Below are 56,638 nucleotides of genomic sequence, written 5' to 3'. Positions count from 1 at the left end.
AGCCGAGCCCGGCCTGGAGGAACCGGTTGCCGATGCGCGGGTCGTAGCCGATCGAGCGGGCGAGCTGGGTGACGTCGCCGCCGGCCGCCTCGCAGACCTCGGCCATCGCGTTGATGAAGGAGATCTTGGTGGCGAGGAACGCGTTCGCGGCGACCTTGACCAGCTCGGCGGTCGCAAAGTCGGTGACCACCAGCGGCACCTCGCGGTCCTCGGTGGCGGCCAGGTCGAAGACGCCCTTGTGGGCGGCGAACAGCATGCCGTTTGCCCACTCGCTCTTGACCCCGACCACGATCCGGTTCGGACGCAGCACGTCGTCGACGGCGAAGCCCTCCTGGAGGAACTCGGGGCTCCACGCCACCTCGACGCCGAGGTCGGCCGGGGTGTGCTTGCCGACGAGCTGCTCCACCCATTCGGCGGTGCCCACCGGCACGGTGGACTTGCCGACGATCAGCGCCTTGCGGGTCAGGTGCTGGGCGAGGCTGGTCACCGACGCCTCGACGTACGACAGGTCGGCGCCCATCCCGTCGGCCCGTTGCGGGGTGCCGACGCAGATGAAGTGGACGTCGCCGAAGTCGGCGGTCTCCTGGATGTCGGTGCTGAACCGCAGCCGGCCGGCGGCGAGGTTGCGCCGCAGCAGCTCGTCGAGGCCCGGCTCGTGGATCGGCACCTCGCCGGCGTTCAGTTTGGCGATCTTGTCGGCGTCCACGTCGAAGCCGAGCACCTCGTAGCCCAGCTCCGCATAGCAGATGGCGTAGGTCGCACCGAGGTAGCCGGTGCCGAGGAACGTCACCCGCGGGCGGGCGGCGCCGGACGGCGGGGTCACCGCGGCGATGGCGGGCATCGGCTGGGTGTTCGGGTACGGAATCGTCACGCCTGTCTTCTCCGCTCGCACTGGCGGCGCTTCCACGCGTCGCATTCTGCTGGGGCGCCGAGGCCGGGCACCGAGGGAACTGGATGTCTGCTGTGAGGGTAATGGGGTCGGGCGGGCGAGGCTCGGGCGCGAGCCTACCCGCCGGTAAGGTTCGGCCGGGGCCGGTGGCTATCCTTCAGTTTGCGGCAGTCGTCGGCCCCCGGGCGGCACAGACTGCGCATGATAGCGGTGAAAGGGGAGGGCCGACATGGCCGCAGAGCAGTCGTTCGACGTCTACCGGTTGCCGGAGGAGCACGAGGCGATCCGGGAGGCGGTCCGTGAGGTCTGTGCGGCCAAGGTGGCTCCGCACGCCGCCGAGGCGGATGAGACAGGTGAGTTCCCCAAGGCGTCGTACGAGGCCCTGCGCGCCGCCGACTTCCACGCCCCGCACATCCCGGTCGAGTACGGCGGCGCCGGTGCGGATGCGCTGGCCACGGCCATCGTGATCGAGGAGGTGGCCCGGGCCTGCGCGTCGTCCTCGCTGATTCCGGCGGTGAACAAGCTGGGCACCATGCCGCTGCTGCTGGCCGGCTCCGAGGAGCTGAAGCGCAAGTACCTCACCCCGGTCGCGGCCGGGGAGGGCATGTTCTCCTACTGCCTCTCCGAGCCCGAGGCGGGCAGCGACGCCGCCTCGATGACGACGAAGGCGGTGCGTGACGGAGACCACTGGGTGCTCAACGGCGTGAAGCGGTGGATCACCAACGCGGGCGTGTCCGAGTACTACACCGTGTTCGCCGTGACCGATGCCACAGCCCGGTCCCGGGGCATCTCCGCGTTCGTGGTGGAGAAGTCCGACCCGGGCGTCAGCTTCGGTGCCCCGGAGAAGAAGCTCGGCATCAAGGGCTCGCCCACCCGCGAGGTCTACTTCGACAACGTCCGGATCCCGGCCGACCGCATGATCGGCGCCGAGGGCACCGGCTTCGCCACCGCGATGAAGACGCTGGACCACACCCGGGTCACCATCGCCGCGCAGGCGGTCGGCATCGCCCAGGGCGCGCTGGACTACGCCAAGGGCTACGTCCAGGAGCGCAAGCAGTTCGGCAAGCCGGTGGCCGACTTCCAGGGCATCCAGTTCATGCTCGCCGACATGGGCATGAAGCTGGAGGCGGCGCGGCAGCTCACGTACGCCGCCGCCGGCAAGTCCGAGCGCGGCGACGCGGACCTGACCTACTTCGGCGCGGCCGCCAAGTGCTTCGCGTCCGACGCCGCCATGCAGATCACCACCGACGCGGTCCAGCTGCTCGGCGGCTACGGCTACACCCGCGACTACCCGGTCGAGCGGATGATGCGGGACGCCAAGATCACCCAGATCTACGAGGGCACCAACCAGGTGCAGCGCATCGTCATGGCGCGTCAGCTGCTCAAGGGCTGACGAGCGACGTTCGGGCGGGCGGACCGGTCACGTACCGGCCCGCCCGCACTCGTTCAACGGCTCTCGGTGCCCTCCGGCCGGCCCGCTCCGCGCGGGGGCGCGGACCACGGCGACTCGCCGCCGGTGCGGCGGGGCAGCGGTTCGGTGGGGGACTCGGGGTACGCCAGCGTCAGCGGCGGCGTGTCCGGGTCCTTTGCCGGCGCCGGCGGCCAGTCGGTGAGCGTCGGCTTGTGCTCCACCGGTGCGACGGCCGGGGTCAGCTCCGCCTCGGCCGTCGCGGGTGTGGCGGGACGCCGCCAGCGGCTCGTGCTGAACACGGCCATCAGCAGCAGCGCGCCGATGAGGAACAGCGTGCCGTTGTCGAGCGGGTCGCGCAGCGGCAGCGGGTCACCGAGCAGCCTCAGGTCGTCCGGCACCCGGTCCCGCACACTGAACGGCGCGACGAACAGCCCGAGGTACGGAACCGCGAGCAGCAGGCCCGCCGCCAGCGGGCCGAACGGCGAGAAGCGCAACGTGCCGAGCAGGCCGAGCAGGATGCCGGCGACGCCCAGATAGACGGCCGGCTCGATCAGGTTCGGCGTGCTGTACGTCCCGATCTCCACCCAGCGGTCGACGGTCCGCTCAGATCCGTCCTGACCGAGCGTGACGAGCACCCAGGTGACGGGCGCCACCGCCAACCCGGCGAGGAAGCTCCAGAGATGTCGCATCCGCGCACCGTACCGTTTTCGGCATGACAGATCATCCCGCGGTCCCGCCGGGTAAGCCGACCTCGTACTCCCGCGTCACGCTCAGTCGCATCATGACCGCGGTCGATGTCAATCTGTACGGGACCGTGCACGGTGGGGTACTGATGAAATTCGTGGACGACGTTGCCGGTGCGGCGGCGGCGAGGCACAGCGGCGGCACCGCGGTGACCGCCTCCATCGACGAGATCGTCTTCTCCGAGCCGGTCCGGGTGGGCGATCTCGTGCACGCCCACGCGCAGATCAACTGGACCGGCCAGACCTCGATGGAGGTCGGGGTGAAGGTGGTCGCCGAGCGCTGGGACTCGGCCGAGGACGAGCCGCTGCCGGTCGCCACCGCGTACCTGGTGTTCGTGGGCGTCGACGTGGGCGGGGCGCCCCGCCCGGTCCGCCCGGTGCTGCCCGAGACGCCGGAGGACGAGCGCCGTTTCCGGGAGGCCGAGATCCGGCGCGCGCACCGGCTGGCCCGGCGCCGCGCGATCCAGGCCCACCGCGCCGGCTGACCGGTGCCCGCCCACACCGGTCCGGGGTGTGGGGTGTGGGCGGCGCACGCCCCGTACGGCCCACCCGGCGCGGACAATGGCGGCACGAGGTAGGGCAAGATGGCGCCACGGCTCCGGCACACCGTCGTGGCGGGCCCAGGGGAGGGTGGATCAGTGGCTGACGTGCTGTGGACGCCGCCGGCGGACGTGCGGGAGCGGTCCCGGATCGGTGACTACCTGCGCTGGCTGGCCGAGCACCGCGGGCTGGAGTTCGCCGACTACGACGCGCTGTGGCAGTGGTCGGTGACCGACCTGGACGCGTTCTGGCGCTCGATCTGGGACTGGTTCGACGTGGTCGCGCACACCCCGCCGACCGCCACCCTCACCGACCGGGCCATGCCGGGCACCCGCTGGTTCCCCGGCGCGACGCTCAACTACGCCGAGAACGTGCTGCGCATGCCGGGGCTGGGCGACGACGACCCGGCGGTGATCGCGCACGGTCAGACCCGCGCGCCGGAGACGCTCACCGCCGCCGAGCTGCGCGAGCGGGTCCGCCGGGTGGCGGCCGGGCTGCGCCGCCTCGGCGTGGGACCGGGCGACCGGGTGGCCGCGTACGCGCCGAACATCCCCGAGACGTACGTCCTGCTGCTCGCCACCGCCAGCCTCGGCGCGATCTTCTCCTCCTGCGCGCCCGAGTTCGGCACCCGCAGCGTCACCGACCGCTGGCAGCAGATCGAACCGACGGTCCTGGTCGCCGTGGACGGCTACCGGTACGGCGACAAGCCTGTCGACAGGCGCGCCGAGGTGGCCGCGATCCGGGCCGCGCTGCCGTCGCTGCGGCACACGGTCGCCGTCGCGTACCTCGATCCGGACGGCCCGGCCCCCGACGGCGCGCTGCCGTGGGCGGAGCTGGCGGCGCCGACGGACGAGCCGTTGACGTTCACGCCGGTGGCGTTCGACCACCCGCTCTACGTGCTCTACTCCTCCGGCACCACCGGCCTGCCCAAGCCGATCGTGCACGGCCACGGTGGCATCCTGCTGGAACACCTCAAGATGCTGGCGCTGCACCACGACCTGGGCCCGTCCGACCGGTTCCTGTGGTTCACCACGACCGGCTGGATGATGTGGAACTTCCTGGTCTCCGGTCCGGCGGTGGGCGCCGCGATCGTGCTGTTCGACGGCAACCCGGGCCACCCCGACCTGGGCGCGCTGTGGCGGCTGGCCGCCGACACCGGCACCACGTACTTCGGCACGTCCGCGCCGTTCCTGCTGGCCTGCCGCAAGGCCGGGCTGGTGCCGCGCGAGGTCGCCGACCTGTCCGCGGTGCGCGGCCTCGGCTCGACCGGCGCGCCGCTGCCGGCCGAGGGCTTCACCTGGGTGTACGAGAACGTGAGCGACCGCCTCCAGCTCCAGTCGCTGTCCGGCGGCACTGACGTGTGCACCGGGTTCGTCGGCGGCGTGCCGCTGCTGCCGGTGTACGCGGGGGAGATCGCCTGCCGGGCGCTCGGCGCGAAGGTGGAGGCCCGCTCCGCCGACGGCAGCGCGGTGATCGGGCAGCTCGGCGAACTGGTGATCACCGAGCCGATGCCGAGCATGCCGGTCGGGTTCTGGAACGACCCGGACGGCGCCCGCTACCGGGAGGCGTACTTCGAGGTCTATCCCGGCGTGTGGCGGCACGGTGACTGGATCACGGTGAACGAGCGCGGCGGGTGCGTGATCACCGGCCGGTCCGACGCCACGCTCAACCGGGGCGGCGTACGCCTGGGCACCGCCGAGTTCTACTCGGTGGTCGAAGGGCTGGACGAGGTGGTCGACTCGGTGGTCGTGCACCTGGAGGACGACGAGGGCGGCGCCGGTGAGCTGCTGCTGTTCGTGGTGCTCGCCGAGGGCATGGAACTCGACGACGACATGCGGAAGAAGATCTGCCGGGAGCTGCGTACCGCGCTGTCGCCGCGGCACGTGCCGGACGAGATCCATCAGGTCCGGGCCGTGCCCCGCACGCTGAGCGCGAAGAAGCTGGAGGTGCCGGTGAAGAAGATCCTGACCGGTACCCCGGTGGACAGCGCGGCGGCCAAGGGCGCACTGGCGAATCCCGAGTCCCTGACGGCGTTCGCCGCCCTGGCCCAGCGCCGGGCCACCACCGACAGCCCCGCCGCACCGCGCTGATCTTGCACTTTCCGCCCCGGCGAAAGGGGTGAATGCCCCGCGCCGAGGGCCGAAACCGCAAGATCAACGGGGAAGGGGAGGGCGCCGGGCTCAGGGCAGGGTGTGGGTGGTCTTCTCGGTTTCGGCACGGGAAGGCAGGCGGGTCGGGTCGGGGTGGGCGCATGCGACCACGCTCGCGCCCGCGATCAGCGGGGTGAGCAGCCACTCGACCGGGTCGGGGTGGGTGCTCACGTCGACCAGGAGGCGGTCGCCCTGGGCCAGGCCCAGCTCGGTGGCGCGGGCCGTCGCGCGGGCCAGCAGTGCCGCGTCCCCGTCACCGGCGGCCGGGTGCGGCGTGAAGTGGTCGCCGTGTCCGCGTACGGCGGAGACGAAGTCGGTGCAGCCCGCCGGCACCTGCCGCATCGGCAGCGCGAACGGGTCGAGCGCCAGCGCGTACCGCTCGCCGGCCGGCCACCCGGCCGCCTCGTCGACCCGGTCGACTGCGACGAACAGCGCCTCCACCGGAACCGGCGTGCCCGCCACCGTCAGCTTCGCCGACCAGCAGCCGAGCAGCACTGCGGCGGTCTGCCAGTGCGGCGGCAGCAGCACCCCGGCCGTGTCGCCGGGCGCGGCGCCCACCTCGTCGGTGAGCAGGTTCGCTGTCTTCGCCACCCAGTTCGCGAGCGTCGCCCCGGAGAGTTCGGTGCGCTCACCGGTGGCGTCGTCGTACCAGGTCAGCAGCGGTCGGGTGGGGTCGGTCGCGATCGCGTCGGCGAACACCCGGGCAATGTTGTCGGCCATCGGCGCGAACGATACGCGCCCCGCGTGCGTACTCGATGACAACGACAAGTCGGCGTACCGTCGGGTCGCGGTCAGCGCCTTCCGCCGGGCCCGGCGTAGGCTTGCCGAGAGTGTTCTTCCCCACAACTGCGCCACCTGAGGAGTCGCCCCGTGACCGCCGGTCGCCCGCCCCGCGTTCTCATCGACGCCACGAGTGTCCCCGCCGACCGTGGCGGCGTCGGTAGATACGTCGACGGACTGCTCGGCGCGCTGGGCCGGGTCTGCGGCACCAGCGTCGACCTGGCCGTGGTCAGCCTCCGCACCGACCTGGAGCGCTACACCCGGATGCTGCCCGGCGCGGAGGTGATCCCCGCCCCGGCGGCGGTCGCGCACCGGCCGGCGCGGCTGGCCTGGGAGCAGACCGGCCTGCCGCTGCTGGCCCAGCAGGTCGGCGCCGAGGTGCTGCACTCGCCGTTCTACACCTGCCCGCTGCGCGCCGGCTGCCCGGTGACTGTCACCGTGCACGACGCGACCTTCTTCACCGAGCCGGAGCACTACGACAAGTCGCGCCGGACGTTCTTCCGCAGCGCGATCAAGACGTCGCTGCGCCGGGCCGGCCGGGTGATCGTGCCGAGCAAGGCGACCCGCGACGAGCTGATCCGGCTGTTGGACGCCGACCCGACCCGGATCGACGTCGCCTACCACGGCGTCGACCAGGACGCGTTCCACGCGCCCGGTGACGAGGAGAAGGCACGTGTCCGGGCCCGCCTGGGCCTCGGCGACAGCAGCTACATCGCGTTCCTCGGGGCCAAGGAGCCGCGCAAGAACGTACCCAACCTGATCCGCGGCTGGGCCCGGGCGGTGGCCGACCGGCCGAACCCGCCCGCGCTGGTGGTGGCCGGTGGCCAGGGCCACGACGACGACATCGACCGCGCGGTGGCCGAGGTCCCGTCGCATCTGCGGCTGCTGCGCCCGGGTTACCTGCGCTACGCCGACCTGCCCGGCTTCCTCGGCGGCGCGCTGGTGGCGGCCTACCCCTCGTACGGCGAGGGTTTCGGCCTGCCGATCCTGGAGGCGATGGCGTGCGCCGCCCCGGTGCTCACCACGCCGCGCCTGTCCCTGCCCGAGGTGGGCGGCGACGCGGTGGCCTACACCAGCGAGGACCCGGACCAGATCGCCACCGACCTGGCCGCCCTGCTGGACGACGAGCAGCGGCGGCTGTCCCTGGCCAAGGCCGGTTTCGACAGGGCCAAGGAGTTCACCTGGGAGTCCAGCGCCGAGGTCCACATCGCGGCGTGGCGACGGGCCCGGTCCTGAGCGCCGGCTGCCGGTCCCGGGCGACCGACCGTGACGGCTCGCCCGCTTCGGGCATGATGTGCTGATGTTCTACGCCGTCATCCCGGCGGGTGGCAGCGGCACGAGGTTGTGGCCGTTGTCCCGTGCCGGCCATCCCAAATTCCTCCACCCGCTGACCGGCACCGCCGCCTCGCTGTTGCAGGCCACTGTCGACCGGTTGTCGCCGCTGACCACTCCGGAGCGCACGCTCGTGGTCACCGGTGCCGCGCACGCCGCGGCGGTGGCTCGGCAACTGGCTGGCCTGCCGGAAGAGAACATCCTGGTCGAGCCGTCGCCGCGCGACTCCTGCGCCGCGATCGCGCTCGCCGCGGCGGTGATCGCCACCCGGACCCCGGACGCGGTGATGGGCTCGTTCGCCGCCGACCACCTGATCGGCGACCCGGCCCGGCTGGCCGAGGTGGTACGGCAGGCCATCCGGGGCGCGGAGCAGGGGCTGCTGATGACTGTGGGCATCACCCCGACGCGTCCGGAGACCGGCTACGGCTACCTGGAGACCGGTGAGCCGGTGGGTGACGGCACGCTGCGCCCGGTACGCGAGTTCAAGGAGAAGCCGGCCGCCGAGGTGGCCGAGGTGTACGTCCGTTCCGGGCGGCACCTCTGGAACGCCAGCATGTTCGTCTGGCGGGTGGACGTCTTCCTGTCCGAGCTGGCCCGCCAGCAGCCGGAGCTGCACGCCGGGATCACCGCCATCGCGGCGGCCTGGGGCACCCCGGAGCAGGACGACGTGCTCGGCCGGATCTGGCCGACGCTGCCGAAGATCTCGGTCGACTACGCGGTGATGGAGGGCGCGGCGACTGCGGGCCGGGTGGGTACGGTGCCCGGCGACTTCGGCTGGAACGACGTGGGCGACTTCCACACGCTCGGCGAGGTGCTGCCCGCCGACGGCGCCGGCAACGTGGTGCTGGGCGGGGACGCCAAGCCGGGCGTGCTGCTGCACGACACCACGGGCACCGTGGTGGTGCCGCACTCGGGCCGGCTGGTGGCGACCGTCGGGGTGCACGACCTGATCGTCGTGGACACCCCGGACGCGCTGCTGGTGTGCCCGCGCGACCGTGCGCAGGACGTGAAGAAGATCGTGGACGAGCTGAAGGAACGCGGCGAGGAGGGCCTGGTCTGATCCGCCGGGCCGCCGGAGGGGGCACGCGTCCGGCGGCGCGGCGCGGTACCGCCGCTCAGCCGCCGGCGTGGCGGGCCAGCACCGCGAGCGCCGGCGGCACGAGCTGGGCGGTGGCGTGGGCGAGCGGCTCGGGCAGCCGGTCCGGCGAGAACCAGCCGAGAGCCTCGGACTCCGCGCTGACCCGCTCGACCGCGCCCGCGGGGGCCAGGGCGACGTACCGGACGTCGTAGTGGAACGACCCGCCCTGGCAGGTGACCTCGTGGATGTCCACGTCGATCGGCTCCGGCTCGACGGTCAGGCCGGTGATGCCGGACTCCTCGGTGGCCTCGCGCAGCGCTGCGGCCACGAGCGTCCGGTCGCCGGGCTCGCAGTGCCCGCCGAGCTGCATCCACCTGCGGATCTTGCCGTGCAGGCAGAGCAGCACCCGGCCGTCCGGGTCGAGCACCAGCGCGCTCGCCGTGACGTGCCCGGCGCGGTGCGTCCGGCTCATCGCGACCGGCCCGTCGGCCAGCAGCGCCAGCGTCCGGTCCCGGGCGGCGCCGGCGGCGTGGCTGGTCGCCGTCCAGTGGCTCAGCGTCGCGACGGCGTCGGCGTGCAGTTCGGTGTACGAGGTGAGGTCGGGCATCCGGACACTCTACGAGCGCCGCCTCCGTACCCTGGCGCGGTGACCCTGCGACTCGTCGAGTTCCTGGTGGCCGGCAACGAGGCCAGCGACCTCCTGCCGGTGCGGTCGGCCGCGCTGCTGCGGGCGCACGGCGCGCGCCGCGGCTTCTGGACCGTGCTGGACGAGGGGCCGGTCGAGCAGTGCCTGGCGCTGCTGCTGGAACGCGACGACGGCCACTGGGAGGCGCACCACGTGGCCGCCGACGCGGGCCCGGAGAACAGCCGCACCGAGGACGGCGAGGCGCTGGCCCATCACGACGGCTGGGTGTACGTCTTCGGCTCGCACTTCGGGTCCAAGCGCGGCCCGCTGCGGCCCCGGCGCGCGTTCGTGGCCCGGTTCCGGGAGGACGACGCGGTCGCCGGGTCGCTGCCGGTGCACGTGGTGCGCAACCGCTTCCTGCTGCACCGGGCGGTGAACGACGCGCTCGCCGCCGCCCCGCTGACGCTGCTGCCGGCAGGTGACCGGGTCCGGGAGCGGTTCATCGTGGAGACGCTGGCCCGGGGCACCGCCCGCGCCAAGAGCTGGGTGACCCGGCTCGCCGCCGACGACCTGCCGATCAACGTGGAGGCGGCGGCGTTCACCCCGGACGGTACGGCGCTGCTCGGGCTGCGTTTCCCGGTGACCGCCGAGGGGGAGCCGGTCTACGTCGAGCTGGCCGGCGTACCGGAGATGTTCGACGACCCGGAGCGGCCGGGTGACCTGCGTGCGCTCGGGGCGTACGCGCTGACCGGGGTGACGCCGCCCGGTGCGCTCACCGGTTTCCGCGCGATCACCCCGACCGGCGACGGCGGCTACGCGGCGGTGACCGGGTCGATCGACGCGCTGGGCAAGGGTTCGGTGCTGCTGGACGACCACCCGCACGGCGGCGAGGTGACCTCCCGGCACGTGCGGTTCCGGCACGACGCGGGCGGGGACGCCCTGGTGACCGGGGAGGTGGTCGCGGAGCTGGCGCCGTTCCACCACGTGGAGGGGCTGGCCGAGCTGGCGGGACGCTGCTATTACGTCACCGACGAGGACCATCGGGTGGCGCTCTGGATCGGATGAGCGAGGGCCGGGCGGCACCCCTGCGACTGATGTCGCAGACCCTCGTGGTGCCACCCGGCCACGCCCGTCAGCCGGCGTCCGGGTCATCGTTGCGCCCCGGCGTCGGCAGGCAACAGAGAGTTTGCCGAACCCGCCCGCCCACCGTCGAGGTTTTTCACCTGACGCTTAAAGATGGAGATTAGTACCGGCGGGTACAGTGCGAAGTGTGGCGGGCACCCCCGCCGTCCGCACGGGAGCAATCCATGTTGAAGATCATTTTCTCGGGCGAGGACGTCCTGCGGACCCGGGTCGCACCGGCCGCGGACCCGCTCTGGGAGCTGGTCCTCAGCCTGCACCTGCTCCAGGGGCGCAGCCGGGACCCGATGATGACCACGTGGCGGCGCACCGTGGCGCACGGACTGCGGACCGATACCGACGCCGAGCAGTACCGTCTCCTGCTCGCGCTCAACCCGCCGCGCGGCTACTTCCCCGACTTCCTCACCCCGTCCGCCAGCCGGGAGGGCATCGAGGCCGGACTGGACGCGGTCCGGGGCACCCCTGTGGACATGCTGCGCCGCGACCTGACGCGGCTGGCCGGGGAGACAGCGCTCCCGTCGTCGGCCAGCGCGCTCGCCCGCGGCGAACCGGAGACGCTGCACCACCTCACCGACGCCATGGCCCGCTACCAGTCGCTGGCGGTCACGCCCTACTGGGCCCGGGTGCAGGCGGCGGTCGAGGCGGACCGGGCCCGGCGTGCGCGCGCCATGCTCGACGGCGGCGCCGAAGGGCTGCTGGCCAGCCTGCGGCCGAACATGCGCTGGGTCTCGGGCGTGCTGGAGGTCCTCGACTATCCGGACACCCGGGAACTGCACCTGGACGGCCGGGGGCTGCTGCTCGTGCCGTCGTTCTTCTGCTCGCGTACGCCGGTGGCGCTGGTCGACCCGACGCTGCCGCCGGTGCTGGTCTACCCGGTGGACCGGCTCGCCGGCCTGACGCCCGCGTCCGGCGCCGCCGCGTCACCGCAGGGCGAGGCGCTCGCCGCCCTGCTCGGCCGTACCCGATCCCGGGTGCTCCAGGCCGCCGACGAGGGCTGCACCACCGGCGAGATGGCCCGCCGGCTGCGCATCTCCGCCGCCGCGGCCAGCCAGCACACCACAGTGCTGCGCAACGCGGGCCTGCTGGTCAGCCAGCGTGACCGCAACACCGTCCTGCACACGCTCACCCCGCTGGGCCGGGCCGTCCTCGACGCCTGAGCGCGCCCGCCGGAGTCAGAGCGCCAGCGTGGCGCTCGCGGCGCTGCCGGACGGGGGCGGGAGCAACGTCGAGTCGATCCCCTCCGCGGCCAGCGCGGCGCGCAGGCGTTGCAGGTCCGCGCCGAACCGGACCAGGTCCGCCCGGTCCACCGGGGTGGGCGCCGCGCCGAGCAGCAGGCCGGTGGCCGAGGCGGGCCAGCCGGGCACTGTCGCGGCCAGTCCGTCGCGTACCTCGTCGTCGGTGACGTGGGTGAAGACGGTGCCCGGGGCGACCACGCCGGCCATCGCCTCGATCGCCCGCCGCACCGCGTCCGCGTCGGCGGGCTCGGGGCCGACCCGGTCCGCGAGCGTCGCCGCCGCCCGCAGACCGGCGGCGCGCGCCTCGGCCGTGCCGAGCGAGAACAGGTCCATCGAGGCGTCGCGCACCAGCGTGCGGGCGCCCTCGTCGTCGTCCCGGGTCGCGGCGAGGTAACCCCGCACCACGGCGACCGGCACCTGGTCGCACTTGCCCTTGATCAGCTCACCGGCCGCTGCCAGCTCGTCGACCACCGCCATCTGGGTGACGAACAGCTCGTTGCCGTACGGGTCGACCTCGCCCCGGTGGTCGCGGATCGCCGGCATGCCGGCCACCCCGAGCGCCACGTCGGTGAGCCCGTTGCGCCACGGCCGGCCCATCGTGTCGCTGACGATGACCGCCACGTCGAGGCCGTACCTGTCGCGTAGCGCGTCGCGCAGCGCCCGGGCGGACGCGTCCGGGTCGACGGGCAGCAGCACCAGCCGGGTCTTGTCCACGTTCGAGGCGTCGATGCCGGCGGAGGCCATCACGAACCCGTGGTGGGTCTGCACGATCCGGGTCGCGCCGCGCGTCGCCACCACCCGGGCGGTCTCCCCGGCCAGGATGCGGTCCCGCTCGGCGAGCCGTTCCGGGCCGTCGGCCGGCACGTCGACCAGCCGCCCCTCCGCCTTCGACACGATCTTGCTGGTGACCACGAGCACGTCGTGGTCGCGCAGCCAGGGCGCCGCACCGGTGATCAGCGCCGCCAAGTCGTCGCCCTCGGTCACGTCGCCGATGCCCTGCACCGGCAGGATCTCCAGCCTCACATCAACTCCAGCGCGGCGCGCACCATCGCGGCGGTCGCCGCCTCGTCGGTCATCCGCAGCGGCGCCGCGCGGACGGTCACGTCCGGCACCACGGTGCCCTCGTCCTCCGGCGCGACCAGCCAGCCGTCGAGCAGGCCGCCCGCCGATCGGGCGCCGTAGAGGCCGCCCACGCCGGCCGCGCTGCACTCCACGCCGAGCACCTCGAGACAGCGGTCGGCCATCCCGCGTACCGGCGCGCCGCCGATGATCGGCGACACCCCGATCACCGGCGCCGGTCCGCCGGTCACCGCGTCGCGCAGACCGGGCACCGCCAGCACCGGGGCGATGCTCACCACCGGGTTGCTCGGCGCGATCAGCACCACGTCCGCGGCGGCGATCGCCTCGACCACGCCCGGCGCGGGCTTCGCCGCGTCGGCGCCGACGAAGACGAACCGGTCGGTGGGTACGGCGGCGCGATGACGAACCCACCACTCCTGGAAGTGGATCGCCCGCCGCCCCTGCTCGTCGGTGACGACGGCGTGGGTCTCCAGGCGGTCGTCGGTGGCGGGCAGCAGCCGCACGCCCGGTTGCCAGCGGGCCGCCAGCGCCTCGGTCACCTGGGACAGCGGGTAGCCGGCGTTGATCATCTGGGTGCGCACCAGGTGGGTGGCGACGTCCTTGTCGCCGAGGCCGAACCAGCTCGGCTCCGCGCCGTACGCGGCCAGCTCGTTCTTCACCGTCCAGGTCTCGCCCGACCGCCCCCAGCCGCGCTCCGGGTCGGCGCCGCCGCCGAGCGTGTAGAGCACGCTGTCCAGGTCGGGGCAGACCTTCAGCCCGTGCAGCAGCAGATCGTCGCCGACGTTCACCACGGCGGTCACCTCGGCGCCCACCTCGCGGGCGTACGCCCGCGCGCCGAGCAGGAAACGGGCGCCCCCGATGCCGCCGGTCAGTACCACGATGCGCATGGCGTCCATCCTTCCGCACGCGCCGCCATCGATCGTCCGGTGGCCGGAGAGACTACGCTCACTTCGGCAACTGTCCGCTTTCGTCCCCTGGGGGAGTCCGTGACCAGCCCCGCCGAGCCCGCGTCCGGCGACGCCGCGCAGGCCAGCCAGTTGATCAAGCCGTTGCGCGAGCTCGCAGCGCTCGTCCTTCTCGGCGCCAACGCCGTGCTTCTCTTCGTCGGCCTGGTGCGCCTGCTGCCGATCGACGACTACAGCACGGCCAGTGGCCGGGCCGGGAGCACGTATTTCACCTTCGTCGGCCTGGAGTCGACGGTCCTGCCGCTGCTCGCCGTCCTGATCGCCACCGCGATCCTCCCGGTCGTACCGAAGGCCAAGCTGATCACGCAGGTGGCGCTCGTCGAGTACGCCGTGTCCGTGGTGTTCGGCGCGCTGACGTTCCTGATCTGGCTGGTCGGCCGGCTCGCCGACGGTGAGGTGCTGGACGCCTTCCTCGGTCTGCTCACCCGCGTGGCGTGGCTGGCGATCTTCGGGGTCGCCGCGTTCGTGGTGTTCAAGATCTGGCGCACGCTCTACTACGTGCCGAAGCCCAAGCCGCAGCCGGGCGTGTACGGCCAGGCCCAGCCCGGCTGGCCGCAGCAGCCGGGTCAGCCCGGCGGCTACCCCGGTCCGGGCGGCTACCCGCAGCAGCCCGGCCCGGGCTTCCCGCAGGCCGGCTCGCCGCCGCCCGGCTGGCCGCAGCAGCCCGGTCCGTACGGCCAGCCGCAGTCGGCGCCGCCGTTCAACACCGCCCCGCCGCACGCGCCGCAGTCCGGCCCGCCGTCCGCCGACCCGCAGGCCGGCGTCCCGTACGCCGGTCCGCAGCAGGCGCCGCAGTACGGCTCGCCGCAGTCCGCGCCGCCGTTCGGCCAGCCGCCGTCGGCCGACCCGACGCAGGCGATCCCGCGCCAGTCCGCCGAGCCGGGCGCGCCGTCGGCCGCCGCCGACGACGAGCGCACCCAGCGGTTCGACCGCGAGGACCCGAACCAGCCCCGCTGAGGTCCGGGCGGCGGGCGACGGAGCATCGTCGCCCGCCGCCACCGGAGCCCGTCGCTGTGCGGGGGACCACCCGGTTCGTCCCGCTGCCCGGATCGCGACCGGGGGCGGGCATCCGGCCGTCCGGCAGCGCCTAGGCTGGGCGGATGGTTGATCGCAGCGACCCCCAACCGACCGAGGCGAGCATCCGGCGGGCACTGGGGCGGGCCGCCACCGGCCGGGCGCTCGACGCCGGCGAGGCGAGCGCCTTGCTCGCCGCTCGCGGGCCGATGCTCGACGACCTGCTCCGGACCGCCGGCGACATCCGCGACGCCGGGCTGCGCGACGCCGGGCGGCCGGGCGTTGTCACGTACTCGAAGAAGGTCTTCATCCCGCTGACCCGGCTCTGCCGGGACCGCTGCCACTACTGCACGTTCGCCACCGTGCCGCACCGGCTGCCCGCCGCCTACCTGGAACGCGACGAGGTGCTGGCGATCGCCCGTGAGGGCGCCGCGCAGGGCTGCAAGGAGGCGCTGTTCACGCTCGGCGACCGGCCGGAGGAGCGGTGGCCGGCGGCCCGCCGGTGGCTGGACGAGCGGGGGTACGACTCGACGCTCGACTACCTGCGCGCCTGCGCGGTGGCGGTGCTGGAGGAGACCGGCCTGCTGCCGCACCTGAATCCGGGCGTGCTCACCTGGTCGGAGTTGCAGCGGCTCAAGCCGGTGGCGCCGAGCATGGGCATGATGCTGGAGACCACAGCCACCCGGCTCTGGTCGGAGCCGGGCGGCCCGCACTACGGCTCGCCGGACAAGGAACCCGCGGTACGCCTGCGGGTGCTCGACGACGCCGGCCGGGTCGGGGTGCCTTTCACCACCGGCATCCTGATCGGCATCGGCGAGGACCGGGCCGAGCGGGTCGACGCGATCTTCGCGATCCGCCGGGCGATGCGGGAGTACGGCCACCTCCAGGAGGTGATCGTGCAGAACTTCCGCGCCAAGCCGGACACCGCGATGCGCGGCATGCCGGACGCGGAGCTGCACGACCTGGCCGCCACAGTGGCGGTGGCCCGGGTGCTGCTCGGCCCGAAGGCCCGCATCCAGGCCCCGCCGAACCTCATCGCGGGCGAGTACGACCTGCTGCTGCGCGCCGGCATCGACGACTGGGGCGGCGTCTCCCCGGTCACGCCCGACCACGTCAACCCGGAGCGGCCCTGGCCGCACCTGGACGAGCTGGCGGCGCGTACCGCGAGTGCCGGGTTCACGCTGCGCGAGCGGCTGACCGTCTACCCGGAGTACGTCCGGGCGGGCGAGCCGTGGCTGGACCCGCGCCTGCTGCCGCACGTGAGCGCGCTCGCCGACCCGGCCACCGGGCTCGCGGTCGAGGCGGCCCGCCCGGAGGGACGGCCCTGGCAGGAGCCGGAGGAGGTGTACGGCGGCCGCACCGACCTGCACGTCACGATCGACGTCACCGGCCGTACCGACGACCGGCGGGGCGACTTCGACAGCGTGTACGGCGACTGGGCCGAGGTGGCCGGCAAGGTGGCGCCGGAGGCGCGCGCCGGCGTACCCCTGGGTGCCGGCGCGGACGCCGACCTGCGCGCGGGCCTGCGGCTGGCGGCCGACGACCCGGCGGCGCTGCTGACGCCGGCGCACGAGGCGAAGGCGCTGGCGCTGTTCGGCGCGGACGGCCCGGCGCTGGACGAGCTGTGCCGGCTGGCCGACGACGCGCGCCGGGACGCGGTCGGCGACGACGTGACCTACGTGGTCAACCGCAACATCAATTTCACGAACGTCTGCTACGTGGGCTGCCGGTTCTGTGCGTTCGCCCAGCGGGAGAGCGACGCCGACGCGTTCCGGCTCTCGCTGGAGCAGGTCGCCGACCGGGCCGAGGAGGCGTGGACCGCGGGCGCGACCGAGGTGTGCCTCCAGGGCGGCATCGACCCGAAGATGCCGGTGACCGGGTACGCCGACATCGTCCGCGCGATCAAGGCGCGGGTGCCGGACATGCACGTGCACGCGTTCTCCCCGATGGAGATCGTCACCGCCGCCGCGAAGGCCGGCGTGCCGGTGCGGGAGTGGTTGCTCCAGCTCCGCGAGGCCGGGCTGGACACCATCCCGGGCACCGCCGCCGAGATCCTCGACGACGACGTGCGCTGGGTGCTCACCAAGGGCAAGCTGCCGGCCGCCGCCTGGGTCGAGGTGGTGAGCACGGCCCACGAGCTGGGCATCCGGTCCAGCTCCACGATGATGTACGGCCACGTGGACCACCCGGGCCAGTGGCTGGCCCACTTCCGGGTGCTGGCCGGTGTGCAGGACCGGACCGGCGGGTTCACCGAGTTCGTGGCGCTGCCGTTCGTGCACACGAACGCGCCGATCTACCTGGCCGGCATCGCCCGCCCGGGCCCGACCTGGCGGGAGAACCGGGCGGTGCACGCGATGGCCCGGCTGCTGCTGCACGGCCGGATCGACAACATCCAGTGCTCGTGGGTGAAGCTCGGCGACGAAGGCACCGTGGAGATGCTGCGCGGCGGCTGCAACGACCTGGGCGGCACGCTGATGGAGGAGACGATCTCCCGGATGGCCGGCTCGGGCAACGGGTCGGCCCGTACCGAGGAGCAGTTGCGCGCCATCGCGACCGCCGCGGGGCGGCCGTTCCGCAAGCGGACGACCGCGTACGGTCACGCCCGCGCCTGAGGTCGAACCTTTGCCCGCCGCGGCCCGTACCTGTGGATGCCGGCGGCGGTTTCGGCGAGGACCGCCGCCGGTGACCCCGAACCGGGGCCCGGCGGTGTCCGGGCGCCCGGCCGCTGCGGCGCTGCGGCGCCGGTCCGGAAAGGTTGCCGATGAGCACTGACGAGACCACCGAGGCGCCGAAACGGCGGACCTGGCCGCGGTTGACCCGCAGGCAGACGCTCACCGCCGCGGCGAGCGCGACACTGGGCGCCGCCGCCCTCACCGTGCCGGGCCTGTCCGCCGCGCAGAACGCTCCCACGGCGAGCCGGCGCGACGAGCCGATCGTGGTCCACCTCCGCGACGCCGCGGCCGGCGTCATGGACGTCTTCGTCGGCACCAACCGGGTCGAGGTGCGCGACCGCGGCCTGGCCGACCGCCTGGTGCGCGCCGCCGGCCGGCGCTGATCCCACTCTTCACCGGCGCGGGCTCCCGGCGCCGGTTCCGACTTCCGTTCCCCCCGACGAAGGTGCGTCCGCCATGTCCTCTCACCGCGAGGCCCCGGAGATCGCCAAGGATCCGGTCGCCGACAGTTCCGACCTGTACGCGTTCGTCACGCCGAGCCAGCCGGACACGGTCACGTTGATCGCCAACTACGTGCCGGTGCAGCTTCCGTCCGGCGGCCCGAACTTCTTCGAGTTCGGTGACGACGTCCGGTACGAGATTCACATCGACAACGACGGGGACGGTTATCCGGACGTCACCTATCGTTTCGAATTCACTACCGAGATCACGAACCAGAACAGTTTTCTCTACAACACCGGGCCGATCGAGTCGCTGGAGAGCAAGAACTGGAACCGGCGCCAGTTCTACCGGCTGACCCGGATCGCTGACGGTCGCGCCCGTGTGCTGGCGCACAAACTGCCCTGCCCGCCGTGCAACGTCGGGCCGCTGTCCACGCCGAACTACCAGAACCTGGTCCGGCAGGCGACGTTCAAGCTGTCCACCGGCGAGAAGGTGTTCGCCGGGCAACGCGCCGACGGGTTCTTCGTCGACCTGGGCGCGGTGTTCGACCTGGGCACGCTGCGGCCGTTCCAGCAGTTGCACGTGGCCGGCAAGAAGCTGTTCCGGACCGAGGGCGAGCCGGTGAACGCGCTGGACCGGCTCAACGTGCACAGCCTCGCCGTGCAGGTGCCGCTGCGCCAGGTACGCCGCAAGGCGTCCCGCTACGGCTACGCCGACCGTGCCTCGACGATCGGGGTCTGGACCAGCGCGTCCCGCCAACAGGTGCGGGTGCTGGGGGACCGGGTCGCCGCCGACACCGCCGCCGGACCCTTCACGCAGGTGTCGCGACTCGGTAACCCGTTGTTCAACGAGGTCATCGTGCCGATGTCCAGGAAGGACGTCTGGAACACGCTGCCGCCGTCGGAGGACAAGCGGTTCGCCGGGTTCGTGGAGCGGCCCGAGCTGGCCGGGCTGCTGCCGGCGCTCTACCCGGGGGTTTTCCCCAATCTGGACGCGCTCAACAAGTCCAAGAAGCCGCGCGCCGACCTGGTGGCGATCCTGCTCACCGGCGTACCGGCCGGACTGATCGACGGCTTCGCCAACACCACCGGTGACGTGCAGGCGGACGTGCTGCGGCTGAACACGGCGATCCGGCCCAGCCGTACCCCGGACCGGTTCGGCGTGCTCGGCGGCGACCTGGCCGGCTTCCCCAACGGCCGCCGTCCCGCCGACGACGTGGTGACGATCGCGCTGCGCGCCATCGCCGGGCTGACCGTGCCGCTGGTCGACAAGACGTTCCGGCCGGACGCCGCCGCGGCGGCGGTGACACCGGGCCTGAGCGCGGCCGACGTGACAGCGCCGTTCCTGGCCGACTTCCCGTTCCTCGGCACGCCGTACGACGGGTTCGGCAACCCGCAGGCGAAGAAGTCCTGACGGGAGCCGGCGAATGTCACACCATCACGATCTCGGCCCGTCGGAGGTCGGCAGCGTCGTGCTCGACCTCGGCGGCGACCGGGGCGCGCTGATCATCCACACCGGGCGGGACCTGCACGGCCGGGAGATCGAGATCAGCCGCGTCGACCTCGACGGCCCGCGTACCCACTCCGCCGTACGCGAGCGGCACGTCCGGGACGGGGTGTTCCACAGTGCGGTCTACCCGGATCTGGAGGCGGGTGTGTATACCGTCTGGTGGGACGAGAGTACGTCCGCCGGCGCGATCTCGGTCACCGGTGGGTCGATCGCCGAATTCGTTTGGCCCACCAGCTCACCAGCCCGTCTGGACTGATCCGTCAGTCGCGCCGGAACCCGCGCTCCGTCCACATGATGGACGGGGCGCGGTCGGCGTTGGACGGCTCGACGGGCGGTACCGCGGGAAGCGGGTTACCCTTTGCCCCACCAATTCTGATCTTGGTACGAGCGGCCGGCGGGGGCGTCCGGCCGGCCTGTCGGCGATGCGCCACGGCAGAAAACTTCCGGCAACTCGCCGGGGAGGGCGTTACTCGTCCGGGGTCTGAATCGATAGGGCAGGTTGCGAGGCTACGGGCGACCGGGGCGGTCGTCACGGACGTGTCGGGAGGGCGACTCCATTATCAAGTTTGGCTTGACGGCGCACGCATTACACGCGTGTAATTTGAATGGGGTTGTTCGCACGGAACGCAACAAATGGTGACCGTACGGACAGGCACGCCTTTCGCGTGGGGGGTTGCAGCGGCGAATGACGCCGGTGCGCGACAAGGAGGCAATCGATGGACGGCCAGCTCGAGGTGGCCGACCTGCTCGGGAACGCGCCGGAGTGGCAGGAGCGAGCGCTCTGCTCGCAGACCGACCCGGAGGCGTTCTTTCCCGAGAAGGGCGGCTCGACCCGCGAGGCGAAGCGCATCTGCTCGCGGTGCGAAGTGAAGACGGAATGCCTGGAGTACGCGCTCGGCCACGACGAGCGGTTCGGAATCTGGGGTGGCCTCTCCGAGCGGGAGCGGCGCAAGCTCAAGCGGCGGGTCGCCGCCTGATCCACGTACGGGTCCACGGGCGGTGGGGGCCGCCCGGACCCGGGTCGTCGTCCGGCCGGCGCGTCCGGCCGGGTGGCGGCGCCTGCCCGGCCGGCCCGGTCAGGCCAGCTCGTCCGGGTCGACCCCGAGCAGATTCGCCACCTGCTCGATGATCACGTCGTGCACCAGGTCGGCGAGGTCCTCGCGGTCCATCGCGCGGAACTCCAGCGGCCGCCGGTAGAGCACGATCCGCGGCGGCACCTCCTGGCGGCCGGGCCGCCCCGGCAGCAGCCGGGCGAGCGGCACCTCGCCGTCCTCCAGCACGTCCGAGTCGTAGACGTTCAGATCCGGCGGGACGTCCTCGACCGCGAACTCCACCCCGGCCAGCTCCTTGGCGAACCGGCGTTCGAGCGTCTCCACCGTGTCGAGCACCAGATCGTCGAAGACCTCGGCCTTCGTCCGCGCCAGCGGCACCGTGGCCGGCACCAGCCGCCCGCGCAGCCCGCGACCGTGCCGGTCACGGTGGGTGCGCCGGCCGGAGCCGGGGCGGCGGTTCTGGGGGCTCGTCATGACGGACAGGGTAGCCCGGGTCGGCGGTCCACCCGCCGTCGCGCGGCCGACCGGCGCGCCGGTGTGCCGATCGACGGAATTGTGATCACCATGACGGGCGTGTCGTAACGCGAAGCGGTGCGCCGGACCCGGTAATGGGGATACCCTGCCGCCGTGAGGTCACCACGGCGCTGCTCCCGTAACGGCTGCCCCCGGCAAGCGGTCGCCACACTGACCTATGTCTACAACGAGTCGACGGCGGTGGTGGGCCCGCTCGCCGCGTTCGCCGAACCGCACACGTACGACCTGTGTGAGCCGCACGCCCGTAGCCTGACCGCCCCGCGGGGCTGGGACGTGGTGCGGCACGAGGGCGAGTTCGAGCCGCCGCCGCCCACCACCGACGACCTGGTGGCGCTGGCCGAGGCGGTACGCGAGGCCGCCCGCCCCGCCCCGCCGCGTCCCCCGGAGGACGAACCCACCAGCAAGCCCCAGACCCCCCACCAGCAGGGCCGCCGGGGCCACCTCCGGGTCATCCCACCCCACCACTGAACGAGACCCCGCCCCGGACCCTCCATCGGTCGATCATGAAGGTCCCGCTGGTCGGCCAAGTGCACGGACCAACGGGCGCCCGCCGGCCGGTCTCGGCCAGCTCGTCCGGGGTGGCGGGCGGGAGGCCCTGGATCGGGCTGACCGGCCCGGCGACGTCCGCGCCACCCTCGGCCGGTGCGACCGCCGTGGCCCGGCCAGACCGAGGTCAACACCAGTACGGGGAAGTGGCGCCATCCAGGCCAGCCGGACCCCACCACCACCCCGGACTGGTGTCGATCATGAACGCCGGGCGCACTTGGCCCCGCGAAGATCAACACCAGTACGGCGAGGTGGCCGCATCCAGGCCACCCGGACCCCACCGCCACCCCGGACTGGTGTCGATCATGAAACCCGGGCGCACCGGGGTCAGTGGCCCAGGAAGCGGTTGAAGGCCTCGGCTCGGCGGGACGGGCGATGGGTTCTGTGCTCGGTGTGGTCGGCTGAGGACATGATCTTCAGGCCGGCGTTCATGGCGAGCCAGCGCAGCGGTTCCGGCTCCCAGCGCGGGGAGCGGTGGCCCACCCAGGGCAGCGCCGTCAGGTCGCTGTCCACGCCCCGGATCAGGTCGGCGAGCGTACGCCCGGCGAGGTTGCTGGTGCCGACGCCGTCACCGACGTAGCCGCCGGCCCAGGCCAGCCCGGTACGGCGGTCCAGCCCCACCGACGCGGCCCAGTCCCGGGCCACCCCGAGCGGCCCGCCCCAGGCGTGCGTCACCGGCACGTCCGGCCCGAGCACCGGGAACAGTTCCCCGAGCGTCCGGCGCAGCGCCGCGAACACCCGCGGCTCCCGGTCGAAGCCCGGCCGCACCCGGGAGGCGTAGTGGTAGGGCGCGCCCCGCCCGCCGAACGCGAGCCGGCCGTCGGCGGTGCGCTGGCCGTACACGATGACGTGCCGGTAGTCGGAGAACGTCTCCCGCTGCGCCAGCCCGATCCGTGCCCAGGTCTCCTCGGGCAGCGGCGGGGTGGCCACCATCAGCGAGTAGACGGGCGCCACTGTGCGCCGCTGGCCGGGCAGCCCGGGCGTGTAGCCCTCGGTCGCGCGGACCACCACCGGCGTCCGGACCACGCCCGCCGGTGTCACCGCCGCGCCCGGCCGCAGCGCGGTCACCGGGGTGCGCTCGTGGATGCGTACGCCCCGGCGCTCCACCGCCCGCGCCAGGCCCCGGACCAGCTTCGCCGGGTGCACGGCGGCGCAGTGCGGGGTGTACGTGCCGCCGCGTACCCCCTCGGCGTCGCACCGCGCGGCGGCCTCGGCGGCGTCCAGCAGCGTCAGGTCGTCGTCGGTGAGCCCGTGCGCGTGGGCCTGGTCGACCTCGGCGCGGGCCCGCTCAAGCTGGGCCTCACTGCGGGCGAGCGTCACCGTGCCGCCGGCCTGCCAGTCGCAGTCGATGCCCTCGGCGGCGGCGACCCGCCCCACCTCGCCGACCGTGTCGTGCATGGCCCGTTGCAGGGCGAGCGCGCGGTCCCGGCCGTGGCGTCGGGCCAGCGCCGGCAGCGAGGTGGGGAACAGCGCCGAGCACCAGCCGCCGTTGCGCCCCGACGCGCCGTACCCGGCGATCTCCCGCTCCAGCACGACGACGCGCAACGTGGGGTCGGCCTCGGCCAGGTAGTACGCCGTCCACAGCCCGGTGTACCCGGCGCCCACGATCGCCACGTCGGCGTCCGTGTCGCCGGGCAACCCGGGTCGCGGCGTCAGCGGCTCGTCCAGGCTGGACAGCCAGTACGACAGCTGCTGGTATCCCGTCATCGGCGTCAGAGCCGCGACCACGCCTCGGTCAGCACCGCGCGCAGGATCTGCTCGATCTCGTCGAAGTGCTGCTGGTCGGCGATCAGCGGCGGGGCGAGCTGCACCACCGGGTCGCCCCGGTCGTCGGCCCGGCAGTAGAGCCCGGCGTCGAACAGCGCGGTGGACAGGAAGCCGCGCAGCAGCCGCTCGGACTCGGCCTCGTCGAACGTCTCCCGGGTCGTCTTGTCCTTGACGAGCTCGATGCCGTAGAAGTAGCCGTCGCCCCGGACGTCGCCGACGATCGGCAGGTCGTGCAGCTTCTCCAGGGTGGACCGGAACGCGCCCTCGTTCGCCCGGACGTGCCCGATCAGGTCCTCCCGGGCGAACACCTCCAGGTTGGCCAGCGCGACCGCGCAGGAGACCGGGTGGCCGCCGAACGTCACGCCGTGCGCGAACATGCCGGTCTCGGTGAGGAACGGCTCCATCAGCCGCTCGCTGGCGATCATCGCGCCGAGCGGGGCGTAGCCGGAGGTGATGCCCTTGGCGGTGGTGATGATGTCCGGCTGGTAGCCGTAGCGGACGGCGCCGAAGTACTCGCCGAGCCGGCCCCAGGAGCAGATCACCTCGTCGCTGACGAGCAGCACGTCGTACGCGTCGCAGATCTCGCGTACCCGCTCGAAGTAGCCGGGCGGCGGCGGGAAGCAGCCGCCGGAGTTCTGCACCGGCTCCAGGAAGACGGCGGCGACCGTCTCCGGCCCCTCCCGCTCGATCGCCCGGCCGATCTCCTCGGCGGCCCAGCGGCCGAACGCCTCGGCGTCGTCGCCGTGCTCGGGGGCCCGGTAGAAGTTGGTGTTCGGCACCTTGATGCCACCCGGAACCAGTGGCTCGAAGTCGGTCTTGATGCCGGGCAGGCCGGTGATCGACAGCGCGCCCATCGAGGTGCCGTGGTAGGCGATGTAGCGGCTGACCACCTTGTGCTTGGTGGGCTTGCCGGTGCGCTTGAAGTAGGCCCGGGCCAGCTTCCACGCCGCCTCGACGGCCTCGGAGCCGCCGGTGGTGAAGAAGACCCGGTTCAGGTCGCCAGGGGTGAGCGTGGCGATCTTCTCGGCCAGCTCGACGGCCTTCGGGTGGGCGTACGACCAGAGCGGGAAGTAGGCCAGCTCGCCGGCCTGCTTGGCGGCGGCCTCGGCCAGCTCGGCGCGGCCGTGACCGGCGTTCACCACGAACAGCCCGGCCAGCCCGTCCAGGTAGCGGCGGCCCTGCGCGTCCCAGACGTACGCGCCCTCGCCCCGGACGATTGTCGGAACCTCGCCGGCGGGGTAGCTCGCCATGCGGGTGAAGTGCATCCAGAGATGGTCGGTGGCGTTGGCCATGTCAGCCCCATCGGGTCTCGGGCCGGTCAGGGGTGACACCGGCCGCTCTGCCCACGGTTATCCCACAGGCGATGCCGATAAGGCAAGCGAACAAGCTTAAGCGCGACGGATTCAGCGCTATATCACTGAGCTGTCAACGGAATCCGCATCAGGCGGTGCCCCAGCTGTAGGTCTGCTTGCGCAGCTTCAGGTAGACGAACGCCTCGGTGGAGAGCACCCCGGGCACGCCGCGCAGCTTCTGCAGGATCTCCAGCAGGTGCGCGTCGTTGCGGCAGACCACCTCCGCCAGCAGGTCGAACGAGCCGGCGGTGATCACCACGTAATCGATCTCCTCGAACTCGGCCAGCCGGTCGGCGACGGATTCCAGGTCGCCGTCGGTACGCAGCCCGATCATGGCCTGGCGGGGGAAGCCGAGCTGGAGCGGATCGGTGACCGCGACGATCTGCATGACACCCGCGTCGAGCAGCCGCTGCACCCGCTGGCGTACCGCCGCCTCGGAGAGGCCGACCGCCTTGCCGATGCTCGCGTACGGGCGGCGCCCGTCCTCCTGGAGCTGCTCGATGATCTGCTTGGCCACGTCATCGAGCAGAGCGTGGTTGGCGCCGTCACGCACAGTGATGCGACGGCCGCCGTTTCCGTTCTCCTGGTGTCGGTTGACCATCGACGCTCCTCGTGTCCGGTTCTCGGTGTTGAGCGTAGTGCCCCGCGCAGTCTGGCGTATTTCGTGGCGACTGGCTATTCCGGCAACGGAATCCCTTGTGAGAGACGTTTTCTCATGTCAGGATCAGTCGTCCATCGCCACTGACCCTCCCGCCGGCGCGCCGCCCCCGTCCCGCCGCCGACGATGCCCCCCAAGGAGTCGTCACATGCGTAGTCCCCTCCGGCCCCTCACCCGGCGTGGTCTGCTCACCGGGACCCTCGGCTCGGCCGCGCTGCTCGCCACTGCGGGCACCCTGGCCGGCTGCGGGACCAAGGGCGCCCAGCAGACCGAAGCCGGATGCAAGAGCGAGGATCTGTCCGCCACCGAGAAGAAGGTCGCCTTCTCGAACTGGCCGCAGTACATGGACACCGACGAGAAGGACGAGTCCAAGCGCCCCACGCTCGACGCGTTCGTCGCCGCCACCGGTATCCAGGTGACGTACACCGAGGACGTCAACGACAACAACGAGTTCTTCGGCAAGGTACGCAACCAGCTCGCCGGATGTCAGAGCACCGGCCGGGACATCATGGTGCTCACCGACTGGATGGCCGCCCGGGTGATCCGCCTCGGCTGGGTCCAGAAGCTGGACAAGTCGAAGATGCCGAACGTCGAGGCGAACCTGCTGCAGTCGCTGCGCGGGCGCTCCTTCGACGCCGAGACCCAGCTCGCCGTCCCGTGGCAGTCCGGCCTGGCCGGGCTCGCGTACAACGCCAACGTCACCAAGGAGATCCGCACCGTCGACGAGCTGCTCACCCGCCCCGATCTCAAGGGCAAGGTGACTGTGCTGTCGGAGATGCGCGACACCATCGGCCTGCTGCTCCAGTCGCTCGGCCACGACCCGGCCAAGTTCACCGCGGCCCAGTTCGACGACGCGCTGAACAAGCTGAAGAAGGCCGTGGACAGCAAACAGATCCGGCGGTTCACCGGCAACGACTACGCGCCCGACCTGGCCAAGGGCGACATCGCCGCGTGCATCGGCTGGTCCGGCGACGTGGTCCAGCTCGGCTTCGACGACGAGAAGATCAAGTTCGTGGTGCCGGAGTCCGGCGTGATGCTCTGGTCGGACAACATGCTGGTGCCGAACAAGGCCACCCACAAGGCCAACGCCGAGGCGTTGATGAACCACTACTACGACCCGGCGGTGGCGGCGAAGCTGGCCGCGTACGTCAACTACATCTGCCCGGTGCAGGGCGCGCAGGCCGAGATGGAGAAGATCGACCCGGACCTGGCGAGCAACCCGCTGATCTTCCCGGACGACACGATGCTCTCCAAAGCCAAGGTCTTCATGGCGCTCGACGAGGCGCAGGAGAAGGAGTACGAGACCAAGTTCCAGCAGGTGATCGGCGCGTGAAGGGGCAGCAGACCCCGGCCGGTGACCTGCGACTGGTCGACCTGACCAAGCGGTTCGGCGTCTTCACCGCCGTCGACGACCTCACCCTCACCATCCCGCAGGGCTCGTTCTTCGCCCTGCTCGGCGCGTCCGGCTGCGGCAAGACCACCACACTGCGGATGATCGCCGGGCTGGAACAGCCGACCAGCGGACAGGTGCTGCTCGGCGAGCAGGACATCGCCGGGCTGCGGCCGTACAAGCGGCCGGTCAACACCGTCTTCCAGAGCTACGCCCTCTTCCCGCACCTGGACATCCACGAGAACGTGGCGTTCGGGCTGCGCCGCCGCGGCATCCGCAAGGTGAGCGACCAGGTGGAGCGCATGCTCGCGCTGGTGCAGCTCGAAGGGTACGGCCGGCGCCGCCCGGCCCAGCTCTCCGGCGGCCAGCAGCAGCGCGTCGCGCTGGCCCGGGCGCTCATCAACCACCCGCAGGTGCTGCTGCTCGACGAGCCGCTCGGCGCGCTCGACCTCAAGCTGCGCCGGCAGATGCAGATCGAGCTGAAACGGATCCAGACCGAGGTCGGCATCACGTTCGTGCACGTCACCCACGACCAGGAGGAGGCCATGACGATGGCCGACACGGTCGCGGTGATGAACGCCGGCCGGATCGAGCAGCTCGGCGCGCCCGCCGACATCTACGAGTACCCGGCCACCGCGTTCGTGGCGAACTTCCTCGGCCAGTCCAACCTGCTCGCCGCCGAAGCCGGCGGTCGCGCCGCCGACGACGTGCTGGTCACGGCGCACGGCTCGCGCTTCTCGGTGCCCGCCGGCCGGTCCCGGCTCACCGACGGTCCGGCCTTCCTCGGCGTACGTCCGGAGAAGCTGCACCTGGTCGAGAGCCCGGACCGGGTGCCGGCCGGGCACCAGCACGTCGGTGGCGTGGTCAGCGACGCCTCCTACGTCGGGGTGAGCACCCAGTACCTGGTGCGCACCGCGTGGGGCAGCGAACTGACCGCGTTCGCCGCGAACAGCGGGCTGGGCGGTCAGTTGGCGGTCGGCACGACGGTGACCGCGCACTGGGATCCGCGGCACGCGTTCCTGCTGCCCCGGGCCGCCGGTGCGGACGACCAGACCACGCCGCTGCTCGACGAGCCGCCGGTGGGTGCGTCGGCATGAGCGAGCGAATTGGCGGAGTGGCGGCATGAGCGCGCTGGCCCACGTACCGACCTCCGCCGGGAAACCGGCGCCGCCGCCGGTGCGGCGCGGGCGCAACCGGCTCCTGCCGTACCTGTTGCTGCTGCCCGGCGCGGTCTGGCTGTTCGTCTTCTTCGCACTCCCGCTGGTGCAGCTCGCCTCGGCCAGCCTCTACGACCCGGCCGGCTCGCTCTCCACCGGGTACGCCATGACCTGGGCGTTCAGCAACTACCCGGACGCGTTGCAGGCGTACTGGCCGCAGTTCTCCCGGTCGTTCCTCTACTCGGCCATCGCGCTGGTGCTCGCGCTGCTGATGGGCTACCCGCTGGCGTACGCGATCGCGCAGAAGGCCGGCCGGTGGAAGAACCTGCTGCTGGTCGCCGTGGTCGCGCCGATGTTCACCAGCTTCCTGGTGCGCACGCTGGCCTGGAAGACCATCCTGTCGGACAACGGCGCGCTGGTCGGGCTGCTGCGCGACGTGCACCTGCTCGGACCGGACGGCCGGCTGCTGGCCACGCCGATCGCCGTGGTGCTCGGTCTGACGTACAACTTCCTGCCGTTCCTGGTGCTGCCGCTGTACGCGAGCCTGGAGCGGCTCGATCCCCGGCTGCTGGAAGCGGCGAGCGACCTGTACGCGAGCCCGCTGCGCGCGTTCGCCAAGGTGACGCTGCCGCTGTCGATGCCCGGCCTGATCGCCGGCACGCTGCTGTTCTTCATCCCGGCCACCGGTGACTACATCAACGCCGAGCTGCTCGGTACGCCGAACGAGTACATGATCGGCAACGTCATCGACTCGGCGTTCCTGGTCCGGCTGGATTATCCGCAGGGCGCGGCGCTGTCGTTCCTGCTGATGGCCGCGATCCTGGCGATCGTCTTCGTCTACCTGCGTAAGGCCGGCACGGAGGAGGTGCTCTGATGCGGCGCTGGCTCGCCGACCGGTGGGTGATGGGCGTGGCACTGCTGGTCCTCGGCTACCTGACGCTGCCGATCATGGTGGTCGCCGGTCTGTCCTTCAACCGGCCCTCAAGCCGGCTCTCCTACGACTTCAACGAGTTCACGCTCGACAACTGGAAGCAGCCCTGCGCCACCTCGGACATGTGCGACGCCGTGGTGCGCAGCATGCAGATCGGCCTCATCGCCACAGTCGTCTCCACGCTCCTCGGCACGCTGATGGCGTTCGCGCTGGTCCGGCACAGCTTCCGCGGCCGCTCCGGGCTCAACGGGCTGATCTTCCTGCCGATGGCCACCCCGGAACTGGTGATGGGCACCTCGCTGCTCGCCCTCTTCGTCGCCGCCGGGGTGCCGCAGGGCTTCTGGACCATCGTCATCGCGCACGTCATGTTCTGCGTGTCGTTCGTCGTGGTCACCGTGAAAGCCCGGCTCTCCGGCATGGACCGGCGGCTGGAGGAAGCCGCGATGGACCTGTACGCCAGCGAGTGGCAGACGTTCCGCCGGATCACGCTGCCACTCGTGCTGCCCGGCATCGTGGCCGCCGCGCTGCTGGCGTTCTCGCTCAGCTTCGACGACTTCATCATCACGAACTTCAACGCCGGCACCACTGTCACGTTCCCCATGTACGTCTGGGGCGCCTCCCAGCGCGGCATCCCGCCGCAGGTCAACGTGATCGGCACGGCCATGTTCGTGATCGCGTTGCTGCTCGTCGGGGCCACCTCGCTGCGCGGGCGGCGGGCACGCCGGGCCGCTCTCGCGGTGGTCGCCACACCGGCGGGCAAGCCATGACACTCCCGCATACCGGCCGGGCGCTGGCCGACGCCGCGCCCGTGTCGTACTGGCTGGACCGCCCGGAGCGGCCCGACCCGCTGCCGCCGCTGTCCGGGACGCACACCGCCGACCTGCTCGTGGTCGGCGGCGGGTACGCCGGACTGTGGACCGCGCTGCTCGCGAAGGAGGCCGACCCGGACCGCGACGTCCTGCTCGTCGACGCGGGCACGTGCGGCTGGGCGGCGTCCGGGCGCAACGGCGGGTTCTGCGCCGCGTCGCTGACCCACGGGCTCGCCAACGGCGTCGAGCGGTTCCCCGGCGAGATCGGCGAGCTGGAACGGCTGGGCCGGGAGAACCTGGACGCCATCGGCGCCACCGTGGCGAAGTACGACATCGACTGCGACTTCGAACGCACCGGGGAACTGGCGGTGGCGGTCGAGCCGTACCAGCTCGACGGGCTCGCCGCCGACGCCGAGCTGGCCCGCCGGTACGGCCACGACGTGCGGCTGCTCGACCGCGACGAGGTACGCGCCGAGGTGGCGTCGCCGACGTACCTGGGCGGGATGTGGGATCGCGACCGGGTGGCCCTGCTCGACCCGGCGAAGCTCGCCTGGGGACTGCGCCGCGCCGCGCTCGACCTGGGCGTACGCATGCACGAGCACACCCGCGTCACCGGCCTGGCCGGCGTCGGCGCCGGGATACGGGCCACCACTGCGGGCGGCGCGGAAGCGGCGCCCGGCACGGTACGGGCGCGGCAGGTCGTGCTGGCCACGAACGCGTTCCCGCCGCTGCTGCGTCGGCTGCGCTCCTGGATCGTGCCGGTCTACGACTACGCGCTGATGACCGAGCCGCTGACCGAAGCGCAGCGCGACGCGATCGGCTGGCGGAACCGGCAAGGGCTCGCCGACACCGGCAACCAGTTCCACTACTACCGGCTCACCGCCGACAACCGGATCCTGTTCGGCGGCTACGACGCGATCTACCACTACGGCAACCGGGTGGCGCCCGCGCTGGAGCAGCGCGAGGCCACCTTCACCACGCTCGCCTCGCACTTCTTCACGACGTTCCCGCAGCTCGCCGATGTGCGCTTCAGCCACCGCTGGGGTGGCGTCATCGACACGTGCACCCGGTTCTGCGCGTTCTTCGGCACCGCGTACGAAGGACGCCTGGCGTACGCGGCCGGGTTCACCGGGCTCGGCGTCGGCGCGACCCGGTTCGGCGCCCGCGTCACGCTCGACCTGCTCTCCGGCACCGACACCCCGCTGACCCGGCTCGACCTGGTGCGCCGCAAGCCGCTGCCGTTCCCGCCGGAACCGGCCCGGTCCGTGGGCATCAACCTCACCCGCTGGTCGCTCGCCCGCGCCGACGCGCGCGACGGCCGGCGCAACCTCTGGCTCCGTACTCTCGACCGTCTTGGACTGGGGTTCGACTCCTGATGCGTATCCTCCTCGTCGGCGCCGGTGGCGTCGGCTCCGCCGCCGTATCCATTGCCGCCCGCCGTACCTTCTTCGAGCTCATGGTGGTCGCCGACCACGATCCGGCGCGTGCGGCGCGGGCCGTCGCCGGGCTCGGCGACCGGTTCGTGGCCGCCACAGTCGACGCGTCCTCCGCCGACGCGGTGGCCGCGCTGTGCCGGGAACACCGGATCACGCACGTGCTGAACGCGGTCGACCCGCGCTTCGTCATGCCGATCTTCGACGGCGCGTTCGCCGCCGGGGCCGACTACCTGGACATGGCGATGTCGCTGTCCCGGCCGCACCCCGAGCGCCCCTACGCCGAGACCGGGGTCAAACTCGGCGACGAGCAGTTCGCCGTCGCGGAGCGGTGGGCCGCCGCCGGGCGGCTCGCGCTGTGCGGCATCGGCGTCGAACCGGGCCTGTCGGACGTCTTCGCCCGCTACGCCGCCGACGAACTCTTCGCCGAGATCGACGAGATCGGGGTACGCGACGGCGCGAACCTCACAGTCGCCGGCTACGAGTTCGCGCCCTCGTTCTCCATCTGGACCACCATCGAGGAGTGCCTCAACCCGCCGGTGATCTGGGAGGCCGGGCGCGGCTGGTTCACCACCGAACCGTTCAGCGAGCCGGAGGTGTTCGACTTCCCGGCCGGGATCGGCCCGGTCGAGTGCGTCAACGTCGAGCACGAGGAGGTGCTGCTCATCCCGCGCTGGGTGCCGGCGAAGCGGGTCACCTTCAAGTACGGCCTCGGCGCCGAGTTCATCGAGGTGCTCCGCACGCTGCACAAGCTCGGACTGGACTCGACCCAGCCGGTGCGCGTACGCGGCGTCGAGGTGTCGCCGCGCGACCTGGTGGCCGCCGCGCTGCCCGACCCGGCCACGCTCGGCGACCGGATGAGCGGCAAGACGTGCGCCGGTACGTACGTCACCGGCACCGGCCCCGACGGGCGGCCGCGCCGCGTCTACCTCTACCACGTGGTCGACAACGAGTGGTCGATGGCCGAGTACGGCCACCAGGCGGTGGTCTGGCAGACCGCCGTCAACCCGGTCGTCGCGCTGGAACTGCTCGCCACCGGCGCCTGGTCCGGCACGGGCGTGCTCGGGCCGGAGGCGTTCCCGCCGACCCCCTTCCTCGACCTGCTCACCGGCTACGGTTCGCCGTGGGGGATGGAGGAACGATGACCCGGTACGGCCCGATGTACGGTCCCGACATCACGTTCCTCGGTGTGCCGCCGTGCACGGTCGAGGAGCCGGTCACGTACGCCGACGCGGACGTGGTGATCATCGGCGCGCCGTTCGACGGCGGCACCTCGCACCGGCCGGGCACCCGGTTCGGGCCGTCCGCCATCCGGCAGGCCTGCTACCTGCCGCACGACGGTTCCCGTCCGTCGCTGGCGCTGCGCGTGGACGGGCTGAAGGACCTGTGCGTCTACGACGCCGGGGACGTGGAGATGTTCGGCGGCGACATCGAGCGCTCGCTCGCCGCGCTGGAGACCGCCGTGCACGCGGTCACCTCGGCCGGGGCGATCCCGGTGGTGCTCGGCGGCGACCACTCCATCGCGCTGCCGGACGCCACAGGCGTGGCCCGGCACCACGGGCTCGGCCGGGTGTCGCTCGTGCACTTCGACGCGCACGCCGACACCGGCGACGTCGAGTTCGGTTCGCTGCACGGCCACGGCCAGCCGATGCGCCGGCTCATCGAGTCCGGCGCGGTACGCGGCGACCGCTTCCTCCAGATCGGGCTGCGCGGCTACTGGCCCGGCGCGGACACGCTGGCGTGGATGGCGGAGCAGCGGATGCGCTCGTACGAGATGACCGAGATCGTGGCGCGCGGGCTGGACGCCTGCCTGACCGAGGCGTTCGGCATCGCGACCGACGAGTGCGAGGGCGTGTTCCTCTCGGTCGACGTGGACGTGGTCGACCCGGGCATGGCACCGGGCACCGGCACACCCGAGCCGGGCGGGTTCACCTCCCGGCAACTACTCGACGCGGTGCGCCGGGTCTGTTACGAGCTGCCTGTGGTCGGGCTGGACGTGGTCGAGGTCGCCCCGCCGTACGACCATGCCGACATCACCGCGTACCTGGGCAACCGGGTGGTGCTGGAAGCGTTGTCCGCGATAGCCCGCCGCCGCCGCGACGCCGAGACCGGAACCCCGTGGAACCCCACCCAGCCGCTCCTGGATGGTCGCTGACTGGTAGTCGGCGATGTTTAGCTCGGGCTATGGTTGGAGCATGGGTGCGGACGGGAAGCGCTGGTCGGTCCGGGTCACCGGAGAGGTCCGGCACTGGCTGCGCGACCTGCGGGACCACGACCCGGCGTCGTACGAGAGCGTCCGGGTGGCGGTGGACAAGCTGGCCGAGGTGGGGCCGGGGCTAGGTCGCCCGCTCGTGGACACGCTGCGTGGAAGCAGTCTCCGTAATCTGAAGGAGTTGCGGCCCCGCTCCGGTCGGGACGTGGCTATCCGGGTGCTGTTCGTCTTCGATCCCTGGTCGCAGGCGGTCCTTCTGGTCGCCGGCAACAAGGCGGGCAACTGGACCCGCTGGTACCGGCAGCACATTCCGGCGGCGGAGGTTGCCTACAAGGCTTGGCTCGACAGCGAGCGCGAGCGAAGGGGGGAGTCGTGACGGAGTTCTATCACTGGGACGAGGTCCGCGCCGAACTCGGCGGTGACGACGAGGCGTACGAGGCGGAGCGCGCCCGGACCGACGCGTGGGTGAGCGCGTTCCACCTGGCCGAGGAGCGCAAGCGGCTGGGGCTCACCCAGCGGCAGGTAGCCGAGATCATGGGGGTCACGCCGGGCCGGGTCAGCCAGATCGAGAACGGCGACCTCGACGTCAACGAGGTGGCCACGCTGAGCCGGTACGCCAACGCCCTCGGCGCCCGGCTGCGGATCATCTTCGACTACGGCGACGACCTCCGGCAGATCGCCTGACCGGAGGCCGCCGACGCGGTCAGGGGTGGGCGCAGCGGGGGCGCAGGCGTACGGGCTCGGTGGTTTCGGTAATCGAGTTGGGCTCGATCACCAGGCGGGCGATCGTCGTTGCCCGGCCGGGACGGAATCTGCCCTGGTCGGCGGGGATGGTTGCGGTCCAGGTGCCGGCGGTGCGCTCGTCGGTGCACGCGCCGATCACGCCGAATCCGAAGCCGGTGACCGAGCCGCGCCGGACCCGCTGGTCGAGGTGCACCTCGATGTACGCGAGGCCGCGCTCCGCGCCGCAGTCGAACCGGCCACCGACGGTGGCGGTGTGCGCCCGCGCGTCGGCCGTGCCGAACCAGTTGACGGAGATGCTGGGGGAGGCCGCCGGGGCGGCGACGGCGGCGCCGGGTGCGAGCCCGAGCGTGGCGGCGGTGGCCAGGGCGGTGAGGCCGGCGGCGAGCACTGGCTGTCGGACCGGGTGCATGGGCGGTCTCCTGTCGGGCGGTGGCGGACGCGACCCGGTAGCGACTCGAGCGGTGGTGGGACGCGTTCTCCGAAGTGGACGGCGTCAGCATCCCACCGCCGCGATGCCCGCGAGCTGCAAGATCTCGGACAGATCAGCGGTTCAGGTGGGACCGGATGAGGAAGCGGACGCCCTCCGGCGCCTCCAGGGAGAAGCCGCTGCCCCGGCCGGGCACCACGTCGACAGTGAGCCGGGTGTGCCGCCACAGCTCCCACTGGGCCTTCGACATCCAGAACTCCACCGGCTCGGGCACGCCGTCGACAGCCAGCGAGGCGAGCAGCACGTCCGAGCCGCCGGTGCGGAACTCACCGGCCGGGTAGCACATCGGGGCGCTGCCGTCGCAGCAGCCGCCGGACTGGTGGAACATCAGCGGGCCGTGCTGCCCCCGCAGCGACCGGATCAGGTCGGCCGCCGCGGAGGTCACTGTCACGGTGTCACCCATCAGAAGAAGCCCAGCTTCTTCGGCGAGTAGCTGACCAGGAGGTTCTTGGTCTGCTGGTAGTGCTCCAGCATCATCTTGTGGTTCTCCCGGCCGATGCCGGACTGCTTGTAGCCGCCGAACGCCGCGTGCGCCGGGTAGGCGTGGTAGCAGTTCGTCCACACCCGGCCGGCCTGGATCGCCCGCCCGGCCCGGTACGCGGTGTTCAGGTCCCGGGTCCACACGCCCGCGCCGAGCCCGTACAGCGTGTCGTTGGCGATCTTCACGGCGTCGTCCAGGTCGGCGAAGGAGGTCACCGACACGACCGGGCCGAAGATCTCCTCCTGGAAGATCCGCATCGAGTTGTCGCCCTCGAAGATGGTCGGCTGGACGTAGTAGCCGCCGGAGAGTTCGCCGCCGAGGTCCGACCGCTCACCGCCGGTGAGGACGCGAGCGCCCTCCTGCCGGCCGATGTCCAGGTAGGACAAGATCTTCTCGAGCTGGTCGTTGGAGGCCTGCGCGCCGACCATCGTGTCGGTGTCCAGCGGGTGCCCCTGCTTGACCGCCTTCGTCCGCTCGACGGCGGCGGCGAGGAAGTCCGAGTAGTGGCCCTGCTGGATGAGCGCCCGGGACGGGCAGGTGCACACCTCGCCCTGATTGAGCGCGAACATGGTGAAGCCTTCCAGGGCCTTGTCCAGGAAGTCGTCGGAGGCGGCGCTGACGTCGTCGAAGAAGATGTTCGGGCTCTTGCCGCCCAGCTCCAGCGTGACCGGCTTGATGTTCTCGCTGGCGTACTGCATGATCAGCCGCCCGGTGGTGGTCTCGCCGGTGAACGCCACCTTCGCCACCCGCGGCGAGGAGGCCAGCGGCTTGCCCGCCTCGACGCCGAAGCCGTTCACCACGTTGATCACGCCGGGCGGCAGCAGGTCGCCGATCAGCGAGAGCAGGTAGTGGATCGACGCGGGCGTCTGCTCGGCCGGCTTGAGCACCACCGCGTTGCCGGCGGCGAGCGCCGGGGCGAGCTTCCACACCGCCATGAGGATCGGGAAGTTCCACGGGATTATCTGCCCGACCACACCGAGCGGCTCGTGGAAGTGGTAGGCGACCGTGTCGTCGTCGAGTTCGCCGAGCGAGCCCTCCTGCGCCCGGATCGCCCCGGCGAAGTAGCGGAAGTGGTCGATCGCGAGCGGGATGTCGGCGGCGAGCGTCTCGCGTACCGGCTTGCCGTTCTCCCACGTCTCGGCGATCGCCAGGGACTCCAGGTTGTCCTGCATCCGGTCGGCGATCCGGTTGAGGATCAGCGAGCGTTCGGCGACCGAGGTGCGGCCCCACGCGTCGGCCGCGCCGTGCGCCGCGTCGAGCGCCTTCTCCACGTCCTCGGCGGTGCCCCGGGCCACCTCGCAGAAGGTCTGCCCGGTCACCGGGGTCGGGTTCTCGAAGTACTTCCCACCGTGCGGCTTCACGTACTCGCCGCCGATGTAGTGGTCGTAACGGGACTGCCAGTGGGTGGGGGCGTCGTAGCGCGTCATGGGTACCTCCGCCGTCCGTCTGGGGTGGATGGCGGGCAGGCTAGTTTCCGGGACGTTGCAGGAACGTTGCGCGCGGCAGCGCGTACTCCTCGGCGAGCTGACGGGCCCGCGCGAGCGCGAGCGGCCGGCGGGGCGCGCCCGGCGGCAACGCCCGGGCCAGGGCCTGCCACGCGGCCAGGTCGTCGGCCCCGGCCGCCGTCGCGGTCCAGGCCGCGAGCAGCCCCGGGTCGGCGCCGGCCAGCACGGCGGCGCGCAACTGGCCGTCGACCAGGCGGCGCAGCCGCGCCACTCCCGGCGCGTCCGACAGGGGCAGCAGGGGCCCGGGGTACGCGCGCAGCGCCGCCGCCGGATCGCCACGTTCCAGCAGTTCGGTGACGGTACGGAAATCGGCGCGCACGGCCGGCCGCAGCCGGTACGGGCGGGAGTCGAGCAGTTCGTCGCCGAGCACGCGGCGCAGCCGGGACAGTTCGGCGCGCAGTGTGACGGGGTGCCGCCGGTCGTCGCCGTAGAGGTCGAGGCCGAGCTGTTCCCCGGTGCGGCCCTCGGGATGGTCGACGAGTAGTACCAGCAGTTCGCTGTGCCGCCGGCCGAGCCGGATGCGCCGGCCGCCGACGCGCAGCTCCGCCTCGTCCCGGCCGAGCGCCGACACGTACGCCACGTCCGGCGCGGCGGGCGCGGCGCCGGCCAGGAACGCCTCGGCGGCCCGGGCGGTGGCCCGCACCAGGGCGAGGCTCTGCGGGTTGGCCAGGTGGTCCCCGCCGGTGATGTCGACGGCGCCGAGCAGCGCGCCGCTGGCGGGGTCGTGGATCGGCGCGGCGGCGCAGGTCCAGCGCTGCACCGGCCGGACGAAGTGCTCGGTGGCGAAGATCTGCACGCCGTGGTCGACGGCGAGGGCGGTGCCGGGAGCGTTCGTGCCGGCGTGCGCCTCGTCCCAGCGGGCGCCCGGTACGAAGTTCATCCGCTCGGCGTGCCGCAGCACCCCGGGGTGGCCCTCCACCCAGAGCAGCCGCCCGGCGGCGTCGCAGACCGCCATCAGGTGCGCGCCGTCCTGCGCGATGCCGCCGAGCAGGTCGCGGAAGAGCGGCATCACCCGGGCGAGCGGGTGCGCGGCGCGGTAGCTCTTCAGCGCGTCGTCGGCGAGGTCGACCGGCGCGGTGGTCTCCGGGTCGAGCAGCGCGGACCGCTCCCAGGAGCGGGCGACCACCTCTCGGACACCGCCTGTGGTCCCCGCGGTGAGGAACGCCTCGTGGGCGGCACCGATCTGCGCGATCCGCTCCACCGGATCCGCGCCGAACTCCAGGGCGAGCCACGGGTCAGCCACCAGCGCCTCCTTCCACCCATCGTGACCCACCTCACCCCGGAGCGCCAATGCGTGATCCGGGTCACTTGAGCGGTGCTCGCGTCGGCTGCGGACCGGACGAACGGCCCAGACGGCCCTGTGGCGGTTGTCGCAGCACGGCCCGCGTGGAGGATGGCTGCTGCGGACGCTTACGGAACCCTTAACTCCGGCCTGCGAAGGTGTGCCGGACGACGAGGGAAGACACGGGGGAGCGCAACGGTGCGGGTGCTGGTGGCGGACGACGAGCGGCTCTTGGCGGACACGGTCGCCGAGGGGTTGCGACGGTTCTCCATGGCTGTCGACGTCTGCTACGACGGGGACGGCGCGCTGGAACGGATCGGGGTGAACCGGTACGACGTGGCGGTGCTGGACCGGGACATGCCCGGCGCCACCGGCGACGAGGTGTGCCGGAGCCTGGCCGGGTCCGACGCCGGCACCCGTGTGCTGCTGCTCACCGCCGCCGCCGGCATCCGCGACCGGGTCGCCGGCCTCGGGCTGGGCGCCGACGACTACCTGACCAAGCCGTTCGCGTTCGCCGAGCTGGTGGCGCGGGTGCAGGCGCTGGGCCGCCGGTCCACCCCGGCGCTGCCGCCGGTGCTGGAACGGCACGGCGTGGTGCTCGACGTGGCCCGGCACACCGCGACCCGGGACGGCAGCCCGCTCGGGCTGAGCCCGAAGGAGTTCGCCGTCCTGCACGTGCTGATGCGGGCCGGCGGCCGGGTGGTCAGCGCCGAGGAGCTGCTGGAACAGGCGTGGGACGAGTTCGCCGACCCGTTCACCAACGCGGTCCGGGTGACGGTGATGACCCTGCGCAAGAAGCTCGGCCAGCCGTCGGTCATCCACACCGTGCCGAAGGCCGGCTACCGGATCGGCGAGCCGGAATGAGCCCCCGTCGCCGCATCCTGCTGGTCGGGGTGCTCGCCCTGCTGGCCGGGTTCTTCGTGCCCAACATGGTCAAGTCGCTGCTCGAACTGGTGTGGGGGCAGGCCCAGTGGTTCTGCGGCCTGGCCACAATCGGCGCGGTGTGCGAACCGGGCCGCCCGTTCGTCCCGCTGTTGCCGCTGCTGGTCCAACTGCTGGTGCTGGTGGCCGCCGGATTCGCGGTGTGGGGCGCGGCCCGCTGGTGCCTGCGCCCGGTGCGCGACCTGGCCGCCCCGATGGCGAACCTGGGCCCGCAGAACCTCGGTTACCGCATCCGGCATCGCGGCCGGGACGAGCTGGCCGGGCTCGCCCGCGCGATCGACGCGATGCTGGACCGCGTCACCGCCGGATACGAGGGGCAGCGGCGGTTCGCCGCGAACGCCTCGCACGAACTCCGTACGCCGCTCGCGGTGCAACGCACCCTGATCGAGGTCGGCATGGCCCAGTCGCTGACCGGCGAGCAACTGGACCTGCTGACCGCCCAACTGCTCGCCACGAACGAACGCAACGAGCGGCTGATCGAAGGGCTGCTCGCGCTCAGCGAGAGCGACCAGGGCCTACGGTCCTCCACCCCGCAACGCCTCGAACAGATCGTCAGCGGCGTGCTGGCCGCGTACGCCGACCGGGCCGCCGAGGCGGGCGTGACGGTGGAGTCCCGGCTGTCGCCCCGGATCGTGACCGGTGAGCGGGTGCTGCTGGAACGCCTTGTCACGAACCTGGTGGAGAACGGCATCAAGTACAACCGCGAGGGCGGCCGGCTCGTCGTCACTGTCGGCGGCGATCCCGCGCTGACGGTCACCAACAGCGGCCAGAACGTCCCCACCGAGGCGGTCGACGGGCTGTTCGAGCCGTTCCGGCGCCTCGCCCGGGACCGGACCAACCAGGGCGGCGGCGCCGGGCTCGGCCTGGCCATCGCCCGCTCCATCACCCAGGCGCACGGCGGCATCATCGCCGCCCGCTCGGGTGAGGACGGCGGCCTGCGGGTCGACGTCCACCTGCCCCCCGTGGGCTGACCACCACACACACGACTCCGGGAGCCGCCGTCGCGGCGTCCCGCGATGACACCTGCCCGAGGACGGGACCGGCGGCGCCGCCTCCCATCCGCAGACGGCCGGAGAGGAGACCGCAGTGCCGACAGGTACCGAGGGGAACGCGCCGCCCGGCGGTCGGGTGGCCTGGGCCGACGTGGCGAAGGGCGCCTGCATCGTGCTCGTGGTGCTGTGGCACGTCGTCGTCAAGGACTACCTGCGTGTCGACTGGCGGGTCGGCCTGCCGGTGCCGGGTGCGTGGGGGCTGCTCGGCGAGCAGTTGCTGCCGCTACGGATGCCGTTGTTCTTCGCGATCTCCGGCATCTTCGCGGCGAACGCGGTGGCCCGCCCGTGGCGGGTGGCCGGGCGGCCCCGGATCGCCCGGAACCTCTACCTGTACGCGATCTGGCTGCTGATCCACACCGCGCTGCTGGCGCCGGCGCCCGGATTCCCGACCGACCGGGCCACCGACAGCGGTGAACTGCTGGCCCAGCTCACCGTGACGCCCTCGAACCTGTGGTACCTGTACGCGCTGGCGCTCTACTTCGTGATCGCGAAGGCACTGCGCCGGGTCCATCCGGCGGTGCTGCTGACCGCTGCGGGCGCGCTGTCCGCGATGGCCGCCACCGGGCTGCTGGACAGCCCCGGCAACCGGGGGCAGGTCTACCAGAACCTGGTGTTCTTCCTGGCCGGGGTGCACCTGCGGCCGTACCTGACGCGGTGGGCGGACGGCGCGAGCACCCGGCGGCTCGCCGGTACCGGCGCGGCGTACGCGGTCGCGCTGGCCGTCATGGCGTTCGCCGGTGCGCAGAGGTGGCCCGGCGTGTACCTGCTCGTCTCCGTGCTCGCGGTGGCGTTCGGGCTGACCGCCGCCGCCCGGCTGGCCCGGTACCGCCTGGCCGGTCCGGCACTGGCCCGGCTGGGCCGCCGCACCCTCCCCGTCTACGTGATCCACATGCCGGTGCTGGCGCTGCTGGACCGGCTCCTCGCCACACCCGTGGCCGGCCTGCCCGGGCCGGCCCGGGCGCTGCTCGTGACCGTCTACCCGGTCCTGCTCACCGCGCTCGTACTGGCACTGAGCCTCGCCGCGCACCGCGGCCTCACCGCGCTCGGCGCGCGCCGGCTGTTCGACCTGCCGCGCCGCCGCGTCCACTCGAATCCCGAAGGAGAGACCATGCCCCGAACCGACGCGCCGGTGCTGCCGGACCGCACACGTGTCGAGGAGGCCGCCCGCGCGCTGTCCGGCCGGGTGGTGCGTACCCCGGTGCTGCACAGCCCGGCGATCGACCGCCTGGCCGGCACCCGCGTCCTGCTCAAGGCGGAGAACCTCCAGGACGGCGGCTCGTACAAGATGCGCGGCGCGATGCTGGCGGTGGGCCGGCTCGCCGCCGCCGGGCACACCGGTGTGGTCGCGCAGAGCACCGGCAACCACGCGGTAGCGGTCGCGCTCGCCGCCCGCCGGCACGGTGTCGCCGCCACTGTCGTGCTGCCGGTGGACGCCGCGCCGGTCAAGGTGGACCGGGCACGGGCGGCCGGGGCACGGGTGGTGCGGGCCGGCACCACTGTGGAGGAGCGTCTGGCCGTCGCCCGGCGGATCGCCGAGGTGGACGGCCATCCGCTCGTCGACGCGTACGACCACCCGGACGTGGTGGCCGGGCAGGGCAGCGCGAGCCTGGAACTGATCGAGGAGGCGGCGCGGCGCGGCACTCCGCTGGACGCGCTCGTGGTGCCGGTGGGCGGGGGTGGCGGCATCGCCGGGGCCTGCCTGGCCGCGGCCGGAACGCCGATCCAGGTGTACGGCGTGGAGCCGGTCGGGTGCGACTCGCTCGCGCGCAGCCTGGCCGCCGGACGGCCCACACCCGTCGCCCCGGCGCCGAGCCTGGCCGACGGACTCCGTCCCGGCTGCGTCGGTGACCTGCCGTTCGCGGTGGCCCGGACCGCGGTGCGGGGGGTGGTCCTTGTCGACGACGACGCGATCGCCGAGGCGTTCCGGCTGCTCCTGCTGGACCTGAAGGTGCTCGTCGAGCCGTCCGGCGCGGCCGCGCTGGCCGGCGCGTTGCGGCTGGGCGAGATGGCGCCCCGGCCGTCGGACGGCGGGCGGCGACTGACGGTCGGCGTGGTGCTGACCGGCGGAAACGTGGAAGCGGAAGTGGTGGCCCGGCTGGCGGGCGCCCGGATGACTGTGGGAGTTGCGGCATGAGGTCGACAGTGCGGATCGGTGTCCTGTTCGGAGGCCCGTCGGCGGAACACGAGGTCTCCTGCGCCTCGGCGCTCGGCGTGGCCCGCGCCCTGGCGCAGCAGGGGCACCGGGTGGTGGCGCTCGGTATCACCCGTACCGGCGGGATCCGGCTGCTGCCCGAGCCGGTGCTCGCGCAGCACCTCGGCACCGTGGCGGCCGGCCGGGCGATCGACGACCGGCTGCCGGTCACCGGCGAGGCGGTGGAGCTGCGGCGCGGGGCAGCCGCCGGCACCGTCGCGGTCGGCGCGGCCGACGCCCCGGCCACTGTGCACGCCGAGCTGGACGTGGTGTTCCCGGTGCTGCACGGCCCGTACGGCGAGGACGGCGTCGTGCAGGGGCTGCTGGAGTCGCTGGGCGTGCCGTACGTCGGGTGCGGCATCCTCGCCTCCGCAGTCGGCATGGACAAGGTGGCGATGAAGCGGGCGCTGCGGGCCGAGGACGTGCCGACCACGCCGTACGTCTGGTTCGACGAGCCGACCTGGCGGGCTGCGGCGGACCCGGAGAAGCTGGTGGTCGGGCTGCGCGGGCCGCTGTTCGTCAAGCCGGCCCGGATGGGCTCCTCGATCGGCATCTCCCGGGTCGCCGACGGCGACGACCTGGTCGCGGCCGTGGAGGAGGCGTTCCGGCACGACCACGTGGTGCTCGTCGAGCAGGGCGTGACCGGCCGGGAACTGGAGTGCGGCGTGCTCGGCGGCTGGCAGCCGGAGGCGTCGGCGGTCGGCGAGGTCCGAGTCGCGGGTGGCTGGTTCGACTACCGGCAGAAGTACTTCGGCGACGCCGACCCGATGATCGTCCCGGCGCTGCTACCCGGCGAGGTCACCGAGCGGATCCGCGAGCTGTCGGTGCGGGCGTTCACCGCGATCGGCGGCTGGGGCCTGGCCCGGGTCGACTTCCTCTACGACGAGGCCACCGGCGACCTGCTCGTCAACGAGCTGAACACGCTGCCCGGCTTCACCGCGCACTCGATGTACCCGAAGGTGTGGGCCGAGTCCGGTGTCGCGTACCCCGAGGTGGTGGACCGGCTCGTCGCGCTCGCCTTCACCCGGCACGCGGCCCGGCCGTCGCGCGAACACCCCGGGGGTACGCCGTGATCCTGCTCTCCGACCCCCGGGTCGCCGCGGTGTCCAGCCGGGACGACGGCGAGCCCCTGGTGGACCTGCGCGACGTGCCCGGGCTGCGGGTGGACGGGCGGGCCGCCGACCCCGCCGGGGCGTACGCCCGGGTGCGGCGCGGGGTCGCGGACCGGTTGCTGGCCGCGCAGCGCGCGCTGCCGGCCGGGCTGTGCCTGCTCGTGGTCGAGGGGTACCGGCCGTACCGGGCGCAGCTGGACATCTTCACCGGCTACCGGGACGAACTGCGCCGGCGTCACCCGGACTGGCCGGCGGACCGGCTGCACCGGGAGACCACCAAGTTCGTCTCGCCGGTCGCTGTGGCCCCGCACAGCACCGGCGGAGCAGTAGACCTCACCCTGTGTGACGCCGACGGGGTGGAGCTGGACATGGGCACCGCGCTCGACGCCACCCCGGAGGAGAGCGCCGACGCCTGCTTCACCGCCGCACGGCACATCCCGGTCAGCGCGTGGCGCAACCGGAACCTGCTGGTGGCGGCGCTGAGTGGCGCGGGACTGGTGAACTACCCGACGGAGTGGTGGCACTGGTCCTACGGCGACAGGTACTGGGCATTGATGACCGGAGCGCCACATACCCGTTACGGTCCGTTGTAGTCAACGTATTCGGGTGAACGGTCCGGCCCTCCCGTCCGTACCACGCGTCGAACGACAGCGACGACGGGAGAGAACGTGAGGGTGCAGCGCAAGCACGTGCTGGCGGCGACTGTGGCGGTGACCGCCACGGTGGCGGTCTCGGTGGGCACCGGACTCGGTTTCGCGGACACCGCGCCGGCCGCGCGATCGGTCTGCGCCGGGTCGGTGACCTTCTCGGCCGAGGGCGGGCCGCCGGCCGCGACCAGCGACAGGTTCCCAATGGGCACCCGGCTGCGGGTGACGAACTTGGACAACCGCAAGGTGGCCACGGTGACGGTGACCGGGCCGTCCGGGAGCTGCGTGCTGCTGAACGCCGCTGCTATGGACCTGGTACGCGAGCCGGGCAAGAACGTCATCCGCCGCAACGTGGTGGAACGCCTCGACGGCGGCGGCGCCCCGGCACCGGGTGCGCAACCGGGTGAGACCCGCCCGGGCGCGGCGCAGCCGATCGGCGGCAGCGTCTGCTCCGGTGCGCTCACGTTCTTCGCCGAGGGCGGGGCACCCGCCGCCACCAGCGGCCAGTTCCCGCTCGGCACCCGGCTGCGGGTGACGAACCTGGACAACAACAAGGCGGTGACAGTGACCGTCACCGGGCCGTCGGGCAGTTGCGTGCTGCTGAACACGGCGGCCATGGACGCCATCCGGGAACCCGGCAAGAACCTGGTCCGGCGCAACACCGTCGAGCTGATCCGCTGAGTTCCCGGATGGAACACCATGAGCCGGTCCTGGGGGAGATCGGGCTCATGGTGTTCCACGTCCGGGGTCAGCCGAAGGCGGCCGCCAGAATGTCCAGTCCCCGGCTCAGCTCGTCGTCGGAGATGACCAGCGGAGGCAGGAACCGCAGCACGTTGCTGTAGGTGCCGCAGGTCAGCGTGAGCAGCCCGGCCGCGTGGCAGGCGGCCGAGATCGCCGCCGTGGCGGCCGGATCAGGGGTCAGCGTGCCCGGCTGGACGATCTCCACGGCGAGCATCGCGCCGCGGCCGCGTACCTCTGCCACGCGCGGGTCACCGGCGGCGATCGCGCGCAGCCGCTCACCCATCACGGCGCCGATCCGGCGCGCGGCGGCGGCCAGGTCCAGCTCCCGCATCGTCTCGATCGACGCGAGCGCGGCGGCGCAGGCGATCGGGTTGCCGCCGTACGTGCCGCCGAGACCGCCGACGTGCACCGTGTCCATCAGCTCCGCCCGGCCGGTCACCGCCGCCAGCGGCAGGCCGCCCGCGATGCCCTTGGCCAGCGTGACCAGGTCCGGCTCGACGCCCTCGTGCTCGCAGGCGAACCAGTCGCCGGTGCGGCAGAAACCGGTCTGGATCTCGTCGGCGACGAACACCACCCCGGCCGCCGTCGCCCACTCGCGCAACGCCGGCAGGAAACCCTCAGCGGGTACGACGAAGCCGCCCTCGCCCTGGATCGGCTCGATCAGCAGCGCGGCCACGTTCTCCGCGCCCACCTGCTTCTCGATCATCTCGATCGACCGGGCCGCAGCGGTGGCGCCGTCGAGCCCGCCGTCGCGCAGCGGGTACGACATCGGCACCCGGTAGACCTCACCGGCGAACGGCCCGAACCGGTGCTTGTACGGCATGTTCTTCGCGGTCAGCGCCATGGTCAGGTTGGTCCGGCCGTGGTACGCGTGGTCGAACACCACCACCGCCGGTCGCCCGGTGGCGTGCCGGGCGATCTTCACCGCGTTCTCCACCGCCTCGGCGCCGGAGTTGAACAACGCCGAGCGCTTCTCGAAGCCGCCCGGGGTGAGCGCGTTGAGCTGCTCGCAGACCGCCACGTACGACTCGTACGGCGCGACCATGAAGCAGGTGTGGGTGAACCGCTCGACCTGCGCGCGCACCGCCTCGACCACCCGCGGGGCGGAGTTGCCCACGTTGGTGACGGCGATGCCGGCGGCGAAGTCGATCCACTCCCGCCCGTCCACGTCGGTGATCGTGCCGCCGCCCGCCCGGTCCACGTACGCGGGAATGGTGCTGCCCACGCCCCGCGCCACCGCCTCGACCCGGCGCTTGTGCAGCTCATCGCTGGTTGCCATCGCGATCAGCCCTCGATGTTGTGCATGACGTGCTTGACCCGGGTGTAGTCCTCCAGGCTGTAGACCGACAGGTCCTTGCCGTGGCCGGAGTGCTTGAAGCCGCCGTGCGGCATTTCCGAGACGAACGGGATGTGCGTGTTCACCCAGACGCAGCCGAAGTCCAGCCGCCGCGTCATCCGCATGGCCCGGCCGTGGTCGCGCGTCCACACCGAGGCGGACAGGCCGTAGTCCACGCCGTTCGCCCAGCGCACCGCCTCGTCCTCGTCGGAGAAGCGCTGCACGGTGATGACCGGCCCGAACACCTCGTCCTGGATGATCTCGTCGGTCTGGCGTACGCCGGAGACCACTGTCGGGGCGTAGAAGAAGCCGCGCTCACCGACCCGTGATCCGCCGGTGGTGACGTTCGCGTGGTCCGGCAGCCGGTCCACGAAGCCGCTCACCCGGGCGAGCTGGTTGGCGTTGTTCAGCGGACCGTAGAGCACGTCGGCGTCGTCGGGCGCCCCGGTGCGGGTGTTGCGGGCCTGCTCGGTCAGCGCGGCCACGAAGTCCTCGTGGATGCCCGGCCCGGTGAGCACGCGGGTCGCCGCCGTGCAGTCCTGACCGGCGTTGAAGTAGCCGCCCATCGCGATCGCCTCGGCCGCCGCCGCCACGTCCGCGTCGTCGAAGATCACCACCGGGGCCTTGCCGCCCAGCTCCAGGTGCGTCCGCTTCAGGTCCGGCGCCGCCGCGGCGGCGACCTCCATGCCCGCGCGGGTCGAGCCGGTGATCGACACGAGCTGCGGGGTCGGGTGGGACACCAGGGTACGGCCGGTGTCGCGGTCGCCGCAGACCACGTTGAACACGCCCGGGGGCAGGTGCTCGGCGGCGATCTCGGCCAGCAGCAGCGTCGACACCGGCGTGGTGTCCGACGGCTTCAGCACCACCGCGTTACCGGCCGCCAGCGCCGGGGCGATCTTCCAGACCGCCATCATCAGCGGGTAGTTCCAGGGCGTCACCTGGGCGCAGACGCCGATCGGCTCGCGCCGCACGTACGAGGTGTGCCCGGCCATGTACTCACCGGCCGAGCGCCCCTCCAGCAGGCGGGCCGCCCCGGCGAAGAAGCGCAGCTCGTCCACCGCGGGCGGCAGCTCCTCGTCGGCGGTGAGCTGCCGGGGCTTGCCGGTGTTGCGGACCTCCGCGTCGACCAGCTCCGCGGCCCGCGACTCCACCGCGTCGGCGAACTTCAGCAGCGCCCGCTGCCGCTCGGCCGGCGTGGCGTCCCGCCAGGTCTCGAACGCGGCGGAGGCGGCCTTCATCGCCGCGTCCACGTCCGCCGCGCCGGAGACCGGGGCCTGGGCGAAGACCTCGCCGGTGCACGGGTCGATCAGGTCGGCGTAGCCGCCGTCCACCGGGTCGACGTACTCGCCGTTGACGAAGTTGCGCAGCTGCTGCTGGTCGCTCATCAGAAGTCTCCGAGAAGGTGGCCGGGAGGAGGGTCAGCGGAGGTTATCGCAATCTGACTGCCATCTTGGCTACTAAATCCGAGGCAGACAAGGGTTTGAGCAACTGTTTCCGCGTGGGCACCTGTGGTCTAGGCTGCCGGTCGTGGAGCCGAGAGCCTTCTACGTCGCCGGTCGCCCCGTCCACGGCGAGGACGAGCTGACAGTCACCCACCCGTACGACGGACAGCCGGTGGGGCGTACCACGCTCGCCACGGCCGACCAGGTCGAAGCCGCAGTCGCGGGCGCCGCCCGAGTGGCCGCGGAGGCCGCGGCCCTGCCCGCGCACGCCCGCGCGGCCGCCCTGGACCACGTCTCCCGCCGGCTCGCCGAGCGGTCCGACGAGGTCGCCGCGCTGATCACCGCCGAGAACGGCAAGCCGGTCAAATGGGCGAAGGCCGAGGTCGGGCGTGCGGTCTCCACGTTCCGCTGGGCCGCCGAGGAGGCCCGCCGCTTCTCCGGGGAGCTGCAACGACTCGACACCGACCCGGCCGCCACCGGGCGGATCGCCCTGGTCCGGCGCGTGCCGCGCGGCCCGGTGCTCGGCATCACCCCGTTCAACTTCCCGCTCAACCTGGTCGCCCACAAGGTCGCCCCGGCGCTCGCCGTCGGCACCCCGATCGTGGTCAAGCCCGCCCCGGCGACACCGCTCACCGCGCTGCTGCTCGGCGAGATCCTGGCCGAGACCGACCTGCCCGAGGGCATGTTCTCGGTGCTGCCGCTGCCGAACGAGCGCGCCGCCGAACTGGTCACCGACCCGCGGCTGCCGGTGGTGTCGTTCACCGGTTCCGGCCCGGTCGGCGCGGCCATCCGGCGGGCCGCGCCGGACAAGCACGTCACGCTGGAACTCGGTGGCAACGCCGCGGCGGTCATCTGCGAAGACTGGGCGGCGGACGAGGACCTGACCTTCGCCGCGCACCGCATCGCCACGTTCTCCAACTACCAGGCCGGGCAGTCGTGCATCGCGGTGCAGCGGGTCTACGTGCACGAATGGCTCTACGACGGCTTCCTGCCCCGGCTCGTCGCGGCGGTGCAGGCGCTGCGCACCGGCGACCCGCGATCCGAGCTGACCGACGTCGGCCCGCTCGTGTCGGTCGAGGCGGCGCAGCGCGTCGAGACCTGGGTGGACGAGGCGGTCGCCGCCGGTGCGGTCATCGAGACCGGTGGTCGGCGCGAGGGCGCCACCTACCCGCCCACAGTGCTCAGCGGCGTGCCGGCCGACGCGAAGGTGTGCGCCGAAGAGGTGTTCGGACCGGTGCTGGTGGTCGCCCCGGTCGCGAACGACCGGGCCGCGTTCGCCGCCGTCAACGACTCCGCGTACGGGCTCCAGGCCGGCGTCTTCACCCACCGGCTCGACGTGGCGTTCGACGCGGCCCGCACGCTCGAGGTCGGCGGCGTGATCGTCGGGGACGTGCCGTCGTACCGGGCCGACCAGATGCCGTACGGCGGGATGAAGGGCTCCGGCGTCGGGCGGGAGGGGCTGCGCAGCGCGATGGACGACTACACCGAGCCGCGCGTCACGGTGCTGACCGGCGTGGCCCTCTGATCGCCCGCCCGCTCACCAGGTGCCGTCGTCGCGGACCCGGGCGGGGGCGCGGCCGAGCAGCAGGGTGGTGAGAGCGGCGTCGATGTCGGCGCCGAGGAACCACTCGCCGGCCTGGTCGAGGGCGAAGACGCGGCCGTGCTCGTCGACCGCGAGGATGCTCTCCTGACGTTCGCTGCCGAGCGGGAAGAGACGGGCGCCGATGAGCGCGCCGAAGTCGGCGAGAGAGTCGGCGGTGTGCGCCACCTTCCGCGGTCGCACCTCGAAGCGCGAGATCCAGACCGCTTCACCGGGGCCCTGGCGTGCGGTGACCAGCCCGGGAAAGGCGGTCAGCGTCGCCAGCGCAGCCGGGAAGGTGGCGTGGGTGTGCTGCGCGCCTCGGACCTCGCTGACCTTGCGGACCGAGGTGGCGGCGGACACCTCGTCGCCGAAGTGCGGCCGCCAGCCGGCGATCACGAGCGCGTTTGCCACCTCGGCGGGAAACCGATCGGGCTCCGGAGGCGTCTGGGGCTCGGACTGCCACTCCTCGGCGAGGGCCAGCTCCGGCCAGGGCAGCACGTTGACGTGCACGAGGAACCTGATACACGACTCGCAGCGCAACTCGGCCGGGCCGCCCGCGGGATCCCCGGGTTCGCGGACGCGGAAACTCTCGATCCGGCTGGTGCCGAGCAGGTCGCGGGCATCCTCGATGGACAAAGGGGGTAGGCCCTCGGTGGCGCGACGGTGGTCGTGCTCGTACAGCGCGTCGGAGACGACGATCATCTCGGCGTGCCGCTCCCCACCGCGCACCAGATGCCCTGCGGGTAGGTCGTCCAGGTAGGACTGGACGAGCGGATGGTGGCGTACCTCGACGTCGCCCTTCGCGCCCTGCGCGACGTGTTGCCGGCCGTCGAGCGTGAGGTGCGCCGCCGCGCCGGGCGTGGGCAGGCGGGTCAGCTCACGCAGCAGTTGGGCGGCCGGATCGACGGTACGCGGCGGGCGCGGTTCGGCCGGACGTCGCTGCCGGTACATCCGCTCGACCGCCGTGGCCGGCACCCGCGGCCACGTGGACACCTCGCCGGTCTCCTTGTCGATCACGGTGGTCGGCAGGTCGCCGGGGAGCGCCCGCGCCTCGGTGGACACGACGGAGCTCACCACGTAGCCCAGGTCGAACTCCTCGACCTCCGGCGTGCAGGGAAAACCGAGGCGGTCGGAGTCCCGCCGGGCCCACACCGAGGCGATCTGCTCGGCCTGCTGTCGCTCGATCACCACCTGAAATTACCGGACCCCACGGATTTCGTGGCACCCGGTATGGTCGGCCCTACCCACGGTGACGGAAGGGGAGCGACGGTGGCCGAGAGTGCGGACCGGGATGCGAACCGTGCACTACGAGCGCGATTCGACGAGGTGTACGGCCAATACCAGCGCTTGCGGTCCGGTCTGGACGAACTCCAGACCAAGCTGGCCGGCCTGCGGGTCACCGAACGTTCTGACGACGGTCAGGTGACCGCGATCGTCGGCGCGCGAGGCGAGCTGATCAGCGTCGAGGTGAGCCCGGCGGCGTTCCACGACCGGGACGCCCGGGCGCTGAGCCGGAAGATCACCGAAACCGTGCTGCGCGCCTCCACCGCGGCGACCACCGCCACCCGTGAACTTGTGGCCGGCTACCTGCCGCCGGGCTCGCCGTCGGTCGAGTTCCTGCGTACCCATGACTTCGGCGCGCTGCTCGGCCGGGCCGACTCCGTGCTGGCCCGCGGCGAGTGAGAGGTGGCCGGGGGAGAGATCTGGCTGGACCCGGACCGGGCCCGCCGCGGCGGCGCCGACCTGGCGCTGTCGGGGCGGGCGGTGAGCGCGGCCCGGCGGGAGACCGGCGAGCCGATCGCCGCCGCGAGCGCCCAGCGGCCCTGGGGCCGCGACGACATCGGCGCCGCGTTCGACAAGCACTACCAGGGCTACGCCGAGACGCTGCTGCGCACGTGGGAGCTTCTCGGCCGGTCACTGGAGGTGCTCGGGTCGGACGTCGTCCGCTCGGTCACGGCCACCGTGGAGACGGACCTGAGCAACGCCCGTGACCTCGGGACGATCCCGCAGCAAGGGCACAACCCCCATCGGCCCCGGCGCTGACCACCGGAGGACCCGCGCGTGAGCATGCTGCCCAGCCCGATCCCGCACCCGCTCGACTTCTGTCCGTGGGACCTGCCCGGCTGGATCTACGAGGCGCTCGACTGGGTGGTCGGCGTCGAATGGCCGGAGGGCGACGAGCGCGCCGTCTGGGACCTGGCCGACCAGTGGTACGGCGTGGCAGGCGTCCTGACCCGTCCGCGCGACGACGCGATCACCGCCGCCGGCGAGGTCAGGAGCGGGTACGGGGGAGTCGGCCTGGTCGCCGGCGCGTTCGACACGGCGTGGCACAAGCTCGCCGAAGGTGAGGACGCGCCGCTGCACGTCCTGGTCGCGGCGACCGACGAACTGGCGCGTCTGGTCGACTCCTGCGGCTGCGACATCGAGGGCGCGAAGCTGGAAGCCTGGATCGAGCTGGGCATCCTGGTCATCGAGTTGCTGTCCCTGGCCGTCGCCACAGTGCTCACCCTCGGCGCCGCCTCACCGGCGGCGGCCGCCGCGATCACCGCCACGCGGGTCGTGGTGCAGCAGATCTTCAAGCGGCTGGTGGCTCAGCTCGCCCGCAAGGCGGTCAAGCAGGGCCTCAAGGAGGCGGGCGAACGGGCCGCGAAGGAGGCAGCCAGGTCCGGTGCCCGCAAGCTGGCCCGGCGGGCCGCGATCGGCGGCGTGCTGGAGGCCGGTCAGGAAGCGGCCACCAGCCTCGGCACGCAGGCGTACCAGAACTCCACCGGCCGGCGGGACGGCCTCGACCTGACCGACGTGAGCACGTCGGCTCTCGGCGGATTCGCCGGCGGTGCGGTCGCGCCGCTGGCCGGGCTGGGCCGGCACGCCACCGGGCCGTTCGCGGAGATCGCCGAGCGGTTCGGGCGGGAGATGGGCGGGGAGACGCTCGCCGAGACCGCTGCGGGCCTGGCGACCGGCCAGGGGCCGTCGCTCGAGGATCTGGCGCGCGCCGCTGCCTCCGGCGCCAGCGGGTCCGCCACGAACCAGGCGGACTCGGCACTGCAACGGCGCCTCGACGGGCAGCTGAGCGGGTTGACGGTGTCCCCGGTCGGCCTGGACGTGCCGGTCACCGCCGACCCCGTCGGGCTGATCCCGGCCCAGCGGGCCGCCGAGCCGATCGTCCACAGCGGCGGCGACACGATGGCGGGGGCCGTTCCCGCGACACCCTCACACGTCACGCCCCAAGCCGCCGGTCCGCACCCGCTCGCCGTGGACCTGCCCCGCCCGGCGCCGGATCCCACGACGACGCCGCCGCTCGACGATGTCGTCCCGCACGACGTGGCACATCCGACCGCCACCACGAGCCCCACGTTGTCCTCGGTGATCACGGACGCGCCCGTCGCCACGCCCCCGTCGACCGCGCCCGGTGTCCACAACGGCGCGGGCCCGGTGGCGACGCCGATCGACGACGCCCCGCCACCGTCGACCCCCGTGCAGGCGGCAGCGGCACCGGCCACGCTTTCCCCATCCACCACTGACCATCCGCATGTGGCGGCAGCGCCGTTGTCGGATCGGGCCGGCTCCGGCCTCGGACCTTCGACGCCGGTGTCCACGCCGTCACCGCAGCCGCATGCGGCACCGTTCCCGGGCCTGCCCGGCCCGGATCCGCGGCCGATTCCGAACCACCGCTTCCCCCTGCTGGAGTCCCTGGCACCGCCCCGGCCGTCCGCGGACTCCCCAGGCCCCGACCCCAGCCGGCTCGACTCGCTGCCTCCCGACCTGCGAACGATCCGGGAGCGCGCCGCACGGCTGGTAGCCGACAGGGAGTCGTTCGACAGGCGTCGCTACCACGGTCATCTGCAGTCCCAGCGGAGGTGGTTCGAGGACCGTCGACGGGAGACCCGAGCCGACTGGCTGCATGAGCGCGCCACGTACCACGAGGAAAGGGCCAGTGACTGGGCCGCGCAGGCCGTGGAGCTGCGACGCGCCGGCCGGACCTTGGCGGCGCAACGATGGCACCGGGAGTCGCACGAGGCCGCCCTGGAGGCAGCCGACCTGCGCGAGGAAGCGCGTCACGTCCTGGCCGGCAGGCTCGTTCCGCAGGAGGTGATGATCGAGGACGACCTCGACTTCTACCGCATCAACGACGACGTGGCGGACCTGGCCGTCGGCGCGGTGGAGACGGCCGACCACTCCGCGCTCACCGGTCACGGGCACCCCGAGCCGATCGACAGGTCCCGGCCCTACGGCCGCCGGGGAGGGCTCCGGCCTCCGCTGGCGCTGCACCAGACCGACCTCGAACGGCAGATGCCCCGCAACCTCGACGGCAGCGTGACCCGTACCGCCGATCCCCGGCGCGGCAGATGGTTCCGCCTCGCGAACGACGGCGGACCGGCGGCCGACGCGACCCGGGGGATCAACTGCCTCGACTGCACGCTGTCGCTGTTCGAGACCTGGGTTCACGGACGGCCGCGCGTCGCGGCGCCGCGTACGTTCGACGGCTACCTGAACGGCGACGTGAACCGGCCGGTGGGCGGGGAGGCGGACGGGCCGCTGCGCGTCGAGCAGACGACCGGCGGCCGGTTCCAGAACCTCTGCCCGCCGGACCGGCCCGGTGTCACCGGCCGGGAGCGCCAGCTGTTGGTGGACGGCGGTTACCGGGACCTGTACGCGCAGCTCGCGTCGGGCGGCCACGGCAGTTACGCGTTCCTCATCACCAGCTTCGAGGGCGGCGGATCGCACGCGTGGGTGGCGTTGAACCAGAACGGCACGATCCTCTTCCTCGACCCGCAGACGGGCGAGGTGGCGGACCGGCCGATCTACCACCACAGCGGCCGTCCGGCCCGCGGCAACGTGGTCGGCGTCGACGCTCTGGTGCTCGGCCCCGGCGGCCGGCCGATGCCGCTCGCCGACCGCCCACCCGGCACCTACAACGTCCTGCCCGAGCCGCTGCCCCGCCCGGCGCCGCCACGGCCGCCGGCCCCGCCGCCGATCGCCGACGGTCCCGTCCCGGACTTCAACCACGTCCACCTGCTCGGCGAGTCCACGACCATCCACCGCCGCGCCGACGGACCGATGCCGGGCGGTGCGCCGCCCGTCGAGCCGGAACCCGACCGGGTACGCGAGGACCACCGGCAGGCACACGCCAACCGGATCGCGGCCGGGCTCTACGTGCGCGACGCGCTGGCGGAGAGCGGGAACCTCGACGCCGCCTTCGCCGCCGGCGTGACGCCCGTCGAGTTGGCGCAACACGTCGACGTGCCGACGTTGCGGCGGCTCGTACCGGGGCTGAACGAGAGCGGTGCGGCCGACCTCACCCGGTTGTTCGCCGACCCGCGCGTGCAGCGGATGCTCGACCAGAGCTGGGAGGCGCCGCCGCGACGCGAGGAGTTGCTGGCCGAGAGGTTGGTGCGGCAGCTCGCGGAGCGGCCCGACCTGGTCCGGATGATCCTGACGACACCGGAACTCGCCAACTCGCTCACCGCCCGGCCGCTGACCCTGCACCACCTGGCCGGCCACCAGCAGGCCATCGACGTGTTGCAAGACGTGGTAGGCGAGATCCGGGAACGGGGCGCTGACGTCGTTGCATCGACGGAGCCGCCGGCCCTGATGCCGACTCCATTGACAGACGCTCACTTAACGGTGAGCGAATCCTTTACAACTGAGAGCGCGGAGGCCGCGCAGCCGGGTTTCGATCTAGCGCGACTTGGTGACACCGCGTATCGAAAGCAGTTCTTGGACCAGTTGTATGAGGCAGCGGCTGTCGCGCAGTCGGAGCTCAACTCCCTGGGGCGGGATCTGGCAGAGTCATGCGGTGGTGGTGCCGAATACCACCCGCGTCGTGAGCCCAAGGACCGTGCGCGGGCTGAGGACAAAATCAAGGGCTACGGCGGCGATGCGTCACAGCTGAAGGATCTCGCGGGCGGCTACGTCTCGTTTGGCAACCTCGACGAACTCTACGGCGGACTCGCACGTCTGAGGAACGACGGGCGATTGGATCTGGTGAAGTTCGAAGACCGCTTCCAGAGCCCACAGAAAAGTGGATACCGAGACGTACAGATGTTCCTCCGTGCCTCCAACGGGCACATCGCTGAGTTCCGGCTGCAACTGGCGCCACTCGACAGAGTGGCGAACTGGGAACATTCCCTCTTCGAAGTGCGGCGCGACCTCGAAGCGGTCGCTCGTGAGGAGGGACGTAGCGTGACGGTGACGGAGTCCGCCATTCGTCGGGCGGTGCTTCGGCGACAGCGTGAGCTGTTCTGGGAGGCTCTTCAGACGGCGCTGCACAAGGAGAGTGCGTGATGGCTACAGTCGACGGCGTCGAACTTCCCGCTTATTTCGAGCACTACGACACGCCTGTGAAGCTGGTCGCCACACAGGATGGCGGCCACGCCGCTTGGAAGCTGGACCGCTCGACGGGGGGTTGGCGGCCGGCGGACGAGCTCGTCGACGACGTGATCGGTGGCGTGGGCGGCGAGATCTACGTGCGCTCGGCTGATGCCTTCGTGCAGCACGTCGAGCAGTTGCGCGGACGCTACCTGAGCGGAGGGGGGCCGGTCTTCGCGCTCTACGAGACGGTCCGGGCGCTCGAGGCTCCCGCCGTCGCGGAGCGGCGACCGTTCACCGCGGAGGAAGCCGCGCTGATCAAGGGGATCCGGCGGCGGACCTTTGTGATGTTCGAGGAGCAGCTCCAGCAGGCCGGTGACCCCGCCGCCGACCCCACCATCGCCTCCGCCGCCTCCTGAAAGCGGCCCGGAACGCCATGCCCTCCACCGACGGCACACCCGTGCCCTACGTGCCGCCCGCCGACGTGGCGGAGGCGCGACGCGTACAGGAGGAGTTGCGGTCCCGGGTGGACCTGGTCGGGCCCGGTCCTGCCGCGCCCACGACGGTGGCCGGCTTGGACGTGGCGTACGCGCAGGACGGTGATCTGCTCGCGGCGGCCGTCACGGTCCTCGACGCGGCCACCCTCGATGTGGTGGACGAGGCGGTGTGTGTGGGGCGGCCCGCCTTCCCGTACGTGCCGGGGCTGTTCGCGTTCCGCGAGATGCCGGCGTTGCTCGCCGCGCTGGACCGGCTCACGGTCCGTCCCGAGCTGCTGGTCTGTGACGGGCACGGGCTGGCGCACCCGCGCCGGTTCGGGCTGGCCTGCCATCTGGGCCTGGTGACCGGGCTGCCGACGATCGGGGTGGGCAAGACGCCGCTCGTCGGCTCGTGGACGGGGCCCGGTCCCGCGCGTGGTGACAGTGCCGACCTGTGCGACGGCGGCGAGGTGGTCGGGCGGGTACTGCGGACTCAGGACGGTGTCCGGCCGGTCTTCGTGAGCGTCGGGCACCGGATGGGGTTGGACGACGCGGTGGAGCGGGTACTGGCTCTGACGCCCCGGTACCGGCTGCCGGAGACCACCCGTACGGCCGACCGGCTGTGCCGGCGGGCGCTCGCCGATGCAGGCGCGTCGGGCGGTGACCTGGGCGGGCGGTGATCGCGTGGCGCTGCACACATGTGGCGTGCTCGATGCGCGGGCGCCCGGAGGGGCCGGTAGTAACCTGACCGGCGGATCCGGTCCGGACGCAACGGTGAGGTGGAGATGTCGGCAGGGCGGCACGCGGCGCGGTGGGCCATTGTCGGCGCGCTGCTGGGTGGCCTGATCGCCGTCCCGGCGTCAC

The 56,638-nt window shown here is 72.6% G+C and carries 53 protein-coding genes (2 of these 53 only partly in view); 36 read left to right on the top strand and 17 right to left on the bottom strand.

The window, feature by feature from the left end; translation table 11 throughout:
* Window positions 1-871 carry the 5' portion of a UDP-glucose/GDP-mannose dehydrogenase family protein gene (locus IRY44_RS00515; RefSeq protein WP_013284143.1) on the bottom strand. Its footprint begins 557 nt before the window's first position, so the window shows 871 of its 1,428 coding nt (coding positions 1-871); the start codon lies at window positions 869-871; its stop codon lies beyond the left edge, outside the window.
* 247 nt (window positions 872-1,118) lie between these two features.
* Here IRY44_RS00515 and IRY44_RS00510 point away from each other — a divergent pair, with 247 nt between their 5' ends.
* Window positions 1,119-2,282 (top strand): acyl-CoA dehydrogenase family protein, encoded by a 1,164-nt coding sequence (locus IRY44_RS00510; protein WP_194798517.1) that lies wholly within the window; start codon window positions 1,119-1,121, stop codon window positions 2,280-2,282.
* A 53-nt stretch (window positions 2,283-2,335) separates the two neighbouring features.
* On the opposite strand, the gene IRY44_RS00505 is transcribed toward IRY44_RS00510, so the two are convergent.
* A complete protein-coding gene (locus IRY44_RS00505; RefSeq protein WP_194798516.1) occupies window positions 2,336-2,989 on the bottom strand; it encodes a hypothetical protein in 654 nt (217 codons plus the stop codon).
* Window positions 2,990-3,012: 23 nt separating this feature from the next.
* On the opposite strand from IRY44_RS00505, the gene IRY44_RS00500 reads away from it, so the two are divergent.
* Together IRY44_RS00500 and IRY44_RS00495 are read left to right on the top strand one after the other, a co-directional pair.
* A complete protein-coding gene (locus IRY44_RS00500; protein WP_194798515.1) occupies window positions 3,013-3,528 on the top strand; it encodes an acyl-CoA thioesterase in 516 nt (171 codons plus the stop codon).
* Window positions 3,529-3,681: 153 nt separating this feature from the next.
* Complete coding sequence (locus tag IRY44_RS00495; protein ID WP_194798514.1) at window positions 3,682-5,673, top strand: acetoacetate--CoA ligase; 1,992 nt, start codon at window positions 3,682-3,684, stop codon at window positions 5,671-5,673.
* Between the two features lie 90 nt (window positions 5,674-5,763).
* Here the strand turns inward: IRY44_RS00495 and IRY44_RS00490 are convergent, their stop codons facing one another.
* Window positions 5,764-6,453, bottom strand: coding sequence for a TIGR03089 family protein (locus tag IRY44_RS00490; RefSeq protein ID WP_194798513.1), 690 nt, complete (start codon window positions 6,451-6,453; stop codon window positions 5,764-5,766).
* A gap of 150 nt (window positions 6,454-6,603) precedes the next feature.
* Here IRY44_RS00490 and IRY44_RS00485 point away from each other — a divergent pair, with 150 nt between their 5' ends.
* A complete protein-coding gene (locus IRY44_RS00485; protein WP_194798512.1) occupies window positions 6,604-7,749 on the top strand; it encodes a glycosyltransferase family 1 protein in 1,146 nt (381 codons plus the stop codon).
* A 64-nt stretch (window positions 7,750-7,813) separates the two neighbouring features.
* Window positions 7,814-8,905, top strand: a complete 1,092-nt coding sequence (locus IRY44_RS00480) for a mannose-1-phosphate guanylyltransferase (RefSeq protein ID WP_194798511.1) — start codon at window positions 7,814-7,816, stop codon at window positions 8,903-8,905.
* Window positions 8,906-8,960: 55 nt separating this feature from the next.
* On the opposite strand, the gene IRY44_RS00475 is transcribed toward IRY44_RS00480, so the two are convergent.
* A complete protein-coding gene (locus tag IRY44_RS00475) occupies window positions 8,961-9,530 on the bottom strand; it encodes an NUDIX hydrolase (protein ID WP_194798510.1) in 570 nt (189 codons plus the stop codon).
* 39 nt (window positions 9,531-9,569) lie between these two features.
* Here IRY44_RS00475 and IRY44_RS00470 point away from each other — a divergent pair, with 39 nt between their 5' ends.
* Window positions 9,570-10,613, top strand: a complete 1,044-nt coding sequence (locus tag IRY44_RS00470; protein WP_194798509.1) for a hypothetical protein — start codon at window positions 9,570-9,572, stop codon at window positions 10,611-10,613.
* Window positions 10,614-10,855: 242 nt separating this feature from the next.
* Window positions 10,856-11,845 carry a helix-turn-helix transcriptional regulator gene (locus tag IRY44_RS00465; RefSeq protein ID WP_194798508.1) on the top strand — a complete coding sequence of 330 codons (990 nt, stop codon included), beginning with the start codon at window positions 10,856-10,858 and terminating at the stop codon, window positions 11,843-11,845.
* A 15-nt stretch (window positions 11,846-11,860) separates the two neighbouring features.
* Here the strand turns inward: IRY44_RS00465 and IRY44_RS00460 are convergent, their stop codons facing one another.
* Window positions 11,861-12,946 (bottom strand): coenzyme F420-0:L-glutamate ligase, encoded by a 1,086-nt coding sequence (locus IRY44_RS00460; RefSeq protein WP_194798507.1) that lies wholly within the window; start codon window positions 12,944-12,946, stop codon window positions 11,861-11,863.
* Window positions 12,943-13,890: a 2-phospho-L-lactate transferase gene (gene cofD, locus IRY44_RS00455; protein WP_194798506.1), complete on the bottom strand. Its 948-nt coding sequence runs from the start codon at window positions 13,888-13,890 to the stop codon at window positions 12,943-12,945. The genes IRY44_RS00460 and cofD overlap by 4 nt, the downstream gene beginning before the upstream one ends.
* A gap of 99 nt (window positions 13,891-13,989) precedes the next feature.
* Here cofD and IRY44_RS00450 point away from each other — a divergent pair, with 99 nt between their 5' ends.
* The 6 genes from IRY44_RS00450 to IRY44_RS00425 all read left to right on the top strand — a co-directional run bounded on the left by IRY44_RS00450 (window position 13,990) and on the right by IRY44_RS00425 (window position 20,581).
* A complete protein-coding gene (locus IRY44_RS00450) occupies window positions 13,990-14,925 on the top strand; it encodes a hypothetical protein (RefSeq protein ID WP_194798505.1) in 936 nt (311 codons plus the stop codon).
* A gap of 143 nt (window positions 14,926-15,068) precedes the next feature.
* Window positions 15,069-17,594 carry a bifunctional FO biosynthesis protein CofGH gene (locus IRY44_RS00445; protein ID WP_194798504.1) on the top strand — a complete coding sequence of 842 codons (2,526 nt, stop codon included), beginning with the start codon at window positions 15,069-15,071 and terminating at the stop codon, window positions 17,592-17,594.
* 149 nt (window positions 17,595-17,743) lie between these two features.
* A complete protein-coding gene (locus IRY44_RS00440; protein ID WP_091418605.1) occupies window positions 17,744-18,037 on the top strand; it encodes a hypothetical protein in 294 nt (97 codons plus the stop codon).
* Window positions 18,038-18,110: 73 nt separating this feature from the next.
* Entirely contained in the window at window positions 18,111-19,508 is a 1,398-nt protein-coding gene (locus IRY44_RS00435) for a DUF4331 domain-containing protein (protein ID WP_194798503.1), read from the top strand.
* Between the two features lie 13 nt (window positions 19,509-19,521).
* The gene (locus IRY44_RS00430) at window positions 19,522-19,860 is read left to right on the top strand and encodes a hypothetical protein (protein ID WP_013284160.1); all 339 of its coding nucleotides are present in this window, start codon (window positions 19,522-19,524) and stop codon (window positions 19,858-19,860) included.
* Between the two features lie 460 nt (window positions 19,861-20,320).
* Complete coding sequence (locus tag IRY44_RS00425; protein ID WP_013284161.1) at window positions 20,321-20,581, top strand: WhiB family transcriptional regulator; 261 nt, start codon at window positions 20,321-20,323, stop codon at window positions 20,579-20,581.
* Between the two features lie 99 nt (window positions 20,582-20,680).
* On the opposite strand, the gene IRY44_RS00420 is transcribed toward IRY44_RS00425, so the two are convergent.
* The gene (locus IRY44_RS00420) at window positions 20,681-21,130 is read right to left on the bottom strand and encodes a metallopeptidase family protein (protein WP_018787548.1); all 450 of its coding nucleotides are present in this window, start codon (window positions 21,128-21,130) and stop codon (window positions 20,681-20,683) included.
* 153 nt (window positions 21,131-21,283) lie between these two features.
* On the opposite strand from IRY44_RS00420, the gene IRY44_RS00415 reads away from it, so the two are divergent.
* On the top strand, window positions 21,284-21,658 hold the full coding sequence (locus IRY44_RS00415; RefSeq protein WP_194798502.1) for a DUF3499 domain-containing protein: 375 nt from the start codon (window positions 21,284-21,286) through the stop codon (window positions 21,656-21,658).
* A 405-nt stretch (window positions 21,659-22,063) separates the two neighbouring features.
* On the opposite strand, the gene IRY44_RS00410 is transcribed toward IRY44_RS00415, so the two are convergent.
* The 3 genes from IRY44_RS00410 to IRY44_RS00400 all read right to left on the bottom strand — a co-directional run bounded on the left by IRY44_RS00410 (window position 22,064) and on the right by IRY44_RS00400 (window position 25,456).
* On the bottom strand, window positions 22,064-23,443 hold the full coding sequence (locus IRY44_RS00410; RefSeq protein ID WP_194798501.1) for an FAD-binding oxidoreductase: 1,380 nt from the start codon (window positions 23,441-23,443) through the stop codon (window positions 22,064-22,066).
* A 5-nt stretch (window positions 23,444-23,448) separates the two neighbouring features.
* A complete protein-coding gene (locus tag IRY44_RS00405) occupies window positions 23,449-24,795 on the bottom strand; it encodes an aspartate aminotransferase family protein (RefSeq protein ID WP_194798500.1) in 1,347 nt (448 codons plus the stop codon).
* Between the two features lie 148 nt (window positions 24,796-24,943).
* A complete protein-coding gene (locus tag IRY44_RS00400; protein WP_194798499.1) occupies window positions 24,944-25,456 on the bottom strand; it encodes an Lrp/AsnC family transcriptional regulator in 513 nt (170 codons plus the stop codon).
* A 205-nt stretch (window positions 25,457-25,661) separates the two neighbouring features.
* On the opposite strand from IRY44_RS00400, the gene IRY44_RS00395 reads away from it, so the two are divergent.
* From IRY44_RS00395 to IRY44_RS00355, 9 genes are read left to right on the top strand one after another with little or no spacing between them, the layout of a single operon-like run.
* Window positions 25,662-26,846 carry a spermidine/putrescine ABC transporter substrate-binding protein gene (locus tag IRY44_RS00395; RefSeq protein ID WP_194798498.1) on the top strand — a complete coding sequence of 395 codons (1,185 nt, stop codon included), beginning with the start codon at window positions 25,662-25,664 and terminating at the stop codon, window positions 26,844-26,846.
* On the top strand, window positions 26,843-28,000 hold the full coding sequence (locus IRY44_RS00390) for an ABC transporter ATP-binding protein (protein WP_194798497.1): 1,158 nt from the start codon (window positions 26,843-26,845) through the stop codon (window positions 27,998-28,000). The genes IRY44_RS00395 and IRY44_RS00390 overlap by 4 nt, the downstream gene beginning before the upstream one ends.
* Before the next feature lie 25 nt (window positions 28,001-28,025).
* Window positions 28,026-28,934 (top strand): ABC transporter permease, encoded by a 909-nt coding sequence (locus IRY44_RS00385; RefSeq protein WP_194798496.1) that lies wholly within the window; start codon window positions 28,026-28,028, stop codon window positions 28,932-28,934.
* Window positions 28,934-29,758: an ABC transporter permease gene (locus IRY44_RS00380; RefSeq protein ID WP_043326456.1), complete on the top strand. Its 825-nt coding sequence runs from the start codon at window positions 28,934-28,936 to the stop codon at window positions 29,756-29,758. The genes IRY44_RS00385 and IRY44_RS00380 overlap by 1 nt, the downstream gene beginning before the upstream one ends.
* The gene (locus IRY44_RS00375) at window positions 29,755-31,176 is read left to right on the top strand and encodes an FAD-binding oxidoreductase (protein ID WP_194798495.1); all 1,422 of its coding nucleotides are present in this window, start codon (window positions 29,755-29,757) and stop codon (window positions 31,174-31,176) included. The genes IRY44_RS00380 and IRY44_RS00375 overlap by 4 nt, the downstream gene beginning before the upstream one ends.
* Window positions 31,176-32,378, top strand: a complete 1,203-nt coding sequence (locus tag IRY44_RS00370; RefSeq protein WP_194798494.1) for a saccharopine dehydrogenase family protein — start codon at window positions 31,176-31,178, stop codon at window positions 32,376-32,378. Before IRY44_RS00375 ends, IRY44_RS00370 begins: the two co-directional genes overlap by 1 nt.
* Window positions 32,375-33,388: an agmatinase gene (gene speB, locus IRY44_RS00365; RefSeq protein ID WP_194798493.1), complete on the top strand. Its 1,014-nt coding sequence runs from the start codon at window positions 32,375-32,377 to the stop codon at window positions 33,386-33,388. The genes IRY44_RS00370 and speB overlap by 4 nt, the downstream gene beginning before the upstream one ends.
* 40 nt (window positions 33,389-33,428) lie before the next feature.
* Window positions 33,429-33,821: a type II toxin-antitoxin system RelE/ParE family toxin gene (locus tag IRY44_RS00360; protein WP_186461666.1), complete on the top strand. Its 393-nt coding sequence runs from the start codon at window positions 33,429-33,431 to the stop codon at window positions 33,819-33,821.
* Entirely contained in the window at window positions 33,818-34,129 is a 312-nt protein-coding gene (locus IRY44_RS00355) for a helix-turn-helix domain-containing protein (protein ID WP_013284175.1), read from the top strand. The genes IRY44_RS00360 and IRY44_RS00355 overlap by 4 nt, the downstream gene beginning before the upstream one ends.
* 19 nt (window positions 34,130-34,148) lie before the next feature.
* Here IRY44_RS00355 and IRY44_RS00350 read toward each other — a convergent pair whose 3' ends face one another.
* From IRY44_RS00350 to IRY44_RS00335, 4 genes are all read right to left on the bottom strand, one after another.
* Entirely contained in the window at window positions 34,149-34,598 is a 450-nt protein-coding gene (locus IRY44_RS00350) for a hypothetical protein (protein WP_194798492.1), read from the bottom strand.
* 133 nt (window positions 34,599-34,731) lie between these two features.
* Window positions 34,732-35,079, bottom strand: a complete 348-nt coding sequence (locus tag IRY44_RS00345; protein ID WP_194798491.1) for a DUF779 domain-containing protein — start codon at window positions 35,077-35,079, stop codon at window positions 34,732-34,734.
* Window positions 35,079-36,584: an aldehyde dehydrogenase gene (gene adh, locus IRY44_RS00340; RefSeq protein ID WP_194798490.1), complete on the bottom strand. Its 1,506-nt coding sequence runs from the start codon at window positions 36,582-36,584 to the stop codon at window positions 35,079-35,081. Before adh ends, IRY44_RS00345 begins: the two co-directional genes overlap by 1 nt.
* 40 nt (window positions 36,585-36,624) lie before the next feature.
* Window positions 36,625-37,905 carry a transcriptional regulator gene (locus IRY44_RS00335; protein ID WP_194798489.1) on the bottom strand — a complete coding sequence of 427 codons (1,281 nt, stop codon included), beginning with the start codon at window positions 37,903-37,905 and terminating at the stop codon, window positions 36,625-36,627.
* A 237-nt stretch (window positions 37,906-38,142) separates the two neighbouring features.
* On the opposite strand from IRY44_RS00335, the gene IRY44_RS00330 reads away from it, so the two are divergent.
* The 6 genes from IRY44_RS00330 (at window position 38,143) to IRY44_RS00305 (ending at window position 44,569) form a co-directional block, all read left to right on the top strand.
* The gene (locus IRY44_RS00330; protein ID WP_091418650.1) at window positions 38,143-38,808 is read left to right on the top strand and encodes a response regulator transcription factor; all 666 of its coding nucleotides are present in this window, start codon (window positions 38,143-38,145) and stop codon (window positions 38,806-38,808) included.
* Complete coding sequence (locus IRY44_RS00325) at window positions 38,805-39,857, top strand: HAMP domain-containing sensor histidine kinase (protein ID WP_194798488.1); 1,053 nt, start codon at window positions 38,805-38,807, stop codon at window positions 39,855-39,857. The genes IRY44_RS00330 and IRY44_RS00325 overlap by 4 nt, the downstream gene beginning before the upstream one ends.
* Before the next feature lie 115 nt (window positions 39,858-39,972).
* On the top strand, window positions 39,973-42,072 hold the full coding sequence (locus tag IRY44_RS00320) for a pyridoxal-phosphate dependent enzyme (protein ID WP_194798487.1): 2,100 nt from the start codon (window positions 39,973-39,975) through the stop codon (window positions 42,070-42,072).
* Window positions 42,069-43,202 carry a D-alanine--D-alanine ligase family protein gene (locus IRY44_RS00315; protein WP_194798486.1) on the top strand — a complete coding sequence of 378 codons (1,134 nt, stop codon included), beginning with the start codon at window positions 42,069-42,071 and terminating at the stop codon, window positions 43,200-43,202. Before IRY44_RS00320 ends, IRY44_RS00315 begins: the two co-directional genes overlap by 4 nt.
* Window positions 43,199-43,834, top strand: coding sequence for a M15 family metallopeptidase (locus tag IRY44_RS00310; protein WP_194798485.1), 636 nt, complete (start codon window positions 43,199-43,201; stop codon window positions 43,832-43,834). Before IRY44_RS00315 ends, IRY44_RS00310 begins: the two co-directional genes overlap by 4 nt.
* A gap of 75 nt (window positions 43,835-43,909) precedes the next feature.
* The gene (locus IRY44_RS00305; RefSeq protein ID WP_194798484.1) at window positions 43,910-44,569 is read left to right on the top strand and encodes a hypothetical protein; all 660 of its coding nucleotides are present in this window, start codon (window positions 43,910-43,912) and stop codon (window positions 44,567-44,569) included.
* A 67-nt stretch (window positions 44,570-44,636) separates the two neighbouring features.
* Here the strand turns inward: IRY44_RS00305 and gabT are convergent, their stop codons facing one another.
* Both gabT and IRY44_RS00295 read right to left on the bottom strand, forming a co-directional pair.
* Entirely contained in the window at window positions 44,637-45,908 is a 1,272-nt protein-coding gene (gabT, locus tag IRY44_RS00300; RefSeq protein ID WP_194798483.1) for a 4-aminobutyrate--2-oxoglutarate transaminase, read from the bottom strand.
* Between the two features lie 5 nt (window positions 45,909-45,913).
* On the bottom strand, window positions 45,914-47,350 hold the full coding sequence (locus IRY44_RS00295) for a gamma-aminobutyraldehyde dehydrogenase (protein WP_194798482.1): 1,437 nt from the start codon (window positions 47,348-47,350) through the stop codon (window positions 45,914-45,916).
* 142 nt (window positions 47,351-47,492) lie between these two features.
* Between IRY44_RS00295 and IRY44_RS00290 the strand changes: the two genes are divergently transcribed.
* A complete protein-coding gene (locus tag IRY44_RS00290) occupies window positions 47,493-48,932 on the top strand; it encodes an aldehyde dehydrogenase family protein (protein WP_194798481.1) in 1,440 nt (479 codons plus the stop codon).
* 12 nt (window positions 48,933-48,944) lie between these two features.
* On the opposite strand, the gene IRY44_RS00285 is transcribed toward IRY44_RS00290, so the two are convergent.
* Complete coding sequence (locus IRY44_RS00285) at window positions 48,945-50,180, bottom strand: SUKH-3 domain-containing protein (RefSeq protein ID WP_194798480.1); 1,236 nt, start codon at window positions 50,178-50,180, stop codon at window positions 48,945-48,947.
* Between the two features lie 78 nt (window positions 50,181-50,258).
* Here IRY44_RS00285 and IRY44_RS00280 point away from each other — a divergent pair, with 78 nt between their 5' ends.
* The 6 genes from IRY44_RS00280 to IRY44_RS00255 form a co-directional block, all read left to right on the top strand.
* Window positions 50,259-50,672, top strand: coding sequence for a YbaB/EbfC family nucleoid-associated protein (locus IRY44_RS00280; protein ID WP_194798479.1), 414 nt, complete (start codon window positions 50,259-50,261; stop codon window positions 50,670-50,672).
* 3 nt (window positions 50,673-50,675) lie between these two features.
* Window positions 50,676-51,032, top strand: coding sequence for a hypothetical protein (locus tag IRY44_RS00275; protein WP_194798478.1), 357 nt, complete (start codon window positions 50,676-50,678; stop codon window positions 51,030-51,032).
* 24 nt (window positions 51,033-51,056) lie between these two features.
* The gene (locus IRY44_RS00270; RefSeq protein WP_228531278.1) at window positions 51,057-55,274 is read left to right on the top strand and encodes a toxin glutamine deamidase domain-containing protein; all 4,218 of its coding nucleotides are present in this window, start codon (window positions 51,057-51,059) and stop codon (window positions 55,272-55,274) included.
* A complete protein-coding gene (locus IRY44_RS00265; protein ID WP_194798476.1) occupies window positions 55,274-55,717 on the top strand; it encodes a hypothetical protein in 444 nt (147 codons plus the stop codon). The genes IRY44_RS00270 and IRY44_RS00265 overlap by 1 nt, the downstream gene beginning before the upstream one ends.
* A gap of 17 nt (window positions 55,718-55,734) precedes the next feature.
* Window positions 55,735-56,454 (top strand): deoxyribonuclease V, encoded by a 720-nt coding sequence (gene nfi, locus IRY44_RS00260; protein ID WP_194798475.1) that lies wholly within the window; start codon window positions 55,735-55,737, stop codon window positions 56,452-56,454.
* 105 nt (window positions 56,455-56,559) lie between these two features.
* Window positions 56,560-56,638 carry the beginning of a hypothetical protein gene (locus IRY44_RS00255; RefSeq protein WP_194798474.1) on the top strand. Its footprint extends 869 nt past the window's final position, so 79 of the gene's 948 nt are visible here — the first part of the coding sequence; its start codon is at window positions 56,560-56,562; the stop codon falls past the right edge of the window.

The sequence above is a fragment of the Micromonospora sp. ANENR4 genome (assembly GCF_015354395.1).
Lineage (GTDB): Bacteria > Actinomycetota > Actinomycetes > Mycobacteriales > Micromonosporaceae > Micromonospora > Micromonospora aurantiaca.
The sequence above is the reverse complement of the archived record's forward strand: the minus strand, read 5'-3'. Positions and strand labels throughout refer to the sequence as shown.

Coding starts and splice junctions, on each gene's coding strand:
- IRY44_RS00325 (WP_194798488.1), top strand. CDS start 38,805: ATGAGCCCCCGTCGCCGCATCCTGCTGGTCGGGGTGCTCGCCCTGCTG.
- IRY44_RS00475 (WP_194798510.1), bottom strand. CDS start 9,530: ATGCCCGACCTCACCTCGTACACCGAACTGCACGCCGACGCCGTCGCG.
- IRY44_RS00370 (WP_194798494.1), top strand. CDS start 31,176: ATGCGTATCCTCCTCGTCGGCGCCGGTGGCGTCGGCTCCGCCGCCGTA.
- IRY44_RS00490 (WP_194798513.1), bottom strand. CDS start 6,453: ATGGCCGACAACATTGCCCGGGTGTTCGCCGACGCGATCGCGACCGAC.
- cofD (WP_194798506.1), bottom strand. CDS start 13,890: ATGCGCATCGTGGTACTGACCGGCGGCATCGGGGGCGCCCGTTTCCTG.
- nfi (WP_194798475.1), top strand. CDS start 55,735: ATGCCCTCCACCGACGGCACACCCGTGCCCTACGTGCCGCCCGCCGAC.
- IRY44_RS00395 (WP_194798498.1), top strand. CDS start 25,662: ATGCGTAGTCCCCTCCGGCCCCTCACCCGGCGTGGTCTGCTCACCGGG.
- IRY44_RS00265 (WP_194798476.1), top strand. CDS start 55,274: ATGGCTACAGTCGACGGCGTCGAACTTCCCGCTTATTTCGAGCACTAC.
- gabT (WP_194798483.1), bottom strand. CDS start 45,908: ATGGCAACCAGCGATGAGCTGCACAAGCGCCGGGTCGAGGCGGTGGCG.
- IRY44_RS00270 (WP_228531278.1), top strand. CDS start 51,057: ATGCTGCCCAGCCCGATCCCGCACCCGCTCGACTTCTGTCCGTGGGAC.
- IRY44_RS00465 (WP_194798508.1), top strand. CDS start 10,856: ATGTTGAAGATCATTTTCTCGGGCGAGGACGTCCTGCGGACCCGGGTC.
- IRY44_RS00420 (WP_018787548.1), bottom strand. CDS start 21,130: ATGACGAGCCCCCAGAACCGCCGCCCCGGCTCCGGCCGGCGCACCCAC.
- IRY44_RS00445 (WP_194798504.1), top strand. CDS start 15,069: ATGGTTGATCGCAGCGACCCCCAACCGACCGAGGCGAGCATCCGGCGG.
- IRY44_RS00430 (WP_013284160.1), top strand. CDS start 19,522: ATGTCACACCATCACGATCTCGGCCCGTCGGAGGTCGGCAGCGTCGTG.
- IRY44_RS00315 (WP_194798486.1), top strand. CDS start 42,069: ATGAGGTCGACAGTGCGGATCGGTGTCCTGTTCGGAGGCCCGTCGGCG.
- IRY44_RS00480 (WP_194798511.1), top strand. CDS start 7,814: ATGTTCTACGCCGTCATCCCGGCGGGTGGCAGCGGCACGAGGTTGTGG.
- IRY44_RS00295 (WP_194798482.1), bottom strand. CDS start 47,350: ATGAGCGACCAGCAGCAGCTGCGCAACTTCGTCAACGGCGAGTACGTC.
- IRY44_RS00385 (WP_194798496.1), top strand. CDS start 28,026: ATGAGCGCGCTGGCCCACGTACCGACCTCCGCCGGGAAACCGGCGCCG.
- IRY44_RS00440 (WP_091418605.1), top strand. CDS start 17,744: ATGAGCACTGACGAGACCACCGAGGCGCCGAAACGGCGGACCTGGCCG.
- IRY44_RS00380 (WP_043326456.1), top strand. CDS start 28,934: ATGCGGCGCTGGCTCGCCGACCGGTGGGTGATGGGCGTGGCACTGCTG.
- IRY44_RS00405 (WP_194798500.1), bottom strand. CDS start 24,795: ATGGCCAACGCCACCGACCATCTCTGGATGCACTTCACCCGCATGGCG.
- speB (WP_194798493.1), top strand. CDS start 32,375: ATGACCCGGTACGGCCCGATGTACGGTCCCGACATCACGTTCCTCGGT.
- IRY44_RS00500 (WP_194798515.1), top strand. CDS start 3,013: ATGACAGATCATCCCGCGGTCCCGCCGGGTAAGCCGACCTCGTACTCC.
- IRY44_RS00505 (WP_194798516.1), bottom strand. CDS start 2,989: ATGCGACATCTCTGGAGCTTCCTCGCCGGGTTGGCGGTGGCGCCCGTC.
- IRY44_RS00410 (WP_194798501.1), bottom strand. CDS start 23,443: ATGACGGGATACCAGCAGCTGTCGTACTGGCTGTCCAGCCTGGACGAG.
- IRY44_RS00435 (WP_194798503.1), top strand. CDS start 18,111: ATGTCCTCTCACCGCGAGGCCCCGGAGATCGCCAAGGATCCGGTCGCC.
- IRY44_RS00510 (WP_194798517.1), top strand. CDS start 1,119: ATGGCCGCAGAGCAGTCGTTCGACGTCTACCGGTTGCCGGAGGAGCAC.
- IRY44_RS00375 (WP_194798495.1), top strand. CDS start 29,755: ATGACACTCCCGCATACCGGCCGGGCGCTGGCCGACGCCGCGCCCGTG.
- IRY44_RS00400 (WP_194798499.1), bottom strand. CDS start 25,456: ATGGTCAACCGACACCAGGAGAACGGAAACGGCGGCCGTCGCATCACT.
- IRY44_RS00350 (WP_194798492.1), bottom strand. CDS start 34,598: ATGCACCCGGTCCGACAGCCAGTGCTCGCCGCCGGCCTCACCGCCCTG.
- IRY44_RS00345 (WP_194798491.1), bottom strand. CDS start 35,079: ATGGGTGACACCGTGACAGTGACCTCCGCGGCGGCCGACCTGATCCGG.
- IRY44_RS00425 (WP_013284161.1), top strand. CDS start 20,321: ATGGACGGCCAGCTCGAGGTGGCCGACCTGCTCGGGAACGCGCCGGAG.
- IRY44_RS00360 (WP_186461666.1), top strand. CDS start 33,429: ATGGGTGCGGACGGGAAGCGCTGGTCGGTCCGGGTCACCGGAGAGGTC.
- adh (WP_194798490.1), bottom strand. CDS start 36,584: ATGACGCGCTACGACGCCCCCACCCACTGGCAGTCCCGTTACGACCAC.